We start from the raw sequence: 55,458 nt of genomic DNA, 5'->3' as shown, positions 1-55,458 counted from the left end.
TGTATTGCAAATTAGTTTTTTATGGCTGAATAGCCTTTCATTTCCGTAATGAATAAACATAAGCTGCATTGCAGCGACTGACAGCTTGCTGGCAGGTTTACGAATGTAATAAATGAGAGGCTGAACTGTTACAAGTTTTTTCCATGCCCCATTGCCTTTCATTTCCGTAATGAATAAACATAAGCTGCATTGCAGCGACTGACAGCTTGCTGGCAGGTTTATGAATGCAGAAAATGAAAGCTGAACTGTTACAAGTTTTTCATGCCACATTGCCTTTCATTTTTTATGCCTGAACAGCCACATTTTCCCTTACATTTTTCCTCAAAGACACCAATAACACTAAAAACAGCACAAGTATGAACCATATATTCTCCGTTCTGAACTTAATATCCATCCAGACACCATATTCCCTCAGATTAAATATTTTCAATATCTCAATGCCAAGCACTATACCGGCTACAATCCCCGAAAAGATAAACAGGACAAGCTGGTACCATATTATCTTTTTCACTCTGCCCTCTGACATTCCGAGTTTTCTTAGTACCACATATTCTTTTCTTCTCGACTGTATCATGTTTGCTGCAGCATTTACCCAGCCTATCCCTGCCATTACACTTAACATATAGAGTGTAAATCTCACTATAAAATATCTCTGTTTAAGAATTTTATGTGAAAATGCCATTATCTGTTCAAAACTTTGCCATCTGAGTGCCGTAAATTCCATTCGGGCATTTTGCAGGCTCATATCAAGTTTTTTTGTCATTTTATGTGCAAATATCTTCCATTCGTCCACAGCCATTTCTTTTGGAAATGATATGAATATTGTACTGTCTGTATCAATTATGACACTCGCCAAAGTGCTGTCAGGTATAACACCGACAACTGTTACAGTGGTCTTTACCCCCTTATAGCCCTCCCACATTTTATAATTAGTTCTCATTCTCTCATCATAATCTGTAAAATCTGCATCATCTGTGCTAAGTACCAGCTTATCGCCTACTTTTAACTTATAATCTTTAGCCGCTTTCCTGCTTATCAATATTGAATGTGCAAAATCTGATATACTGCTTTTCACAAGCCCTGATTTCTGCATATTTTTCAATGATGCAAAAGATGTTCCACCCGAAAAGAAAAACTGTTTCCCCGATGATTTTCTTGCCGTAATGCCTGTTGCCGCATCTATCTCTGACTGTAAAAATACATTTGTATCTACCTGTTTTTGAATTTTTTTGCACAAATTGTCAAGTTTTGAGTAATAATGAGACTGCTCATCCTGTATAAGCACATCATCGGTATATATGTTCTTATAATATATCTCATTATTTCTTCCTATCTCGTCCATCAAATCCTCACTGCAATATGTAAATACCGTTAGCATGATTATCGTAAATATCATAAGAAAATTTTCTTTCATTTTCGGAACAGCCATCTTATAGCTTATAAGCATATCAGATGGCAATACGGCAGATATAAAACGGTTTATAATTCCTTTTCCCGAATATGCCTTATTTGACGAGCCATCGTTTTTCATGGACTGGTATGGAAGTTTATTTATAAATGACTTTGAAAATAATGTAAGAAATATTTCTACTACGGCAAATACTGCTGCCATGATACCAAAAGCCAGCGAAATATCAACATTCCTCGCCTCAGCGACAAGGTCAAATTCATTACCGATAACACCAAACAGGATTTTTCCCGCTAACACCGAAAAAACAAATCCAAGTAAACATCCCACACCTGTAATATAGACACCCAGCAGTGAAAATATCATTTTTACCTGTCCTATACTTGCACCCATCGTCCGCATAACAGCCATATCCCTGCTGTATTTCTGCATAAATCTCCTGAATACGGCGGCTATAAACAACAGACTTATTATAATGACTATAACCGCAAGAATGTTCATAAAACTCGAATACACCTTTACATAGGACTGGTATTCCTTAGAATCCTCTATCATAGTTATGTCAAGTTTTTTATCTGCACTCTTTACAGCATTTTTAATATTGCTCATCTTTTTGCTGTGTTTTGTCTTTATCAGCATATATGATGAACTTATATCCTCATTCTTTATCCCGCTAAATGCTTTCTTTGTAATTACCGCAAAATAAATATTCTGGAAAGAAAAATTATCATCATAGATTATCTCTGACACGGTAAATTTTTTTGTTCCACAGTAAACCGCATCACCAACTTTAAGATTTTGGGAGTCGGCAAACTTCTGATTTATCACTATAAGATTGTCTTTTAAACGGCTGTAAAACTTATATCTCGCCCTGTTTAATCTCCCATTGTCAGTGCCTATAGTATAGATACTCACGGAATTTTTTTCTTTAAGAGCCGTTTTCATATCAATATAATCCCATATCCCTGTATTAAGTTCACTTATACCGTCAAGCCCTGACACATTTTTCAATACCTTATCATCAATCCTTGAATAATCTTCATGGGCGGCTATTATATCGCAGTCTCCAAATGTCTCCCGCATATTTTGAAGATATGACTTTTTTGAATTTCTTGTAAGCTGAAACATCAAAATGAGCATTGCACTTACAAAAAACACACATACAATACATGAAGCAGTTAAAAATCTACTGTTTTTCAAAAAATCAAGGCTTATCCTGTTTAATTTTTTTATATCTTCTCTCTCCATTTTTCTCCCCCTCACGCCACAAGTCCTCTGAATATAGCGAGTATATTTGAAAAATTATCACTGCCTTCCTCATTTTTATATTCGTTCTTTATCTCGCCGTCATGTAGAAATATAACTCTGTCAGCGTATGTAGCAATAATCGGGTCATGTGTCACAACGATAAAACTCTGTTTTTCTTCCTTTTTTAACTGCATAAACAGCTCCATTATCTCAAGTGAAGTATTGTAGTCGAGATTTCCCGTCGGCTCATCCGCGAGAACTATATCCGGATGTGTCACCACCGCCCTTGCTATCGCAATCCTCTGCTGCTGCCCTCCCGAAAGCTGCGTAACACCGCTGTCAAGTTTATCATCAATCCCCACTCTCCTGACTATGCTTTCAACTGTATCTTTAACTTTCCTGTCACGACCCCCTTTAAGCACCAGCGGCAGTGAAACGTTTTCACGCACTGACAGGTCATTTAGCAGACTGAAATCCTGAAATATAAAACCAATATGTTTATTTCTTATCTCCGTGGCATGAGGTTCTTTGGAATACTGCTCTTCAAGTCTGCCGTTCAGATATATCTCGCCCTCATCCGGCACGAGAAGTGCACCTAAGATATTTAAAAGTGTGCTCTTGCCTGAGCCGCTTCCCCCCATGACCGCAAGTATCTCGCCCTTTTTTAGACAAAAAGAGACTCCCTTTAAAGCTTGAACTTCTGAATTTCCTGTAACAAATGTTTTCTTTATATTTTTGGTTTCTAAAATAATTCCACTGTTCTCCATTATTTTTCTCCCATCAATATACTATTTTCACCTAATTACAATAATTTTTATTTACATAATGCTTTATAGACATTATGTCTTCCGGCATACGGCATCCTACTGTGTACTCCCCGTCATTATTTGAGCATCTTATAATGCAGCCCTCTAGTGGATTTGTACAAATCTCATCAAAATTATCCACTGAAACAATTATATTCTTATCTTTTGCATTTACAAAAGCACTGTCACAGACCGAAAATGCAAAACCGTTTGCACTCACATTTACCATACGCCCATTATATGTTTTGTCATCGTTCTCAAATTTTATCGTACAGGCATTTGCAATCGGCATACGAGGATATTTTCTTCTGTTATGTACCTGCGGATTTGACTCTATATAAAGTTTATACTCACCACTTTCAGCGGCTTTACTGTGTCTGATTGATATATTTTCCCAATAATACAATACATTGTCTACTACTATATTAAAGTTACATCTCGTATGTTTATCTTTTTTATCAAACAATTCACTGTCTTTTTCGTCAACAGTTATATATAGTTCATTGCCTTTACGCTCTACAACTTCACCACTATACTCTTTCTTAACACCATTTACATTGCTTATGGAAATCTTCATGCCGCTTCTTACATCCTGAACACCCATAAATCCGCCAACGCCAAGTTCTTCCATTAGTTTTCCGACAACATCCTCAATGTCCATCGCACTTTTAGCACTTGACTCATACTTGCTGAGCATGGTTTTTGTAGTAAGTTCCGCCTTGTTTATGCTTTCTGTCATATCGTTCATAACAGCACCTACCTGATTCATATTGTCAGTAAGTGTTTTATTTGATGTCTCTACCTCTTTTACTGCACTGTCTACAATCTTTATATTTTCACCAAGCGTTGCAGCATCATTTGTTATTTTTGTCACACTCCTATTAACATTTGATACTTTTTCTATGTTCAACTGGATAAGTTCTATAGTCTGTGCAATGGAATCCATCATTTTTGCCGAGGTCTCCTCAAGTCTTGAAAGTGCCTGCATAATACTTCCCGATGATTCTTTAGTTCCATTACTTAAATTTCTTATCTCATCTGCAACAACTGCAAAGCCCTTTCCTGCTTCACCTGCTCTTGCTGCCTCTATTGAAGCATTAAGTGCAAGAAGATTCGTCTGCGATGTTATACCATCTATCGTGCTTGTCTCATCTTTAACACCGTTGAACTCTTCCTTAAAGTCTGCCAGTATATTTTCTACTTCTTTAGAAAGTTCAGACATTTTGTTTGTTGTATCAACCACTTCCACAAGGTCCTTAGCACTTGTATCTGCGTGCTCAACAGATGCATTTATAAGTTCTACGACCTGTTCCATAAGTCCTGCAACATTTCTTACCTGGTCGTCAATTACATTTGTCATATCAACCGAAGATACGGTTTTCTCATTTAATACATTATTGTTATCCGAGAGCACTCTCATATCTTTAACAACTTCATCCGCACCTGCCTTATTCTCATCTGCAAGCTCTCTTACAACAGTTACTCCATCAACAACCTCATTACTTGCAACTTTTACCTGTTCAACTGTCTTTACCACTCTCGCAAGGTTTCCTTTAATGGAAGCTGTCAATGCTCCATCTGACTCTACAAGATGCTTTATTGCCATATTTGTGCATACATAACAACAGATGACAACGGCAAACTCAAGTGCACATTCCTCACTTGAAACAAAATCCATCATCCCCTTTACTAAACCTTTGTACATATTGCTGGAAAGAAGAATAAATAATGTTATCCACATCATGACCTTTATGAACTTAGGATCCTTATAGAGTATCAATATTGAAAGTAATGGCAATATAAATACATATGATACCTGGTCAAGTGAGGTCCATGCAATAACAGAATAAAACAATAAATATCCTATTCCTAACATCCATTTATAATTTTTATTGTCCTCACCCTTAACTTTCAACAATACTTTGCTGATAATAAGCGACAGCCATCCAACAGTAAAAAACATAAAGAAATATCCAACATCCAGCTTGCCTGTACCAACTTTTATACCATAATAAACTGACACTATTATCATCAATATAAACCATGTTATTCCACCACGCTTGTTAGCTTTTGTTATAAAAAATGATTCATCATATTCCTGCATATCCTAATACCTCACTTATTTTTCTACTTAATAATCTACTTGTTATTCTAATATATTATAATATATAAATCAACATACTGATAGACTTTTCAAAAACTATTTTCCCTGCTGCCGCCATATTTCAGTCTGTTTTTGTTAATTATATCATATAACAGGTAATAGTTCATCCATGCATTTCTTACATTCATAGTTTTAATATATTGACAAACATTCTTCAAAGTTATAATATAACAGCAGTATTGATTAGCTTTCTAATTAGCTTTCTTACTTTAAAATCGCATTTGTTTTACTATATTAAACCCGGAGGTTACAGACATGAAAAAAAAATTAACACTTATTCTCACAGCAACACTGACAATTTCAACACTATTATTACCCGTCACATCATTTTGCACCACACACAGTATTGCAAAGACTGCCGGACAACCTAAACTGAGTGCAAAAAAACTCATAATGAAAACAGGACAGACTAAAAAATTAAAATTAAAAAATGTTCCCGTCAAAAATCAGAAAAAGATTAAATGGAGTTCAAATAACAAATCCATTATTACAGTTAATAAATCAGGACTTATAAAAGCAAAAAAGAAAGGAAAAGGCAAAATAATGGCAAAATACAACAATAAAACATATACTTGTAATGTCACGGTAAAAAAAAGACCAACAACAAAACCGGACCCTTATGACGGTGATGTAGCATATCCTGTATCTTTCGCATATACAGAAAAAAACAGTGATGTCACTTATGGTAAGGTTAAAATTGATACATACTTTTCAACAACCACCAACAAAAACAGAAAATGTGCCGTAGTTCTGCCGCCAAACTATGACAAAAACAAAAAATATCCAGTGTGCTATCTTCTCCATGGTCTTGGTCAGGATCATACAGACTGGCTTAATGCTAATGCACCTGTTATAATAGGAAACATGATTGCTGAAAAAACGGCAAAAGAAATGATACTTGTACTTCCAAACTGCCGTGCAAGAGCAAATGATACATATGTTGGAGATGCTTTTTCGCTTGACAATTATCGTGCATTTGACAATTTCATAAATGATCTTCGTGACAATCTTATGCCTTACATAAAGGAAAATTATTCGGTAGCAGAAGGTCGTGAAAACACAGCAATTGCCGGTTTTTCAATGGGTGGCCGCACTGCACTATATATCGGTCTTTCAATGCAGGACACTTTTGGATATATAGGAGGTTTCTGCCCTGCTCCCGGACTTTTTGCATACGAAATGAACGGAATAGCTGAAGACGGTCTTTTTAAAGCAGATACATTTAAGTTAAATGATGAATATGCCGACAACACTCTTTTAATGATTGTTGCAGCCAAAAGCGATACAGTTGTTTTTGATATTCCTGAAACATACCACAATGCACTTGTTAAAAATAACACTAAACATATATGGTACAAAACAACCGGTGGGCATGATGCCACAGTGATGGATCACGGTTTTTACAATTTTGCAAAAAGACTTTTTAACAATTAGTAGTTAATATTTACTATCAAACGAGGATTTTACATATGAATGAGAAATTTTTTTTAAAACTGCTTGAACTTTCCGCAGCACACGCAAAACGCAGCCATGCCATTTTTGAAAGGCTTAATCTTTCAAATGCACAGCCAAAGGTTTTGTATATACTCAGAGAGACAGATGGATACACCCAGAAAGAACTTGCCTCTATCTGCAGAATAACACCCCCGTCTATGACATCCATACTTAATAACATGGAAAAAGCTGATTTTATATATCGTGAAAAAGTATTAACTGCCGGTCAAAAACACGCACATAAAATTTATCTTACGACAAAAGGGAAAAAAACTGCTGAAGAAGTTTATTCCGAATTTGAAAAACTTGAAGAGTTATGTCTTAATGGTTTCTCGGAAAAAGAAAAACTTCAGGTATTTGAAATTTTTGACAAAATAATTAAAAATCTTTCGTAATTTCATAACGATAAAAATATCGTTAAACATTTATATCTTGTATAACTCTGTATTAAAAACAATAAGCCGTATTCTAAATATCATTATCATTTAGAATACGGCTTATTTATTTCACTTAATATGTATATTTGTAACTATAATATGCCGTCTGCAGATTTATATCCGAAGTAAAAGCATTATTTCTCAAATCTATAGTATGTTTCATTTTACTGTTTTTTGATACTGTTACCGTTATCGTCTTTGAACTGTATGCTTTCATATTCACTTTCTTATTAACCACTCTCTGGTGCAGACATCTGCCATTTGCGTATATTTTTACATCAAGTGCCTTTATAACTTTTAATTTTCTGTCAGTATATGTATTATATAATTTTATTTTGACTTTAAGTTTGTTCCCTGAAAAATATGTCTTTACAACCTGATAATATATCCTGTCGAGAAGCATATCTTTAATTTTTGCAGAAGGCTGTGTATATACATTCTTATGTACTGTGACTTTCTTCTTTATTGTAATACCATTCACCTTACATTTTAATGTTGCAACACCCGTTTTTTTAGCTGTTATCTTTCCATTTTTCACCGTTAATATCTTTTTATTTGATGATGACCATCTTTCTTTTTTTGATGAATTTGATCCTATAATTCGCATTTTGCAGCTAAGCCCCTCTGTCATAGTGCCATCCATTCCAATCATATACGGTGTATCAACAGTAACATTACAAGTTAATTTGACTCCGTCAACTTTGCATATAATCAAAGCATTACCTCGTTTTTTTGCCGTAATTTTCCCACTCTTTGATACCGTGGCTACTTTTTTATTTGATGTACTCCATTTCAAAGTTCCTTTTTTATCAAGCACTTTTACTTTCTGCGTATTTCCAATATACAAATAACATCTTGAGCAATTCAGATAAGGACCTTTAACATTAACTTCACATGACATCTCATAACTTCTTGTTCCTATTTTCATAGTGACATCTACAACTGTATTACCTCTTCCGGCTGCCTTCAAAATACACTTATCATCCCCACTTTTTGTAACCCTCACCACACTTTCGTCACGAGATATAAATAATACCTCATCCCATTTGTATCCTGTATAATCTTTCCCATCATCATATGTAAGAACAGGCTTAAGTGTAAACTTTTCATTTACTCTCATTTTTACGAAAGATTTATTAAGTGAAATCTGAGGCTCCTGAACTACTACCTCATATTTTTTCACGACTCCATCCCATGTCGTTGCTGTTATGTTAGTCGTTCCCATATTGACAGATGTAACAAGACCGTTTTGATTCACGATTGCAACGCCTTCGTCTTCTGATGCCCAGGTAACTTCATTGTTCTCTCCTGAAGCCGTTGTGACTTTTGCGTTAAGCTGCATTGTCTTTTCAAGCCCTACTATCAGTTTGTCACCAGTTCCTGTAATTTCAAGGTCTTTTGTTTTTTCCCTTACAAGAACATCTATCGACCCTGTTGTATATGAATCTTCAAAACATACCCTTACTGTATATACCTGATTTGCCTCAAGCTCACAAGATATATCTGCATTTGATATTCCTCTTTCACTTGCAATATATCCTTCTGTTTCCTGAACCTTATCTCCCTTATATATATATACTACACCGCCTACACCCTTCTGCATCTCTATCATAAAATTATATTGAGTTGTATTCTTTGGAGTAAATGTAAAATATGCCTCTGCATCACCGCTTTTTATATCAGCACTTGCTTTCTTGTTTACTGTCAGCTCTTTTTCAGATAAAACACTGTCCGTACTTATAACCGTAACATAAAAAGTTTCTTCATAATTATCATATGTAGAGATATTTATGCTTGTACTGCCGGCTTTCACTGCCGTAACAACTCCGTTTTCATCAACCGTTGCAATGCCCTCATCCAGACTTCTATAAGTTATAAGTCCATTTGTCTTGATACTTGCAGGTTCAACCTGAGTATCAATCTTTAATTTGTTTTCATTTCCGATAATAATTCCTGTTCTTTTAGAAAGAACTAACGACTCTGTCTGCGGTAATATTTTCACCCCGGCACAGCTTGCATAATACATAGAACTGACTTTTTCTACCTCTATTGTATATTTTCTTCCCTCTGTCATATTATAACTGAAATAATCATTTTTTCCCGCCTTGATATGCTCAACATAGTTATTTTCAACATCATCATGAATCCTTATAGTCATTCGTTGATCTTCATAATCATTTATTTCAATTCTATATCTTGCCGTATCTTTTGCCGTAAATGTCGCATAACCTTTACCTGTTCTGTCAGTAAAATTAATCTTATTTTCAACAGCAAGCGAAAACAGTTTATTCTGAAATGCCGCATTTTCATCTGTATATTCATTAACCGTCTGTGCCGCCTTCACTATATTTGTATCACTTGGAATAATACTCAATGTCATTGCTATAAGCATAATACAAACTCTAATATTTTTTTTCATCTTAATTGTCCTCTCTTATCCGTATATAATTCTATGCATTATGAACACATTGACATTTATTGTACCACATATTTACAAAAAAATCCCCTAGCAGCATAAAAACACCATACTTATTTCCACTTTCTATTTTTTCATATATGAATAATATCCGTCATTTTCCTTTCGCACTGTCATATTAAATCCATCTGTTGTTTTATCTCCCTTTTCTTTAAATTTCACATTTATTTCTAACAGCTTTATATCTTCCTCCGACTGCTGTTTTTTTGTAATATTAGCCGTAAACATCAGCTTTGTTCCAGATTTACACACAACTTTTGCTTTTTTATTTTCTTTCCAATTGCTGTCTTTGTCAGATAAAACTGTTTTTTCTATCGACATACCGGCATTTGTCTCTTTAACATTGCAAATATATGTGCCTCCATCACCAGCTTTGCCAAATTGCAATATAAATTGGATTTTTGTTGTCTCTCCGTCTTTTGTTGCATGAACTTTTAATTTCTGCTTTTTGTTAGTTCTTATTTCTGTGCCATCAGCACAATTGTCCCCACTTTTAGCCGAACCGCTGTTTTTTTCCTCCGTTTTATCATAATCTGCACTTACACCATCTTCTGTCCCACTCTTTTTATTTTTCTGCGTGTCGGATACATTTTCATCATATCCTGCTGCTATATCCTGCAACACGCTGGTTTGTGTCCCGTCAGAGTCCTGTATTTCTTCCTCTGTTATCTCAGGATTATAGATATGTATATGTATATTTTCTGATGCATATTTAAATGTCTCACTCTCATCCATAGAATCATCATTCTTACTTTTATCATAGTTTTTTTCAACAGTCTTCCCTGTCGAACTTAATTCATTTTTATATGACTTTTTCGGTTTTTCATATACAAGTAATGCACAACCTATGACTGCTGCGGCTGTCCCAATGGCAAATACCGTTTTTGCATATTTTTTTAATCTCTTTCGTCTAAAAGACATCTTTTTAATATTTTCTGAATAATCCTCTGCTTCTTTTAGCATTTCTTCTGAAACACCGCCAATGGCATACATCAGCTTTTCCGCCTTTTTTTCGCTCACACTACCGCCTCCTTTTCAAGCCATACGGCAAGCTCCTTTCTCATACGGCTAAGGATTGATTTTACCGTACCCTCTTTTATATCAAGTTCTTCAGCGATTTCCTTAATATCCATAATGTAGAAATATCGTTTCAAAAAGACGGTACGGTTTCTCTTAGTCTGTTTCCACAAAAAATCTTCTATAGACTCTGTAAGAAGTTTATATTCCATGTCTTTTTCCACCGTCTTTCCGTCAGTTATACACTCATTAAGTTCCTCTATTGCAATATTCACACTATTCCCTCCTCTTTTTAATGCGTGCATATCCCTATACCTGTTAAGCGACAGATTCCTCACTATCTTGGCAAGAAATGTACTAAGCACTGACGGTCGGCTTGGCGGAATCGTATTCCATGTCCTTAGCCATGTATCATTTACACACTCTTTTGCATCTTCCTCATCATGTACAATACGCTCTGAAATACAAAAACAATAACGGTCGTATTTTTCAGATAGTTCGTAAATACCGTTTTCATTTCTGTCCCATATCAACTGTACTATTTTCTCATCTTCCATATATCTCCTTTTTGTTAATTAAAAATAGGCGTTTGCGAAACTATCATAAATCTTGATTAAATTGTGCAGATATAACAAATAGTGTTAGTCGGCATTTTTGTCGTCGTCAGCACTTAATCAGCGTTTTTTGCTGATTTATGTACTGCTACGAACGACAACATAGCGAAAGCGTGCCGACGATATTATTTGTTATATGTGTGCAATTGACACAACATATAGTTAGTTTCGCAATTATCTATGCAACTCTATTTACTGCTCCCATAAATATTGGAAGACCGTCACTTGTTGAAACTATTATAATAAATGGTCTGTTGCAATTCATTGTGACAGTATCCTTTTTTTCGTCTGCCAATGCCTCAAGGGCAATCTCTGTATATGATGCCATACTGCATCCGTTTTCGTCAATCGTCATCCTGCTATTTTGTTTTGCTTTACTAACATAAATTCCACCTTCTGATTTATTTTCTCCATCTGACACAAACATCTTAGAAAAATCTGCTTTTTTTCCATTAAATATATTTTTTATACCCATATCCTGCATCAATGGATTTAATTCAAGTTCACTTTTAAAATCCAGTTTAGGCATTGAAAATTTTACTATCTTAGAATAATCCCATTTTTTATTGAATGTGTTACACAATGAAATTATCTGCTTTGCATCCTTATTATTTATGAGTTTGTCTGCTGCCACATTTTCCTTTGGCAGTATTATATTCATATTTGCATTTGTCATAGGTATCGAAACTGCCTGATACCTGCCATTCTCAGTATAGGCATAAGCATACTCCGAATTTAAAAAACTGCATTTTTCCTTATCAATCTTTTCCTCCTCAGTTGTATTACCGCAGGTGTATGCAGACTGGCCGTAGAATATGCCCTTCTTTGTATTGTTTTTATCAAATCTGACTTTCCACTGCTCCTTAAAATTTACGGCTGACAACAATAACATAGCCATGTCTTTATTTGTTTTCAGATTACCTTTTATCTTACCACCTGTCTGCTCATCAATCCATTTATTTATTTTATCATTAAAACTTTTACTTCCCATCTCTCCCGTTAAACTATACGCATTATAATCATTTTTAAGTATTGTGCCGGCTTCTCTGGAATAATCATATTTATCACTGAGCCATGCAGAATTACCTAAAGAGCAGTTTTCGGATTTTATTTTACCGCTTATATACCCCATCATCTTTCTTATTATCTTCTGTTCTTCCTCCCATTCTTTCTCCTCTCTGTCATTTACATTTATGCAATCCGAAACAGCTGCTCTAAACATATTTTTGCCAAATGAATTTAATATCTGCTCCCGACTCTGCCCTGCAGTCATTTCCGAGAGCATCCCGTTTGCAAGATACATATTTATATTTGAGCAGGCGACAAGCCCTTTTTGTGGATTATCCCCCCAGCTCTGTTTAAGAAAATGATATAAAAGACTGCTGTTATAATCTTTATAAATCTGTTTACATTTTTTAACTTCTTCATTTGACAAATTTACAGATGATTTTTTCTTCTTTCCCACAAGTTCCTTTTTCTTGTCTTGTACTTCGCTGCTTGATGACTCACCATCCTTTTTCTGAATATCAGATGTTTTTTGTGTACTTACATTTTTGTTTCCTGTTTCATTAAGACTGGTCTTTCTGCCGCCACATCCGGTCGTTCCTGCTATTACAAGTGTCATAAATAATGCAAATGCCTTTGCAATCCTGTCTTTTCTCATAAAAAAACCTCCTTTAAACTTCCGTTATTATTCAAAACAAACATCATAAGAAGTCAAACTTATGACAATTTTGCTTTCTACTTATAATAACCCGGTTATTTAAAGAAGGTTGCATTTTTATATAAATTTTTTAACACAATTTGCAAAAGCAATACAATGATATGGCATCATCAAGCATACCACGACATCATTTTACACCTCATGCTGTTCTGAGATAGTTGCCACATCTACGATAGAAAGCTTATCCTTGCCCTCTGTCTCAAGTGATGTGAGAAGTGCTGCTGCCGTATCAAGCGATGTAAGACAGTTTACACCTGTCTCAATGGCTGTTCTTCTGATAAGGAAACCATCTTTAAGCTTGTCATCATGCGTAGGTGTATCTATTACAAGATCTATCTGATGTTCAAGCAACAGATCCATAAGTGTAGGTGCTTCTTCGTTTATACGATTTACAGGTATTGCAAGAACTCCTGCTTCGTTAAATACCTTAGCTGTTCCCCTCGTAGAGAAGATGTCATAACCAAGTTTCTTAAAGCGTTTAGCAATCTCGATTCCCTCTTCTTTGTCAGCATCATTAAGAGTGATTATCATCTTCTTATGCTTTGGAAGATCTATTCCTGCTCCCTTAAATGCCTTATAAAGTGCTTCGTTGAAGTCTTTTGAGATACCGAGACACTCACCTGTTGATTTCATTTCAGGTCCAAGGCTTATCTCTGCTCCCCTAAGTTTTTCAAATGAGAATACAGGCATCTTGATGGCAATATATTTTGACTTCTTTGCAAGTCCTGTTCCATATCCGAAATCTTTAACCTTTGCACCAAGTATTACTTTTGTTGCAAGATCTACGATAGGAATACCTGTTACCTTGCTGATATATGGAACGGTACGGCTTGAACGAGGATTTACCTCAATTACATACACCTGGTCATGGTAAACAATAAACTGTATATTTATAAGTCCGATTACATGAAGTGATTTTGCAAGTTTTCTTGTGTAATCGACAAGCATATCCTGTATTCTGTCACTGATAGTCTGTGCAGGATATACCGAGATACTGTCTCCCGAATGAATACCTGCTCTCTCGATATGCTCCATGATACCCGGTATAAGAATATCCTCACCGTCGCATACGGCATCTACCTCTATCTCTTTACCCATAAGATATTTATCTATAAGAATAGGGTGTTCCTGATGATATCTTGTTACAACCTGCATAAATTTCTTTATATCATCATCTGATACTGCTATCTGCATACCCTGTCCGCCAAGTACATATGAAGGACGGATAAGTACCGGATAACCAAGCTCGTTTGCGACTTTAAGTGCTTCTTCTGTTGTGAATACCGTATCACCCTTTGCTCTTGGTATCTGGCACTCCTCGAGTATCTGATCAAACAATTCTCTATCCTCTGCGGCATCTACATCCTCTGCACTCGTTCCGAGAATCTTAACCCCCATCTTCATAAGTGATTCGGTAAGGTTGATAGCTGTCTGGCCACCAAACTGTACTACTGCCCCGTCAGGTTTTTCAAGACGGACAATATTTTCAACATCCTCCGGTGTAAGCGGCTCAAAATAGAGTTTATCTGCTATATCAAAGTCTGTACTGACTGTTTCAGGATTGTTATTTATTATAATAGTCTCATAACCTTCTTCCCTAAGTGTCCATACACTGTGAACCGAACAATAGTCAAACTCTATACCCTGTCCTATTCTGATAGGTCCTGAACCAAGAACAATTATCTTTTTCTTTTTAGTTGTATCTTCTACTTCATTCACACCGTCAAAGCAGCTATAATAATATGGAGTTTCTGAGGCAAACTCTGCCGCACAGGTATCAACCATCTTAAACGCTGCCGTGATGCCATACTCATAACGGAGATTTTTAATCTCTTCCTCAGTCTTTCCTGTCCAGCGTGCAATTACATTATCAGGAAATTCAAGTCTCTTAGCTTCTTTTAACAGCTCTTTGTCAAGATTTCCTTTTGACTCTTTAATCTTCTTCTCCATCTCTACGAGAATTGCAAGTTTATCGATAAACCACTTGTCAATCTTTGTAACCTCGTGAATTTCATCATAAGAAGCAATTCCTCGGCGGAGTATTTCTGCTATAAGGTAAATTCTGCGGTCATCTACTACTGAAAGATGCTCGAGAACCTCCTCGTCAGACATATTGTCATAATCTCCTGTCTCAAGGCAGTCAACATGCTGTGAAAGTGACCTGATGGCTTTCATAAGTCCACCCTCAAAATTCGTGCAGATACTCATAACCTCACCTGTCGCTTTCATCTGCGTGGTAAGAGTTCTCTTTGCACTGATAAATTTATCAAATGGAAGACGAGGTATCTTAACTACCACATAGTCAAGTGCAGGCTCAAAACTTGCATATGTCTTTCCTGTTACGGCATTCGGAATCTCATCAAGCGTATATCCGAGTGCTATCTTTGCTGAAACCTTTGCAATAGGATAACCCGTTGCCTTTGAAGCAAGAGCTGATGAACGGCTTACACGAGGGTTTACCTCTATTACTATATATTCAAATGATGTAGGATGAAGTGCAAACTGAACATTACATCCACCTGTGATTCCAAGTTCGTCGATAATCTTTAAAGCAGATGTACGAAGCATCTGGTACTCTTTGTCTGACAATGTCTGTGACGGTGCAACTACGATACTGTCACCTGTATGAACTCCGACCGGGTCAAGGTTTTCCATGTTGCAGACGGTAATGCAGGTTCCGTTGCTGTCACGCATTACCTCATACTCTATCTCTTTCCATCCTGCGATACATCTCTCTACAAGTACCTGTCCTACTCTCGAAAGTCTAAGACCATTTGAAAGTATCTCCACAAGTTCTTCCTCATTGTGTGCTATACCGCCGCCTGAACCTCCGAGCGTATATGCAGGACGAAGTACGACCGGATAACCGATCTTATTTGCAAATTTGATACCGTCTTCAATATTTTCAACGAGTTCTGATGATGCACACGGCTCACCGATTCTCTCCATAAGGTCTTTAAATTCCTGACGACCCTCAGCATTTCTGATAGTCTCTGCTGTCGTTCCGAGAAGTCTTACTCCGTGGCTCTCAAGAAATCCGGACTCAGCAAGCTCCATACCGAGATTAAGACCTGCCTGTCCGCCCATGTTAGGCAAAAGACTATCAGGCTTTTCAACTTCGATTATATGCTGCAATACCTCTGTTGTAAGTGGCTCTATATAGACCTTATCTGCAATATCTTTATCTGTCATAATAGTTGCAGGATTAGAATTGACGAGGATAACTTCCATTCCCTCCTCTTTAAGAGAGCGGCACGCCTGTGTTCCTGCATAATCAAACTCTGCGGCCTGTCCGATTACAATAGGACCAGAACCTATTACAAGTACCCTTTTGATTCCTTCCATCTTTGGCATTATTTATTTCCTCCAATCATCTTCATAAATTCATCAAACAACATTTCTGAGTCTTTAGGACCTGCATTTGCCTCAGGATGAAACTGCACTGTCTTTACAGGTTTTCCTATATATTCAAGTCCCTCAATAGTTCCGTCATTTACATTTACAAACCACGGTTTTGCCACTGATGCATCTATTCCGTCCGCATCTACTACATATCCATGATTCTGTGAAGAAATATATACTTTTCCGGTCTCAAGATTTTTGACTGGATGGTTTGCTCCTCTGTGTCCGTATTTCATCTTATATGTCTTTGCATTATGTGCAAGTGCCATAAGCTGATGACCGAGACAGATTGCAAATACAGGTATATTTGAATCGGCAAGTTTTTTTACCTGTGCGATAATATCTACACACTCAGCAGGATCTCCCGGTCCGTTCGTTATCATAATTCCGTCAGGCTTTGATGCGATAACCTCGTCTGCATCAAAATCACACGGATAAACAGTTACATTGCATCCTCTGTTTAAAAGGCATCTTATAATGTTTTTCTTTGTTCCAACATCAATAACTGCAACATCTTTGTCAGCCGCAACGCTCTCTGAGCCTATATCTCCCGGAACATATTTTTCAATCTTGTCACATGAAACCTTCTTAACTACACCTGTGACTGTATATTCTTTAAGCTTTGGAATGATCTCATCGAGATTATAATTTTCATTCGTTGTTATCATTCCATTCATTGTACCTTTTTCACGAAGTATCTTTGTCAATGCTCTTGTATCTATGCCGCTGATACCCGGAATATCATTTTTTTCAAGGAAATGCTGTACGGTGTCTTCTGAACGGAAATTACTTGGAACTCTTGCAAGTTCTCTAACGATAAAGCCGTCAGGCCAGCCTTTTTTTGACTCCATATCCTTATAGCATATTCCATAGTTTCCAATAAGCGGATACGTCATGGTAACTGCCTGTCCCGCATAACTTGGATCTGTAAGAACCTCTAAATAACCTGTCATTGATGTATTAAAAACAATCTCTGAGATTATCTCTTTGTCAACACCAATACTTTTTCCTTCAAATACTGTTCCATCTTCTAATATAAGAAACGCTTTCTTCATATTAAAATTCCCATTCCTTTCCATTAAGTTCTAATATCATCTCGGCGGTCTCTACTATATTGGTACCGCTGTCCATACTAAGTTTTTGAATATAATGATGTGCTTCGTCTTCTGTCATCTGATTACGTTCCATCAAAAGCTCTTTAGCCGCCGTAATCACTTTTCGGTCATTTTCAGATCTGACTTTTGGTTTTTTCTTCTGCTTCTTCTTCCATCTGTTGTACTGAACCATCATCATCTCAAGAGTGTTCAACAGATCCTGTACCTTAAACGGCATAGCCAGTGAAACAATTCCATCCAAATCGCAATCTGCCAGTTTCGCCGGAGATGCAAGCAAAAGCATAGCAAAGCCTTTTGGAAGATAATCATTTATCTCTGAATAATGCATATCTGAAAATTTGTATCCGGATATAACTATTCCTCCATCAAGACTGTTTACCGCACTCACTATCTGTGCTCCACTGTCACAAACCATGTTTACATCATAACCGTTACGAACAAGAAGCTTTCTTAAATTCTTCGCATCGTCCAATTTTGGAAAAGCTATGATAATATCTGCCATGCAGAAACCTCCTGTCTTCTGTGCAAACAATCGATCCTATAAACTGGTTAAATATCTTTTTGTCTCCCATTGAGTCACCTGAGTACAATATTCATTCCATTCTTTGTCTTTGCTCTTTATGATATGCTCTGAAATGTGGCTGCCAACAATCTCCTGCAGAAAATCATCTTCCTCAAATAATTTTACAGCCTCATAAAGCGTCCTCGGAAGGACTTCACATTTCTGTGCTTCTTTTTCAGATAAGTCATCCATACATACCGGCGGTTCAAGTTCCTCTTTTATACCACTAAGCCCGGCTGCAAGGCAGGCTGCGATAACAAGATAAGGATTTGCTGCACCATCAGGACTTCTTAAAACTATCCTCGCACCGTCACTTCCTATTGAAGTAAGTCGTATGAGCGGACTGGAATTTGTTGAAGACCATCCGACTGTGACCGGTGCCAGATAACCCGGTATAAGTCTCTTATATGAATTTACGATAGGGTTATTTATAAGTGACATATTCGCAATATGACTTAATATTCCTGCCATAAACTGATAACCCTCTTTGCTAACTCCCAAATCATCATTTTCATCATTAAAAACATTTTTTCCGTCTTTAAATAATGTAAATGTATAATGTGCTCCTGACCCCTTTGTATCTTTTTTAGGTTTTGGCATAAATGTCGCATTAACACCATGTCTCTTTGCCACGGTCCGTATAACAAGTCTCGATGTCATAATGTTATCTGCCATGTCAAGAGCATCCGCATAACTTAAGTCAAGCACATGCTGTGCCGATTCATCAGAATGATATGATGTTTCAACACTTATCCCCATATCTGCAAGATAAAGTACCATATCACGCCTTGCATTTTCGCCACCGTCAGCAGGTCCAACATCAAAATAGCCGCCCTGTTCACTTGAATGATTGGTCGGCTCTCCGTTCTCACCGAGGTCAAAAAGGAAGAACTCATTCTTGATAGCTACCTTAAATTCATATCCAAGTTCCTTTGCCTCTGAAATAACTTTCTTTAAAATATATCTGCTGTCACCATCAAAAGGTGTGCCGTCAGGCTTAACAACATCACATAAAAAACGTGCAACCTTGCCGTGCTGTGGACGCCAAGGAAAAATAACAAATGTATCTAAGTCCGGAACTAAAAACAGTTCTTCATATCCAGTACCACGGAAACCGTCAATAGCCGCACAATCAAACTTATAATGTCCGTCTAAAATCTTATCAAGCTGGTCAATTGTAGTCGCCATGTTCTTTAAATTTCCGGATATATCCGTGAACTGAAGACGGATAAATTCTATATCTTCTTCATCAATCAGTTCCAATATATCCTGTCTGGTATATTTTGCCATCACGCTTCCTCCTTGTATTATTTATACATAACTACACATTGTTCCTATTATACAAAAAAAACACTCATATGTCAAAGACATTTGCAATTATGTTTATACATTAGTAGCAGTTCAGCCATAAAAAGATAATCAGCAATGCATAAGCTCGCTTAATGAATTGCTGATTATCTTTTTATGGTAGAATAGCCTTTCATCTCTGAAATGAAATAAACAATAGCTGCATCGCAGCGACTGACAGCTTGCTGGCAGGTTTATGAATGTTAGAGATGAAAGGCTGAACTGTTACATACATTATTTTTTCAATCAATAACCATGCCTATTCTCAATCTGCTGCTATACCTGTTCATATACAATCTTTCTGTTCTTTTGCACCAAAAACAGAGGATGTAATCACATTATACACCCTCTGTTTTCGATACGGTCACTATTATTCATGTTTATCACAAATAATAACAAACCATCTATTTTATTTTAAGGACTTTACTTTTAATGGCTTTTGTAATTTATTGATATATTTATAGTTATCTTTAACATCTGTAATTTTTTATGGAAGATTTGTGTAACCCATAAGGAACTCATCAACTTCCCTAGCTACATGTCTTCCCTCATTTATTCCCCACACAACGAGCGACTGGCCTCTGTGCATATCACCGGCAGTAAACACCTTATCTACAGATGTTTTATAACTGCCCTCTGCCGTCTCTACATTTGTACGGGCATTTAATTTTACCCCGAACGCTTTTGCAACATAATCCTGAGTACCAAGAAAACCTGCTGCGATAAGTACATAGTCGGCAGGAATCTCAAATTCACTTCCCGGTATCTCGACCATATTTAATCTGCCTGTCTTTGCATCTTTCTTTGGCTCGAGTTTTACAAGTTTTACTTTCTTTAACTTGCCGCTCTTGTCAGCGATAAACTCTTTTACAGTTGCCTGATATATTCTCGGATCTTTGCCAAACACAGCTATCGCTTCTTCCTGACCGTAATCTGTCTTGCATACACGAGGCCATTCCGGCCACGGATTGTTTGCTGCTCTCTCATCAGGAAGTTTTGGCATCATCTCAATCTGTACTACCGACTTTGCACCCTGTCTTACTGCTGTTCCGACACAGTCATTACCTGTATCACCGCCTCCGATAACAACAACATTCTTTCCTTTTGTATCTACCCAGCCGTCTTTTTTGCCCGTAAGCACATGCTTTGTAGAGCGTGTAAGGAAATCTACAGCAAAATAGATTCCATCAGCTTCACGGCCTGTCGCTTTTATATCTCTCGGATTTGATGCTCCGCACGCAAGGATAACACTGTCGTAATCCTTGACAATATCTGCTGCTTTTACTGTTTTTCCTACATCCGCGTTTACGACAAATTTAACACCCTCTTCTTCCATGACTTTCTGTTTTCTGTCGATAACCCATTTCTCAAGTTTCATATTTGGAATACCGTACATAAGAAGTCCGCCGATATGGTCATTTCTCTCAAACACGGTTACATCATGACCTCTCCTGTTAAGCTGGTCTGCTGCCGCAAGTCCCGAAGGGCCGGAACCGATGATTGCAACTTTCTTGCCTGTGCGTACCTTAGGCTTTCTAGCCTCCATAAGTCCGTTTGCATATCCATACTCTACAATAGCATTTTCATTTGCCTTACATGTTACCGGCGAATCGTTAAGTCCGCAAGTGCAGGCTGCTTCACAGAGTGCCGGGCATACTCTCGATGTAAACTCCGGAAAATTGTTAGTCTGGCGGAGCATCTGAAGTGCCTCTTTCATACATCCGTGATAGAGAAGATCGTTCCATTCAGGCACGAGATTGTTTAAAGGACAACCTGATGCCATTCCGTTTATCATCATACCTGACTGGCAGAACGGAACACCACAGTTCATACATCTTGAAGCCTGTTCTTTTCTATCCTTATCACTCATAGGAGTGTGAAATTCATTAAAGTTCTTTATTCTCTCTAAAGGCTCTACTGCCTTATTATTTTTTCTTTCATATTCAAGAAATCCGGTTGGTTTGCCCATAATTATCCTCCTTATCCTGTCGCTCAAACATCACCGCACTGCCCGACTGTATGTCAGGCGTGCGTATAAACAGTATCTCCTATAGCTTATGCCTGATTTTTGTGTGCATAAAATGCTTCTATCTGTGCCTGCTCGTAGCTTAATCCTCTTTCTTCCATCTGAGCGATAAGCTGAAGCATCTTGCTGTAATCATAAGAAATTATCTTTTTAAACTTAGGAAGATAATCACTGAAGTTTTCAAGGATATTCTTTCCTTTTGCTGAATTTGTAGCTTCAACATGCTCCTCTATTATCTTCTTTAACTCAAGTACATCATATTTGTCTGTTACCGGCTGTGATGAGACAAGGTCTTTGTTAAGTTTAAGGTAAAGGTCACTGTTCTCATCAAGTACATATGCGACACCGCCACTCATACCAGCCGCAAAGTTCTTTCCTGTAGGTCCGAGTATAACCACGCGACCGCCTGTCATGTACTCACATCCGTGGTCGCCGACACCCTCAACAACTGCTGTTGCTCCTGAGTTACGGACACAGAAACGCTCACCGGCAATACCGTTTATAAATGCCTTACCGCTTGTAGCACCATACAGTGCAACATTACCAATAATGATATTGTCCTCTGCCTTAAATTTAGAACCTGCCTGTGGATATACAACAATTTTTCCGCCTGAAAGACCTTTTCCGAGGTAATCATTTGAATCACCGACAAGCTCAAGTTTAAGCCCCTTAGGGATAAATGCACCGAAGCTCTGACCGCCGCTTCCGTGACACTCAACAGTAATAGTGTCCTCCTCAAGCGTATCGCTGAATTTCTTTGTAATCTCTGAACCGAGTATCGTACCAAATGTACGGTTGATATTTGTCACATCGACTGTAACTTTTGCCGATTCTCCTGTCTGGAGTGATTTTTTAAGTTTAGGAAGTAAAACTTTTTCATCTATTGTCTTTTCAAGTTCAAAGTTATATACATTCTTTGGATTGAATTTGTTTTCTTTTCTCTCATTTGCAAATGATGAGTCAATTATCTCGTTAAAGTTGATGTGATGTTCCTTAACCTTTGGATCATCCTTAACTTTAAGAAGGTCTGTGCGGCCGATGAGGTCATCGACTTTCTTAATTCCAAGTAAAGCCATGTACTCACGAAGTTCCTGTGCGATAAACTTCATAAAGTTCTCAACATATTCAGGCTTTCCTTTAAATCTCTTTCTGAGTTCAGGATTCTGTGTTGCAACACCTACAGGGCAGGTATCGAGATTACATACACGCATCATTACGCAGCCCATTGTTACAAGCGGTGCTGTTGCAAATCCATACTCTTCTGCTCCAAGAAGTGCTGCCACAAGCACATCACGGCCTGTCATAAGTTTACCGTCTGTCTCAATACGGACACGGGAACGGAGTCCGTTCATTATTAGTGTCTGGTGTGTCTCCGCAAGACCAAGCTCCCACGGAAGACCAGCATTGTAGATTGAACTTCTAGGTGCTGCTCCGGTACCTCCGTCATATCCTGAAATAAGGATAACTGCTGCTCCGGCTTTTGCAACACCGGCTGCTACAGTACCTACTCCGGCTTCTGAAACAAGCTTAACTGATATTCTCGCATCTTTATTACTATTCTTAAGGTCATAGATAAGCTGTGCCAAGTCCTCGATTGAATAGATGTCATGATGTGGCGGAGGTGAGATAAGACTTACACCAGGTGTTGAATGTCTTGTCTTTGCAACCCACGGATAAACCTTTCCTCCCGGAAGATGACCTCCCTCACCAGGCTTAGCTCCCTGTGCCATCTTAATCTGGATTTCCTTTGCACTTACAAGATAACGCGATGTTACACCAAAACGACCTGATGCAACCTGCTTTATTGCTGAACATCTGTCCTCCGGCTGTCCTGCAGTAAGAAGTCTGTCAAGACTCTCACCACCCTCACCACTGTTTGATTTGCCGTGAAGATGATTCATCGCAATGGCAAGTGTTTCATGCGCCTCCTGTGAAATAGAACCGTAAGACATGGCACCTGTCTTAAATCTCTTAACAATCTCTTCAACACTCTCAACCTCATCGATAGAAATGCCTTTCTTAGGATAATTAAAGTCAAGCATACTTCTGAGTGTTACATTGTGCTCTTTTTCATCTATACATTTTGAATACTGTTTAAACAGTTCATAGCTTCCTGTCCATGCAGCCTGCTGTAAAAGATGTATAGTCTCAGGATTATATAAATGTTCCTCCTTGTGACCTCTCTCTTTGTGCTGGCCACGGCTCTCAAGATTCATATCCGTTTCAAGACCGAGCGGATCAAATGCTGCTGAATGAAGTGTATCGACCTGTTTTTCAATATCCTCAAGTGTAATATCTCCTGCACAGCATACAGTGTCAGTAAAGTATTTCTCGATAACATCCTCTGAAATACCAATGGCTTCAAAAATCTTTGAACCCTGGTATGACTGAATTGTAGAAATACCCATTTTTGATGTAATCTTGACAATTCCGTGAAGGACCGCTGCGTCATAATCATCAACCGCTGCATAGTAATCTTTGTCAAGAAGATTCTGCCCGATAAGCTCTTTTATAGTGCTGTGGGCAAGATAAGGATTTATCGCACAGGCACCATATCCCAATATTGTAGCAAAGTGATGTACTTCTCTTGGCTCTGCCGATTCAAGTATCATTGCAACACTTGTTCTCTTCTTTGTAGTTACAAGATGCTGCTGCATTGAAGCTACCGCAAGAAGTGACGGTATAGCCACATGGTTCTCATCAACTCCCCTGTCAGTAAGGATAAGAATGTTTGCACCCTCCTTGTAAGCTCTGTCAGCTTCAAGACACATACGGTCAAGTGCTTTCTTAAGTGATGTATTCTTATAATAAGTAATAGGAATATCAACGCACTTAAATCCCTCTTTATCCATATATTTAATCTTCATAAGGTCAGTGTCAGTAAGGATAGGATTGCGAATTTTAAGCACCTTGCAGTTATCAGCCTTTTCTTCAAGCAGATTTCCGTCCTCACCGATATAAACGCTTGTCGATGTTACGATTTCCTCTCTTATCGCATCAATAGGAGGGTTTGTAACCTGTGCAAAAAGCTGTTTAAAATAGTTGAACAATGGCTGCGGCTTATCTGAAAGCATTGGAAGCGGTGTATCAGTACCCATTGAAGCAATAGGCTCTGCACCTTTCTGTGCCATAGGAAGAATCGACTCCTTGTAATCCTCATAAGTATAACCGAATGCCTTCTGAAGTCTTGCTCTCTCCTCGTCAGTAAACTCCACTACTTTCTTATTAGGAATACGAAGTTCTTTCAATGTAACAAGATTGCTGTTAAGCCACTCACCGTAAGGCTGGCGTGAAGCATATTTTTCTTTAAGCACTTCATCATCGATAAGCTCACCCTTGACTGTATCAACAAGAAGCATACGACCCGGTCTTAATCTATCTTTCTTAACAATCTTTTCAGGCGGAATGTCAAACACGCCTACTTCTGAAGAAAGGATAAGCTGGTCATCTGTTGTAATGTAATAACGCGATGGGCGAAGACCGTTTCTGTCAAGAACCGCTCCCATAATATCACCATCAGAGAAAAGGATTGAAGCCGGTCCATCCCAAGGCTCCATCATCGTCGCATAATACTGATAGAAATCTCTCTTTTTCTGGCTAACGCTCATGTCATGTTCCCACGGTTCAGGAATGGTTATCATAACAGCAAGCGGAAGCTCCATACCGCTCATCACAAGAAACTCAAGTGTATTATCAAGTCTTGCCGAATCAGAACCGTTTGGATTGACAACCGGAAGAACCTTGTGGAAATCATTTGCAAGGAGTGAAGTTTCCATAGTCTCCTCACGGGCGAGCATCTTGTCGGCATTACCTACGATAGTATTTATCTCACCGTTGTGAACGATAAATCTGTTCGGATGTGCTCTCATCCAGCTTGGATTTGTATTCGTACTAAATCTTGAATGTACCGTTGCGATAGCTGATACATAATCAGGATCCTGAAGGTCTTTAAAGAAAAGACGAAGCTGTCCTACAAGAAACATACCTTTATAGACTATCGTACGGCTTGAAAATGAAACAACATATGTGTCATCGTTACTCTGTTCAAACACACGGCGTGCAATATAGAGTTTGCGGTCAAAATCAAGTCCTTTCTCAACCTCCTCAGGTCTTTTAACAAATGCCTGCATGATGTATGGCATACATTCAAGTGCCTTATGTCCTAATATTTCAGGCTCAGTAGGAACTTTTCTCCAGCCGAGAAGTTCAAGCCCCTCCTTTTCAATAATGACTTCAAACATCTTTTTGGCACGGTTTCTTTTAAGTTCATCCTGTGGAAAGAAAAACATTCCGATACCGTAATCTCTCTCATCTCCGAGTTCAAAACCGAGTGGTTTAACTGCCTTTTTAAAGAATTTATGTGAAATCTGTAAGAGAATACCAACACCGTCACCGGTCTTTCCCTCAGCATCCTTACCTGCACGATGCTCCAGCTTCTCGACAATGTCAAGAGCTCCGGAAACAGTATCATGTGTCTTATTTCCCTTGATATTTACAATAGAACCGATACCACAGTTATCATGTTCATAACGGGGATCGTAAAGACCTCTCTTTTCATGATCAATAACCTTTGAGGCTTCATCTAAAACCCTGCTGTTACAAGTTTCAGTATTTGTCATCATCATTACCTCCATATCAATATTTTACAATTTTGTGTTTTGTTTCACTGCTGTCTGCTGCACCTACTATGAAACAGACAACACTCAATACTCTTTGGATACATTTAATTTACATATAGCAAACAAAAAGAGGCTCAGCAAATAACTGAAAACACACATGGAACATTTTTCATGTAAAAAAGTCCTATCATGTAAACAGATACTATATCAAAAGACACTTCCGGCAAAAAGCCATACCAGTCTTTTGACATAAATATCTCTTTACTGATAATTGTTTTCATATCATTTGCTGAACCCCTTTGTTCATCAAACTGGTTTGATTATATATTTTTTGAGCAAAAAAAGCAAGATTATTTAGTAAAATTATGCTTTTTACTAATAAAATTAAGTGAAATCGCTTTTTACTTTATTTTCTTTATTCACTCAAACTTATGTTCTAAATAAATTATTGATAAAATTTATTTTTTTAAGAGGAGTTTTGATGCTTATTTTGTATCAGAGGCGATAAGAACCTTTTATCCACTTGATTATTCTCTTCAATAAGTCTAAACAACATTTCATGAAACGATTCACCTGCTTCCTGCACTAAAGCCGAAAGATCCTGTTTCTGCTGTTCAAACTTTTTTCCACTACTTTTAGTTATTTCTTCTTCATTTATATCAGGACATAAAAAATCTTCTTCTACACTTGCTACATAATTTAGCTTTATGTATATTTCAAGTTTTCTTTTTAAATTATTGTCTAAAACCATCTAATTATCTCCCGCTGTCTGTTCATTACCCATTTACATACCACTTAATCACATTATAATAAGGCTGGTACTCCTCGTCCTGTTCATTCATATACACCAGTTTTATCGTTTCTTTGTCAAGATGCTGCAACTGCTGATATACCGCCCTGCGTGCTTCACGCAATTCATAGTCATTTAAATTTAAAAGGTTTATTGTGTATTCATCCCCTACTATTGTTCCATTTCCATAATATGCAAACTTTTTCTCACACTCCTGTTCTAATGGAGACACAAATTTATCCGAATCATATTTGTTTTCCTTTTTTCTTCCGCAGGTTCTTATTGTATTACAACTTGCCACAAGATTTGAATAATCTAATGAGCGTTTACTCACATATTTCCCCGGATTTCTTGGTTCTATATGCTCATTATGAACATTTTCCTTTTTTATTCTGCCACAACAATATGCACAGATTCCTTTTTGCTCTTTTATAAGTACATCTGTAAGAATTCCTCTGTAATGTGCAAATTCTTCCGAATCATAAGTCTTATCGGGATTTTTTCGTTTAAACTCACTCAAAAACTCTGGTTCTTCAGACTTTTCAATATATATCATATATATCTTCTCCTCTTTAATTCCATCCTTGCCGTAATAACATCCGGATGGTTCTCACTTGTAATTTCAGCAAGTGCATTTATTTTCACTTCTGCCTGCTCAAATAATCTACTGTTTATATCATCATATATCGAGTCTATAAAACTTTTTATTTTTTCATTAATAGAACTTGTATCCATAAACTGTTCTAAAACAGCATTCGCATCATATCCGTTTAACTGTTTATTTTTTTGAATACTAAATTTTCCTTCACTGTTATCTATAAAAAACAGATTATAATTTTCATCAGCTTCACTTAATACAATAGGTGAATGTGTAGTAATAATAAACTGTATATTTGGAAAAGTATCTCTTAATGCAGATAACACTTTTCTCTGCCATGATGGGTGCATATGCAGTTCCACTTCATCAATCAGTACGATTCCCTCTCCAAGCAATGGATTTTCTTTATTTGGATTTGCTAAAGTAAGCCTTCTCGCCAAATCACCAAACAAAGCTAATGTGCATTTTTCCCCATCAGACATTTGAGAAACATTCAAGCTGATATTTGCCTTGTTTATTTTCATTTCCAAACGAGGTTTTCTTACAACACGAAGATTGGAGCAGCCATCTAACATTGACAAAATCGCCTTTCTTACCGCTTGCAGAGAATTATCTTCATATTTTAAATTTCCCGTCTCTATTTTTTGCTCATTTTCATAATCTTCCTGATTTCTATACCACTCAAAAAAAGTCCTAAAGTCTATTTTATTTTCAATCGCCTTTTCAAATGCAGAATATATATCAAAAGTATGGTGTGTTCTGATGCACAAAGGTATATCCAACACAAGACGATTTGTCCCATAATTTGCAAAAATAGGAATATCATTCTGTTCTTCATCACTGATATATTTCTCATGAAATATATCAACAATTTCATTTAAAGCTTTTTTGTTATGTGTTTTCATGCCTGTATTTCGCATCATATTTCTTGAATATTCAAACTCCGTACCTTCAAATTCAATCGTTGCGTGTATGCTTGTTCCACTTTTTCCATACATAATATCTTCTAATTGAATAGCATAGTTTTGTTTTAATTCTTTTCTGTTTACAACCTGATTTATAATATTTGCAAACAATAAATTAACAGAACGAAGAATACTTGATTTCCCTGTTCCGTTAATTCCAAAAATAACCGTACTTTTACCGTCAAATTCAATAATTGCATCATCAATAGCTCTAAAATTTGTTAATTTAATCTGTTTTAGTCGCATCAGCCACTTCTCCTATATTATATTTATTCTCAATTGTTTCATATCAAACCTGCAGTTTCTTCGATATATTTTTATATAATTAATTATACCACATATCAAGCGGATATTCGCAATCCGCTTTGCTGCCTACTCATACATTTAAACACCACTTCCAATAACTTAACAAAATAGTGTCCTTTTCTGTTTATGTTTGTCCGAATAAAATTTTACGCTAACCTAACTCCAATACGGCTTCTGGTCCTTATGCGTAAATCCCTCAAGTTCCCTCTTATACCTCGTAAGCCTTGCTTCATATTCTAACTTTTTCTTTTCGCTAAGCTGCCCTGACTCCCAAAATTCATTTATCCTAGTTTCAAGACAGACAACCGCCTCATGCGCCGCATCTTTATAATTATTTGCAGCATTAGACTCTATCTGTGCTATTATCTCATCAAGTTCTTTATTAACTTTACCATTCTTAAAAAATCCATACATTTTAAACCTATTCCTTCTTATCCTATTTTCTATAGTATAACAGTACATCCCAAAATACACAATGTTACAACAAAAAATAATAATGCTTACCTACAATGTAACTGACAGCGGTTACAGTACACACTTATCAAATCTATAATCGTATTTTCCATTTGCTTTTCTTTACTATCCGTCATACAATCTATATTATATTTGTTTCAAAATGTATTTTGACATATAAATTTTATAAATAATCATAGAAATGGAGATTTTTAATAATGAAAATGCAGCAAATTCTTATTATAGAGGACGATATAAGTCTTAATAAAGGTCTTTGTCAGGCTCTTAGTTCAGAGGACAGACAGATTTTTTCATGCACCAATCTGCAAGCCGCCAGACAACAGCTTGCCTGTTTTAAGGCTTCACTCATACTGCTTGACATTACACTTCCGGATGGCAGCGGACTTGATTTTCTGGTTGAAGTAAAAACCGATTTTCCTGATATTCCTGTTATCCTGCTTACCGCAAATGATACTGATTTTGATATTGTAAGCGGTCTTGAACTCGGTGCTGATGATTATATAACAAAACCTTTTTCTCTCGCCGTTCTTCGTGCCAGAGTTAATACACAGCTTAGAAAACATCCCATTTGCAATTCCCAGACGGCTAATTCCATTATAACAATAGATAATTTTTCATTTGATTTTGTGCACCTAACTTTTCTTGTTTTAGGCAAGCCTGTTGAATTAAGCAAAACCGAGCAAAAACTTCTTTCTCTCCTCGTTGAGAACCGTGGCAATATCATGACCCGCGATGTCCTTACCGACCGCATATGGACAGATGGCTCTGAATATGTGGATAACAATGCACTTTCCGTTGTTGTCAAAAGGCTCCGTGATAAACTTAACGCTTCGGATTATATACATACCGTCTATGGCATCGGTTATAAATGGGACAAAAAATAAAAAGAAAGTCACTATACCCCAAAATACATAAAAAATATCAAAGCATACTCCAAACGAAAGGATTTTTATGACTAAAGATTTCATTATATTTATTCAGTTTATAATTATTATAATATGTATAAGTTCCATACTCCTAAACCGTTATAAAACAGATAAACTTCTCACTTCTCTCGAAAATATGATTGACTCAGCTTTAAAGGGAAGCTTTACTGAAAAGGTTTTTGATGAGAGCCGCCTGTCAGCACTTGAGACAAAATTTGCACAATACCTCTCAGGTCAGACCTGCTCTACCCAAAATATAATGCACGAAAAAGACAGCATTAAAACTCTTATCGCTGATATTTCACATCAGACAAAAACACCTGTCGCAAACATTCTTCTCTACTGTGAATTACTTTTAGAAGATGAACTCTCAGAAAACTCAAAAAATAATCTTATGGCACTTTATTCCCAGACTAAAAAACTCCGTTTTCTGATAGAGTCTCTCATAAAACTTTCACGGCTTGAAACAGGTATCATTTCCCTATCTCCAAAGAAGCAGGAAATCCAGCCGTTACTTGATAAGATATTTATACAATACAACCAGAAAGCCGATTCAAAAGATTTGCATCTTAATACCGTCAAAACTGATGCAACGGCAGTGTTTGATGAAAAATGGACACTTGAGGCTCTTTGCAATATAGTTGACAATGCTATCAAGTACACCGTGACAGGTGGCATTTCCATAAATGTAATAGTCTATGAATTTTTTGTCAGAATTGATATTTCAGACACAGGCATTGGTATATCAGATAATGAGCACGAAAAAGTTTTTTCAAGATTTTACCGCTCCGAAAAAGTAAACACTACAGAAGGTGTCGGAATAGGACTCTATCTTGCAAGAAAGATAATTACAGGCGAAAATGGTTATATCAAAGTTTCTTCTTTACCGGAACACGGCTCAACTTTTTCCGTATTTCTTTCAAAACTGTAAGATTTCATATTGTGTTCTGAAAGATTTTGGAAAGTTTTATATGCCATACTATTATAGTAAAATCTTACAGATATTTTTTCAGAACGGAGGTCATTATGACAATACTAAAAACAGAAAATCTTACAAAAATCTATGGCTCAGGTGACAATGCCGTACACGCATTACAAAATGTAAACCTTGCCATCGAAAACGGTGAATTTGCCGCAGTCGTCGGAACATCAGGCAGCGGTAAATCAACACTTCTCCATATGCTCGGCGGTCTTGACAAGCCCACTTCCGGCAAGGTGTTTGTTGATGGAAAAGATATTTCTTCATTAAAAGACGAACCGCTCACCATATTTCGCAGAAGAAAAATAGGATTTATTTTTCAGGCTTACAACCTTGTACCAGTCTTAAACCTGTATGAAAATATCGTACTGCCGCTCGAACTTGACGGGAGAAAGATAGATAAGGATTTTGTAGCACAGATAACCGATACCTTAGGACTTTCAAAAAGACTTAATGCACTGCCTAAGCTTAACTTTTCCGGCTGCAAATACATTTTCGTTCATTATCCAAGAAAAGATAAATATAAAGCTCAATAAAACTGATATAACTATTTTCTTTCTGTTTTTCATAAGCATAAACTCCTATTCTGATTTGTTTTAGATTTTCCTGCAGTTTTATCCTTGTTATTATGTTAAATCTTCCATAATAAAAAATGTCGCTTAAAAAGCGACATTTTATTTTTATATTTCATTATTATATAATGTTGTATTCAAAAGGTATTCTGAGCCTGACCGATGCCACGCCACGGATTGCATCATTATATTCACTCCTTATTAACCGTACTTTTTCCATCCAATTCAAAGACTGCCCCATCAATCGCCCTAAAATTTGTTAATTCAATCTGCTTTAGTCGCATCAGCCACTTCTCCTATTTTCCTTTTTTAATCCAAACATCTTAAAACAATTCCTTCTTATATTTTATAGAGTCTTTCTTGGTTATTTCTCTTATAACTCTGCATGGATTTCCTGCTGCCAATGAGTTTGCCGGTATATCACGCGTCACTACACTGCCTGCACCTATCACACAGCCCTCTCCGATAGTCACACCGCCTATAACCACAACATTACTTGCAAGCCAGCAGTTTGAACCTATCGTTATCGGCTTTGCATACTCATCATCATAAGCTGTACCATCTTCCTTATATTTGATATTTCTCTCCTGATACCTAAATGGATGTACAGGTGTTGCCAGCATACAGTTTGGTCCAAAAAACACATTATCTCCTATTGTAACAGGGCATATGTCAAGCACTGTGAAATTAAAATTTGCATAACAGTTTTCGCCAAATGTCGTAAATGCACCATAATCAAACTGAATCGGTCCCTGCATATATGTTCCTTTTCCTATATTTGGTATAAGCTCTGACAATATTTTATTTCTTATATCTTCTTCATCCTCAAACACACTGTTATATCTTGCAGAAAGCTTATGTGCCTTTAATCTCATTGCCGCTAATTCTTCATCACTTGTATCATATATTTTTCCTGCAAGCATCTTTTCTTTTTCTGTCATTTTAATACTATCCCTTTTCTATATTATTATTGTTATTATTTACAAAACCAATACATTTGTAGCCCTTTTATATAGCGTACTGTAAGCATTGTCAATCGGATATTAGCAATCCACTTTGCTACTTGTTCATAATACTATTTACTCAATTCTTTTTCAATATTATTTCAAAAATCATCCTTTTGTTTCATAAACCGGATTTCCTATAACATAAAAAAAGAAAGAGATTAACCAAATAACCTCTTTCTGATTTTAGGATCTGACACTCAAATCCCTAACATACGATTAGTATTTGCGCTTACGAGCTGCCTCAGACTTCTTCTTACGACGAACGCTTGGCTTCTCATAATGCTCTCTCTTACGAATTTCCTGCTGGATGCCAGCTTTAGCACAATTTCTTTTGAAACGACGTAAAGCGTTATCCAATGTCTCATTCTCTTTTACGATTACATTTGACATAGTCTCACACCTAACCTCCCTCCAGTTGTAGATTATGCATCAAATACACAAACAACTGTGTAGGGTATTTTTTCACAGAACCACAGTCCTGTACGCACAAATATTATTATATCACAAATCTATCATTAGTCAACAGCTTTTTATATTTTCCCCCAATTTTTTTTTTTAACAGTTTACCATTTCATTTTTCTATTTTTACAAACAACTCATTTCTTTATTATTTTATCAAATCAAACTCCACTATTGTCTGAAATGTAAAATTTAACTTGATGAAATCAAATTTACTTATCAGTACATAACTTTATATCTTATACTATACCTACGATTGAACGGTAACAATATATTTCTTTAATTGCTTAGTCGGTATTTTTGACTCACATATCTTCCTTATTGCTTTTTTATATGACACTTCATCAAGCTTCAAGTTGTTTTTTTCATTTAAAAAATCCCATACTGCTTTTGGATATACCACAAACAACTCTGCTATAAGCCAGCCTGCCGCCATCTGCGTATAGTAGCCGTTTTTTGAAAAATCCCTGTTTACAAGCTCAAGTATTTTGTCTGTATATTTACCTTTATAAACACTATTTGGGGCTTCATTATTATATCTGACTTTACTGGTATCACTATCCGACTGCAAAGCGTTTCTTTCCTCTATTACACCTTCATCTGTCAATATGCTTTCTAAATCTATGTCATATCTGTCAACCGTTTTCTTTCTCGCAATCTTATTCCCTGCCATATCAATCTTTACATAATGCTCAAGCAAAAGTACAAGTCCCGCCCTCGCCACATACTCCTTTTTAGAAGCTGTCATTTTTTCAATATCCTTTATAAACTCGTCATGATGTTTATCAATTATCCTGAACTCTTTACAAAACCCATCATTTATAGACCAGTTATTTATATAAGGAAGAAACTCATTCAATTTCTTTCTTGCAATTTTCACATCATCTTCCTTTGCCGTCGCTATACCTGTAATAAATCCACGAAGCATCGTCTCCTCAAAGTACAAATCATCTTCTTCAAGCAATCCCTGCCAGTCCTCATTTTCTCTTAAAAGTTCTCTCGCATACTTCCTGATAAGGGGCACTCTAACCCCAAGCATATTATCGCAGCCCGGAATAAGAGCCTTAGAAAAATCTCTGTATTTCTCCTCACTCATAGAAAAAAGTCTTTCACGCACTATTTTATCCATATTTTAAAAATCTCCTAAAATTTTATCTTATAAGAGAACAAACTCTCTTGTCTTGCAAATTTATGATAACATTTTATCCTTTATATCCTATTATAAGAAAACAAAAACATTAGTGCAAGCCGACTCATTATCCCGTACCACAAATAAACATCAAAAACATAACTATCCTATATTATATAACTATAAAAACAGCTTAAATTCACAATAATACTTTATAATTCATAATATATTTTTCAACCTATAACACTTTAAACTAATACAACATACTTTCATAAAAACAGCCGTGAAAAAGGATTATTAATCTAACTATATTAAATATTTGCGAAACTATCTGTTGCATGAATAAATTGTGCAAATATAACAAATAGCACAACATATAATTAGTTTCGCAATTACTTAACAGAATAATAATCCTTTTTCACGGCGTCACTTTATCATTATATTGTAAGCCCTCAATCCTACATTCCGGCAAGCTGTTTTCCGAGACTCTCACATTCACTTATCACATCACCATCAGGTGTTTCCTGGCATATAAGACCCTCTCCGTTTACGACTGTCGCTCCGGCACTTGTCATGCGTTCTTCCCAGTCACGCATCCACTGACCATCTCCCCAGCCGTATGAACCAAACAGAGCAATCTTCTTACCTTTTACATTTTCCTCAAGTTCTGCAACAAATGGCTCCATCTCACTTTCCTCAAGAACCTCGGCTCCCATGGCAGGACAACCGAGTGCAAACACTTCCTCTGTATCAAGGTCACTGACCTGGCAACTACTTACATTGACAACTTCTGCCTGTGCTCCGCCATCTGTGATACCTTTACCTATTGCCTCCGCCATAGCGAGTGTATTTCCTGACTGCGACCAATATACAACACTTATCTTACCCATGATTATAATTCTCCTTTCAAAATGAAATACTTTATAGGCGTTTGCGAAACTATCATAAATCTTGATTAAATTATGCAGATATAACATATAGTTAGTTTCGCAATTACCTACGAAATACTTTAGTTAGTTTTCCCTAACTTTGAGATTATGATACATAAATTATATACTAAAGTCAATAAAATAAATGACACCTTTTTATCAATATAAATATTATTGATAAAAAGGTGTCATTTTATTCCTCACTTATCTAATTAGTCAAGAAAACTTTCCATACTCTTAAGACTTATTGCAAGCGTAGATGCATTATGCAAAAGTGCTGATGTTGTAGGTGCAAGTATTCCGGTCACACCACAGAGTATAAGTCCCGAATTAAATCCAACTATTGTTCTGTAGTTTTTCTTTATCCTTTTCATAAGTGCATCGCTTAACATCTTAAGTGTTACTATCTGATAAAGATCGTCCGAACCAACCGTTATGTCGGCAATTTCTCTTGCTATCTCTGCTCCATCACTTATGGCAATTCCGACATTTGCTGCCGAAAGTGCAGGCGAATCATTTATTCCATCACCTATCATGATGACTTTTCTTCCCTCACTTCTCTCTTTCTCTACAAATGCAGCCTTATCTGCCGGAAGTACCTCCGAATAATAAACATCAACTCCGACTTTCTCAGCTATGTTCTTTGCAATCCTGTCACTATCTCCGGTCATCATTACAACCTTACTTATTCCCGATTTTCTCAGAGAATTAACAACTGCTTCTGCTTCATCCCTGAGAGGGTCTTCTATAAGTATAACTGCCGCAAGCTCACCCTGTATCGCAAGATAAAGTCTTGAATATTCATCAGATATATTTTCAAACTGTTCTTTCTTATCTTCAGGTACAATGCATTTCTCATCTTCAAAGACAAAATGATAACTTCCGATAACTGCTTTTCTGTTGTCAATATAGCTAGATATTCCATGAGCGACAACATAATCAACCTTTGAGTGCATCTCCTCATGTTCAAGAGATTTTTGTTTTGCTGCCTCAACGACTGCTTTTGCCATTGAATGAGGGAAATGTTCCTCAAGGCAGGCTGCAATCCTCAAAAGTTCATCCGGTGTCTCATCACAGAACGAAACAACCTCCACTACAGTAGGCTTAGCCTTTGTGAGTGTTCCTGTTTTATCAAACACAATAGTGTCTGCTTCCGAAACTGCTTCAAGGAATTTACCGCCTTTAACAGTTACATTGTGAAGGCTTGCTTCTCTAATTGCCGACAGAACCGTTATCGGCATTGCAAGCTTTAGTGCACAAGAAAAATCTACCATAAGCACTGATAATGCCTTTGTGACATTTCTCGTCAAAAGATATGTTAAAGCTGTTCCTCCAAGTGTATAAGGAACAAGTTTATCCGCAATATGACTTGCCTTACTCTCACTTGCAGATTTGAGTTTTTCTGTCTCTTCTATCATCCCAACTATCTTTTCATACTGGCTCGTTCCACCGACTTTTTTAACTTTGATGGTTATCTCGCCCTCTTCAACTACAGTTCCGGCATAGACATAATTGTCTTTAACTCGTCTTACAGGCATTGACTCACCCGTTATCGAAGCCTGATTTACCATCGCCTCGCCATCATAAACCTCACCGTCAAAAGGAATGATTGTTCCCATATGTACGACTACGCAGTCGCCTTCTTTTATATCATTTGAAGAAACCTGAACCTCTTTTCCGTCATTGAGCATCCAGACACTTCCCGTATTGAGCGACATTGTCCTTGCAAGATCATCAACAGATTTCTTATGTGTCCACTCCTCCAACAGTTCACCTATTCCAAGCAGGAACATAATCGAATCCGCAGTTGCTATATCGTTCCTGATAACTGATACACCTATTGCAGTCGCATCAAGAACCGGAACTTCTATCTTACCTTTAAGTAAAGTCTTTACACCTTTATAAATATATTTCAATGACATTGCCGTTGTATAGACTGCCCTTACCGGATAAGGAAGAAGTATCCTTCTCGCATATCTGTAAACGACTTTTTCAACCATTTTTCTCTGATATGTGTTGTTAAGTCCCCTGCCTGATGTTTCTAATACTGCTGCCGGCACATCAACATTTTCATAAGCAAATTTTCTCAATGCTTCTATTATATTTTCCCTGTCACCGACAAAATAAATAGCAGCATCTGCTGTTCTCTCAAACACTTTTGCATTTGTAACATACTGGTTGTTGGTCAGATAATATAATAATGTATCTGCCTGTTCAAAGGACATTCTGTTTTGATGTAAATGAACTCTTATTCTGCCTTTTATTTCATGCTTAATAGAAAATTTCATTTTTTGCCCCCATTTCCGTATTATTCCTTTAACTTCGATATTGTTCTTTTAACTTCAATTAGTATCATCTTACTGCCATATACCTAAAACAAGACACCTGAAAAATCAGATGTCTTGTATAAATATATGTCAGATTATTATCTAATGATAAATTTTGTGCAAAAAGATAAAACTTTAAGATAACAGTTCTGCCTTACACTTTAAAGCTCATCTTTTCACATTTATGTTAATTACTCAGCATCTGCTGCTGCCTCTGCGTCTGCTTCGTTTTCAACTTCCTCAAAATCATCATCGTCTGCTTCATCTTCAAAGCACTCTTTCTTTGCCGCTCTCTCTTCATTAATCTCTACAGCTTCTGCATAAATATCTTCTGCATTTTCCTGTACTGTTGATACAACATTCATAACACAGTCTTTTGCACGAAGAACTGCTGCTGTGCAATTTGAATATACATTCTTTGCATCATCACTTGAAAGAATTTTGATTCCTGCTGTACCAAATGCAACACCTGCTGCAAATAAACCTGTCTTTTTCCAATTAATAGCCTTTAAACAATCTAACATAATAAGTTCCTCCTATGGATAAAAAATTTTATTTGTATTTTTTTCACAAAAACAGATATATCTGTCTGCTTTTGTGACATTATACAACAAAAAATCCAGTACGACACGGCTAATTTTACTTATTGAGAAATTTTAATCAAAAAGAGCCCGGAGAGGCTCTTTTTGATATTGTTTCTCAATATTTTTTTAATATTAAATGAGTTTTTATTTTATTTCTGCATTAAATAATTTATCCTGATGTCTGCAATTATTAACCAATATGTCTTTCAAATCTCTTAAAATCAAGTATTTTTTCAATCTCCTCAAGTGCGTCAGCAGGAATTTTAAAATCTGCCGCCGCAAGATTATTCTCAAGCTGTGACGGTTTGCTTGCACCTGTTATAACACTTGAAATGATGGATTTTCTAAGTATCCAGCTAAGTGCGAGCACCGACATATTAGTACCAAGCTCCTCGGCTATCTTTGAAAGTTTATCCACCCTGTCGAGATTTTCATCCGTAAGAAGATTATTTATCTGTTTATCTGCCTGGTGGGTTGCCCTTGAACCCTCAGGATATGGCTCACCTTTTTTATACTTTCCGGTGAGAAGCCCCTGTGCCAGCGGCGAGAACGGTGTAATTCCGATACCGTACTTTTCGCAAACGGACATTATCTCATGCTCTATGTATCTGTCAATCATATTGTACTGCGGCTGAACAACCGTCATAGGATAAAGTCCGTATCTTTCGATTATCCTCTGTGCTTCCTCAAGCCTTGCAGCACCCCACTCCTCGCTGACACCATAATAGAGAATCTTTCCCTGTGAAACAAGGTCATTTAATGCTCTCAAAGTTTCTTCCATCGGAGTTGTGTTATCAAATCTGTGGCAATAATAGAGGTCAATGTAATCCATGTTCAGATTTGAAAGGGAACGGTCAACATTCTCAAAAATATGTTTTCTCGACAATCCCCAGTCATTTGCACCGCCGCCTGTCGGGAAAAAAACCTTACTTGAAACTACATAACTATGTCGTTGATATTCATTCAGGATTTTTCCTAAAAATTTTTCAGCCTCGCCACCACTGTATGCATCTGCACAGTCAAAGAAATTAACGCCCTTATCATAAGCAAGTCTTATCGTATCTCTTGCAATATCAACTTTCTCAGTTCCCGCAAGATCCGTCATCCAGCTTCCTACTGCAATCTCACTAACCTTTAATCCTGACTTTCCTACATTTCTATAATTCACAAAAACCTCCTAGTCTCATTTATATACTTGCAAAAAATGTCATATTCTTACATTTAACAAAACCTACAATAAAATTCACAGCCACCTGTTTTTTGCTATATATTTTATCTTTTTATCATTTTAATTATTTGTGCTTTATGCGTAAAACCGTAACAGAATACTTCGGAACAGTATAGTTAAACTTATCTTTAATACCTGTCACCTTATCACTCTTTAAAGTCACAGCCTCCTCTTTTCCGAGAATATTATCATCTGTCTCGCTCTGTCCTGCAACAACATCTACATCTGCTTCATCTGAAATTTCGCCCAGTCCCGTCACATCTATTGCAAATGTTTTATCTGCTCCTGTTACATTGACAAGTTTTATGATAACATCACCCGTCTTGTCCGTACTTACAACCTGGTAGCTCTCGCTTCCCTCTGTCTCAGGTATAGTATAGTCCACATAGAGCATATCATCAAGATAGCATTTAACATTTCTGTCTTTTACTACTATCTTTATCTTGTACTTTTCGCCCTCGCTTATCTGACAGCTCATAATAGTTCCTGCTATCTGACCTGATTTTGAACCGCCTGATACTTTCTGTAAGCATGATACCGTATTGTTCCAGCCGCCAATGTTCCAGAAATAATTTTCGTTCTTATCTCCTACGGCAAACGGTATCATAAATCCTTCCTGTCCTGAAGTCTTTGTCGCTTCAACAGTATATGTATAATTTTTCCATGTATTGTTTCCAAAGTAAGCAACACTTCCCTGATTTCCATATGCCACAGTGTTTGTCACATCTGATGACTGGACAAGTTTGCCATTCTTGACCGACCAGTTTCCGTCTGTTGCTTTCTCCCAGTATTTCGAGAAGTTTTCTGCTTTTGTAAATGTATCCTTTCCTAAAATCTTTCCGGTGTCGTTTGACACAACCTTTGCATTGTCAAATTTTGCAGCCGTATTCCATGTACCTACACCGACTTTTCCTGCAAACGGCTTTGATGCCACCGTTGCCCCTGACATATCCGATTTAAGAAGTGTAGTTCCTGCATTCTTGGCAAATATTTTCTGAACATAATAATTTACCGAGCTTGTGACTGTGTTATTGTTAAACCAAATAAGGTCAGGTGACCAGTGAAGTGCCGTCAAGTTTCCAAATAATGGTGCATATGCAGCCATCTTAACTATGTCTCCGTTTCTTTCTAGTCCCGTCATATATGCGGCTTCGGAAAGTGCCGCTTTCCAGGTATTTGACTGTGCCGCATATTCTCCAAGGAACACATTCATTCCGCCGCCGTAAGTTGAAGTTGTCATGTTGTCAGTAGTTCTGCTGTAATTCTTTTCATCATAATAATCCGTGTGTGTTAAGAACCAGCTTGGCTCATTATAATAATGATGGTCGATAGCCCCCGCAAAGTCATTTATTGTCTTGTCAGGATGTGCCTTAAGCCATTTTGCAGCTTCATTATATGCTTCCATATAAACATCTTTTCCACTGTCTCCGTCATCGACACCTGCTGTAAACATAAGCTCTATATCACCATAAAGTGCAGGATTTGTTTTCTTTGCATCGTTAAACGCATCTACAAACGCTTCATAATGCTTAAAGAAATCATCACCCCACTGCTCGTTGCCAATACCTACATATTTAAGTTTAAATGGTTTTTCATGTCCCATCGCAATTCTTATTTTACCCCACTTTGTAGTCTTATCACCACGACAGAACTCAACAAGATCAAGGGCATCCTGGATATACTGCTTAAACTCAGCAGAGTCTAATGACGGACCGCTTCCATCCGACTGTCCCATACAACATTTACCACAGTTAATAACCGGAACTCCGACTGCATCTATATCCTCAGCAAGCTGGAAATACTCATAAAATCCAAGACCGTATGTCATAAATGAAGGATATTTATCATTTGCTGCCCTCTCATCCGTCCATATATTTTGTCCCTGTTTTCTTGCTGCAACATCGCCATATTTTCCGTTAAATTCAAACGGCTGCCCGCTTGAGTCTGCACCTATTGAATCTTTCCAGTTATATCTTGTCTCGATGGTCGCACCCTCAACAACACATCCTCCCGGAAATCTCAAAAATCCCGGATGAAGTTCCTCTAATTTTTCTGCAAGGTCTTTTCTAAGACCGTTCTTTCTGCCCTTATATGTATCCTGTGGAAAAAGTGAAACCATGTCTATTGCAATTTTCCCCTTAGGAATCGTAACCTGTAATTTTACATTTTTATTTGAAGTAACTGACGATGTAAGCTTAAGCTCATACTTTTTCCATTCTGCCGTGACATTTTCGATAGTTCCACTTCCTACAACATCACTTCCATTCATAAGTTTGACATTTAATGGACCGGTATAGCTGTCCATTCCTTTTGCATATACGGAAAAATCATATCCGGTATTCTCTTTTATCGACATTCCATCAAGGAAGCCCTCATTCGCAATACCCGCATCACTGTCTGATTTGTTCTCAATAACCATATAATTGGGGTTATTTGCATTAAGACAGCCTGTCTTGTCATCCTTTACAACCTTTGCCGTAACTGTTCCGACATCGCTCCATGCGTGCTTTTCATTATCCGATGCAAGATTTGTAAATTCAAATGAACGGTTCTGCACCATCTCGGCATAAAGTCCGCCGTCTGCTGCAAAATTTATGTCCTCGATAAATATTCCATATAAAATATCACTAATATCATGTACTTTATCAGACGCATTGATATTTAATAAATAATTGCTCTGTTCACTGTTGTACCCGCTGACTTTTCCAGCATCTCCGTAAACGGTCGGAGCCGGTGCAGCGGTAGCCTGTACTGTCAGGTCAGGTGCCACATCCGTCGTATCTTCTGGATTTGTGACTTTAACCGTACATCTTACAGTCTTTTTTGTCACTTTATTTGAACTTTTCGGAATATAACTTACCTTAACCTCTATCTTTGTACTGCCTGCCTTTACAGCCTTGATAACACCCTTTGCCGTAACAGAAACCACCTTTTTATTTTTGCTTGTAAAAGTCACTTTTTTTAATTTTTTTACATTTTTTACCGTGACTTTTAATGTTTTCTTTTTTCCTTTTACAAGTTTGATACTTGTCGTGTTCAACCTGATAACAGGTGAATTATTTTTCTTTGCGGCAACACTCTTTACATACATTCCCGGAATTGATGATAAAACAAGTGCACCACTCATACACAATGCTAAAATCTTTTTTCTGCTAAGTCTCATACTCATCCTCTTTTCTAAATTTGAACTTTTCAGTTAAAAATTAAATTATAGTTTTATTAAATGCAATGCATAGATATTGCTTTTTTCAAAAACTTTATTAGCTTACGAGAGGAAGTTTTCTGCGGAAATCCCTACAATATCATGCATTGCTATTTAATCTTACATTTATGATTATATAAATCTTTTGACTTTTAGTCCATGATATTAGCTGTCAAGTATTTGATTTTTTTAGCTTTTTATATTATACTATTATTGTAATTAACCAAACTAAACAACAAATGCCACTTGATTTAAAATCCAAAAGATATAAACTCAAAAAACGACAACAATATTTACTAATCAACTACCATTGTAAAATTCAGGAGGAAATAATAAATGATTAAAATCAGACTTATTGGATACCATTTTCACAACTGCCCTGATTTTTATGTAAACCGTCCAAATGGTTCCGGAGATTATCTGCTTTTATATCTGCGTTCTCCAACTGAAATCATGACAGACAATAAATGCATACGCGTTCCAAAAAACACTTTTATTTTATACCAAAAAAACAAACCACAGATTTACAGACATATTCAATCCGGTTCCGCTGATGACTATTTTATAAACGACTGGATTCATTTTGATTTTGATGAATATGATAACTTTTTTGAGAAACTTGAAATTCCTTTTAACACTCCTATAACACTCTCGACACCGAAAGTTATAACTGACATGATAGCAGACCTTTTCATCGAATACTTCAATGAAGGCGACCAGCACGAACATATAATGAGCAGCAAAGCTGAAGCTCTTTTTCATAAATTCAGTGATCTTTACAGAACCACCTTAAATGCCGGCTCCGCTTTTGACAAATATTTTGATGAATTTTCAAAACTCAGACAACATCTCTACAACTATGAATATGTACCATCAGGTGCAAAAGAAATAGCAGACAAACTTGGACTGAGCACATCGTATTTCCAGCACACATACAAAAAGATATTCGGAGTATCTGTTCATCAGGATATAATAAAAGCCAGAATCGAACACGCCGCAAGACTTTTACAGGGCAGCAACGACTCAATCTCCGAGATAGCTTCCATATGCGGATACGAGAACCTCGAACATTTTTCAAGACAATTTAAGAAAATAAAAGGAATGTCACCTCAACAATTCAGAAAATAATTTTCCTATACATAAAAAAAGATAACATAGAAATCAACTGCTTTTTGATTTCTATGCTATCCTATTTTTTTACATTATTTTCCACACTGACATGATTTTGCGATAACACTGCGTACATTAAGGTCTGACGGATAACCGCAGGCAACAAGCCCTGCCTTTATCACCTGATGCCACTTCTTTGCTGAAAGTTCCACAACAGTGTCATCATCAAATTCAATTGTGCAGGCATTTTCAACTTCACACCCTGAACCACAGGCTATCTTATACATATTCTTTCTACTGATAGCTCCGATTTCTTCGAGTTTGTTCACCATCCTATATACAGTGGCAGTGCCTATCTTGCCGTCCTGTTTTGCTGCCTTATAATATATCTCCTTGCAGCATGAGCAGTCCTCCTCAAGTATAATATCTAGTAACATAAGACGCTGCTTCGTTATACGACAACCATCATCTTTAAGACGCTGTATCACCATATCTTTCTGCATTTTTGTACGCTGATAATTCTGTGATTCCTGTATCTTTCGTTTCTGTTCCATAACTGCCATCGCCATAGTCTGATTCCCCACCTCTCATCTCTCTGTCATGTATGAATATAAGCATTGCTGTTCACACCTGCTGTGCTACTAACAACGACTTCAATCCATACTCATAACATAGTTCACTGTCTATTTGTCACTGTCCACACCAACGATGCGGACAGCAATATTTATTTTTCTTTAAAAAAACCTATTATTATCTTTATTGCAAGTACAAACATAATTGCAAGAACGATCAAGATAACCACATCAACTGGTTTAACTTCTAAATTTGTATGCATTATAAAACTCTGTCTGCTTAAAATCACTTCATGTAAATCTTAAGCCTCTCCTGCCGCTGTCTTATATGATGTTTTTTTATTTGGATCAGGACGGAAAAGGAAGTAAAGTATTACTGCTGCTACTATAAATGCTACTACTGTTGCAGGTCCAAATGCAACCTCTCCTAAAACAAGTCCGCCGATCTGATATACCATAAGTGCTACGCAGTATGCTAATACATTCTGGAATATAAGTGCAAATACTACGAATTTTTTTGATTTCATCTCTCTTGCCATTGTTGAGATAGCTGCAAGACAAGGTGAATCGAACAGATTGAACATAAGGAATGACACTGCTGCAATTCCTGTTGGGAAGAACTGTGCAAACTGGTCATGCATTGATGCTGCATATTCTTCTACTTCGCCAAGTCCGCTGAGTACACCCATTGTTGATACGATACCCTCTTTTGCAACAAATCCTGAAAGAGAAGATGCAACTGCCTGCCATGTTCCAAATCCGAGTGGTTTGAAAATCCAGGCGATAGCTCCACCGATTGAAGCAAGGAAACATGACTCTTTATCTACCATACCAAATGTTCCGTTCTGGATACCGAATGTTCCGAGGAACCACATAACTGCACAGCAAAGGAAGAGGATTGTTCCTGCTTTCTTAAGGAATGCCCATACTCTCTCCCATACATGGAGAAGAACACCTTTAAGTGATGGGATATGGTACTGTGGAAGCTCCATAACGAACGGTGCCGGATCACCAGCAAAAAGTGATGTTTTCTTTAAAATAATACATGAAACGATAACCACTATGATACCAACGAAGTACATAAGTGGTGCAAGCCACCAGCATCCGTTTAATAAATATCCTGCGATAAGTGCAATAACAGGAAGTTTTGCACCACAAGGAATAAATGTTGTTGTCATAATTGTCATACGACGATCTTTGTCATTCTCGATAGTACGAGTTGCCATGATACCAGGAACACCACATCCTGAACCGATAAGGAATGGAATGAAACTCTTTCCTGAAAGACCAAACTTACGGAAAATTCTATCCATGATAAATGCAACTCTTGCCATGTATCCGCAATCCTCAAGAATTGAGAGGAAGAAGAATACGATAGCCATCTGAGGTGCAAATCCGATAGGAGCACCAAGACCTCCGACAATACCATCAACTACAAGTGAGTTAAGCCAGTCTGCTGCACCGACATTTTTCAAAAATCCCTGTACTGCAGGCTGAATCCACTCAGCTACAAGTGTATCATTTGTCCAGTCTGTAACAATTCCACCGAGTGATGATACTGCTATGTAATAAACTACAAACATAATAGCTGCGAAAATAGGAAGTGCAAGAATTCTGTTTGTAACAATCTTATCAATCTTATCTGATGTTGTAAGTTTTCCTGCTGATTTCTTCTTAATACAGTCTTTGATGATAGATGTGATAAATGTATATCTCTCGTTTGTGATGATACTCTCTGTATCGTCATCAAGCTCATCCTCAACTGCCTTGTTTATCTCAGAGATTTCCTTAAGAACACCTGATGAAAGATTTAATTTCTCCGCAACTTTCTCATCATTCTCAAAAAGTTTGATGGCAAACCAGCGTTTCTGTGACTCATCCACCGACTGAAGTGCAATGCTCTCGATGTCCTCAAGTGCACGCTCAACTTTTGCGTCAAATGAATGTTTCGGAGCTGCTTTCTTTGTACCTGCAAGTTTAACAGCCTCATTTGCCGCCTCAACGATTCCCTCGCCCTTAAGAGCTGAAATCTCAACTGCCTTGCAGCCTGTTTCCTCAGCAAGTTTCTTAATATTTATCTGGTCACCGTTCTTACGGACAACATCCATCATGTTTACAGCTATTAAAACCGGAATCCCAAGCTCTGTAAGCTGTGTTGTGAGGTAAAGGTTTCTTTCAAGGTTTGTTCCGTCGATGATGTTTAAGATAACTTCCGGCTTCTCATCGATAAGATAATTTCTTGAAACGACCTCCTCAAGTGTATATGGGGATAATGAATAAATACCCGGAAGATCGACTACTGTCACATCTTTATTACCCTTTAATCTTCCCTCTTTCTTTTCCACTGTAACACCAGGCCAGTTACCAACATACTGGTTTGAACCTGTCAGTGCATTAAACAATGTTGTTTTACCGCAGTTAGGATTACCTGCTAATGCAATTTTAATTGACATTTTTTCTCTCCAATCCGCACATATGTGCAATAATTATTTGCAACTACATTTAGTTCTAAAACCCTACGCTAAATTTGTCTTTGCTTGCCAAGATTAGTATTTACTAACCCATAGTCAAAAAAAATTTGAGTTTAAAAAAACTACTCAACTTCAATCATTTCTGCATCTGCTTTTCTGAGTGAAAGCTCATAACCTCTTACTGAGACTTCGATAGGATCACCAAGTGGTGCGACTTTTCTCACAAGTACATCAGTACCTTTTGTGATTCCCATATCCATGATGCGTCTCTTTACTGCTCCTACTCCTGTAAGTTTCTTAACTTTTACAGTTTCGCCACATGCAACTTCTTTTAATGTCTTCATCAATTTCCCCTTTCTAGACCATGATCTTATTTGCCATATCTTTACCGATGGCAACTCTTGCATCTTTGACATTCACTATCATATTTCCACCTATCTGTGAAATAACAGTAACTGTTCCACCTACAACAAAGCCCAGATTTTCTAAAAATCTGCGTGTTTCTTCTTTGCCGCCTATCTTCTTAATTACGCTTGGCTGTCCTTCCGGTATCATTGATAATGGCATCATATCATCCTCTTTCTTAATCTCTTTTGTCTGTGTTTTCATTTATCCATGCGTTAGTATAATCTAATCGAGAATAGTTGTCAATAACTTTATTGAGAAAAAATTATCAATAATTCTGTTTTATAAATATATTTTACATTGTCTATTTCACGAAGGGATTGATATTAAATTTCTTTGTAATAAAAGTATCAATACACTAATTCATTCATTTTATTTGCAGCAAAAAGCCACATCCTGATAAAATGCTGTTCAGAATGTGGCTTTCATCGTGTTAAGCAGAGTTCTCTCGTTTATAAACTCTCCAGTATCCTACCGTCACATGAAATTGTGACAACCTGCCACGGTATCATCTTTCCACTGTTTTTCAACGCATTAACGACCGCATTTTGCAAACCGCCGCAGCATGGCACTTCCATACGGACAATCTTCACACTCTTTATGTCGTTATTTTTGATTATCTCAGTAAGTTTTTCACTGTAATCAATATCATCAAGTTTAGGACAACCTACTAATGTAATGTGGTTTTTGATAAAATCCTCATGGAAATTTGCATATGCATATGCAGTACAATCTGCTGCCACCAAAAGATTTGCACCGTCAAAATAAGGAGCTGTCAGCGGTACAAGTTTAATCTGCACCGGCCACTGATTTAGCCTGCTCACAGGTTTAAATCCGTTATTAGAAGCTGCCTGACTGTTATCGTTTGAAGAACACGGCTTTTTCTCATCTTCCCTATGCTGTAAACTTCTCGCCATACTTCCCGGACACACATGAACAGGACTACCGTTCTTTTTCGTATTCTCAGCTATCTTCTTAGCTGCAATCCTAGCTTTAACAGCCGCCTCATCATAATCGTTTGCTTCACGCTCAATTATCTTAATAGCATCCATAGGACAGGCAGGGAGACAATCCCCCAGACCATCACAGTAATCATCCTTAATAAGTCTTGCTTTACCATCAACCATTGCGATTGCATCCTCATGGCACGCATTGGCACACGCACCACAACCATTACACTTTTCCTCGTCTATATGAACTATCTTGCGTATCATATTAATCCTCATTTCTGCACACGTTTTTTTGCATATCAAGTTTGTGTCAAGTGTGCGCAGACACAAATCTTGTGTGTGAAAAATCTTGCATATATGGATTTTTCACACTTTTTTCCTTTCTTAAAACACAACAACTAAAAGCATCTTAAATCTCTCTTTACCCTTTACCGCATGAGGGTGTTTTGCCGGCATAACGATTGACTGTCCCTCAGTAAGTTCGTAGTCAACATCGTCAACCGTAATAAGACCGACACCGTCAAGACAGATAACAAAAGCATCTCCGCCTGACTCATGTGTGCTTATCTCCTCGCCTTTTTCAAATGCGAACAATGTCTCGCTTACCGCATCATTCTGAACAAGTGTCTTGCTTACAACCTGTCCGTCTGCATAAGAAATCTCATCCTTAAGTGTAAGTACCTTTGATTTTTTAATGTTTTTCATAAGCTCTGCCATATTTTTATTCCTCCACTTTATTATTAAAAATATTTGCTTTTTTTAGGACATCTTTTATATGTTAAGATAAGTCAGACAGATATTTGCAATCCACTCATAACACCTCAGGTGTCAACAGTAACATATAATCTACAGATATTCTTCAAGTTTGTCCTGGGACACGATGGTTATCTTTCTGCCATCAAGCTTTATTATGCCCTCTTTCTCCATATTACCAAGTTCTCTTGAAAGGGAAGGTCTGGTCACATTAAGATAATCGGAAAGTTCTTCTCTCGATGGATTTTTTGTTATCTGTCCTGATGCTGTCTGATTTTCAATAAGATAAAGAGCAATCTTTTCTCTTATACTGCCACAACCAAGTAATCTTACCTTTCCGCTAAGATTATACGCCTTCATCGCAAATATGCTCATAAGATTTTTTCTTATCTTTGCCGACACACCAGCCTTTATATTATGCGATATATTTTCAAAAAAGTCACATGAAACACTTAACACTACAGACTCTTCTACCGCCTTTGCCGACATATCATATTTGCCCTTTCCCATAAACATATAAACTTCCGCAAACATATCTCCGGGATTTTCAATCGTGGTTATCAAAATCTTTTTTCCGGAAAATGTCATCTTTGAAACTTCCACATAGCCTTCTATCAGCACATATAGTTTGTCCGGTGTGTCATCCTCCTCAAAGATAAAACTTCCTTTTTCATATCTTTTTATATCAGTATCTTTTTCTTCTATTAAAGATAATATTTCATCCTGCGTAAATTCCCTGCAAAGACCTGAATGTTCCAATGCCTGTACGATGTTGTCATTTTCTTCTTTACTCATATATCATATGCCTTTCTTAGTCCATGTTAAGAAATTTTTTCAAATCTCCCTCCGGTGTACCTGTAGGTGAAATCCCAAAATTCTCTACAAGGAAATCAAGTATATTCGGTGACACAAATGCCGGAAGTGTCGGCCCTAAATGTATATTATTTATTCCGAGATGTAGAAGTGTAAGCAATATACATACCGCTTTCTGCTCATACCATGAAAGCACGATGGATAACGGAAGTTCATTTACCGAACAGTCAAATGCTCCGGCAAGTGCCACGGCAACTTTTATCGCACTGAACGCATCATTACACTGCCCCATATCCATGATTCTTGGAAGCCCTGCGACCTCTCCAAGTTCAAGGTCATTAAATCTGTATTTTCCACACGCCAATGTAAGTATAACAGAATTTTTTGGAGTCTGCTTAACAAATTCAGTGTAATAATTTCTTCCGGGTCTTGCACCGTCACATCCTCCGACAAGGAAGAAATGCTTTATATCACCATTCTTAACGGCTTCAACAACCTTATCGGCAACCGACAGCACAGTTCCATGTGCAAATCCAGTCACAACCTCATGCCCGCCGTTTATTCCCGTAAAATGCTTATCCTCATCATAACCGCCAAGCTCAAGTGCCTTTTCAATAACAGGAGTAAAATCTTTATCCTCACCAATATGAACCATCTCAGGATATGAAACCACTTCTGTTGTAAACACCCTGTCAGCATAACTTTCTTTTACTGGCATAAGACAGTTTGTCGTAAATAACACAGGTGCAGGAATATTATCAAATTCTTTTTGCTGATTCTGCCATGCCGTTCCAAAATTTCCCTTAAGATGTGTGTACTTCTTAAGTTCCGGATATGCATGAGCCGGAAGCATCTCACCATGCGTATAGATATTTATCCCCTTATCTTTTGTCTGCTCCAAAAGCTGTTTAAGGTCGTAAAGGTCATGCCCCGTAATAACGATGAACGGTCCTTTTTCAACAGTGAGCGGCACTTTTACCGGTGTCGGTGTTCCATATGTCTCAGTATTTGCCTTATCGAGAAGTTCCATACATCTAAGATTTACCTCTCCCACCTCCATTGTAATAGGAAGAAGAGCCTCCTTACCCATATCATAACCGAGCACACACAATGCTTTTATAAAAAAGTTATTAACTGTGTCATCCCTGTAACCAAGCACATTTGCATGATACGCATATGCCGCCATTCCCCTTATTCCAAAAAGAATAAGCGATTTAAGTGAACGAATATCTTCATCGGCATCCCATATCTTTTTAACATCGTAGTCATCGGTATTGCCGCACTTTGCCGTACAAATGCTACAATTCGGAACAACTTCGTATTTCTTTTTTCTTACTTTTTCAGTAATCTCTTTAATCGTCTCGTCATTAAAATTAACATTTGTTATAGTCGTAAATAATCCTTCTATCAAAACATCAGTAACACTCTCATCATGCGGATTATTTTCACAGGCTCTTGCAAGACCTATCAATGCACCCGTAAGTTCATCCTGAAGATTGGCAGTATCCGCCGTCTTTCCACATACACCCGCATTTCCGGTACAGCCTGAACACCCAGCCGTCTGTTCACACTGAAAACAAAACATTTTATTATCCATAATTTATCCTTTCTTAGGTTGATTTCTAATTGTCTCCCTCTGACATTCACTATAATACATTAAAGCCACAAAAAAATCCGTAACATTTGTTACAGATTTTAATATTTTTTTCACACATCCATATCCCACACATTTATTATCTCCTGCGGAATATATTTTTCAGTCATCAAAAGTTTTTCAAATCTTTCCCATATTTCTTTTCCAAAAAAATCTGAAAATATGTGACCTATATTTCTATTCTGCTTTTCCTTTGTAACAGGAAGTTTATCAAATCCAATCTTTTCAGCTTTCTCATACATCCTGACATACGCTTCCTTAAACGGTTCTAACTGTGTTTCTTCCTTAAATATATGCTGTTTTCTTTTTTCCTTAAAAACCTCTGCCAAATTTTCAAAAATTCCTATACCCTCATAATCCATATCTCCAAAATATAAAAAATGATTTCTTCCGTCTGCGAGGTATCTTTCAGCAGTATATCTAAAATCCTTAAATGAAGCAATGATCTTTTTGCCTGAACCAAAGATCAGCGTTCCAAACTTTTTCCCTAATATTTCGTTATTTCCCGTTTCCTGCATATATTTTCTGATCGTATAAAATGTATCTTTATTTTCAATGATAAGTACATTCTGCGGAACAGTCCTGTCAAAAATATAACTCACAAACAGTTCAGGTGTCTCATACACATTTATATCCGACAATTTAATGCCAAGATTTTTAAGTATTCTCTTTCCTTGTCCTCTGCCCTCGTTCTTATTTTTTCCTCTGTTTTCGTTTCCACCTTTTATAAATTTTTCATCTCCCCATATTTCAAAGCTGCGTTCATTTACAGACTCGGCTTTTTTAAGTTTTTGCTTTTCGCTCTCATTTTTATAAAAATCACTTAATTTAAGTATGGCATCCCTGTCTTTTCTATACTGTTCAATATGTTTTTTATAATACTCCATATTAAGTCCGGTTGATAATTTAAAATTTATTTCGCCATCAAACTCACCATTATATTTTTCTTCTTCAATCTGCCAATATACATTATAAAGCGGCGGATTCTTGCCATTTAAACCGCTGTTTTTTATAGGAACAAACTCACCCGTTTTTGATTTTTCAGCTATGTAATCACACAAAATCTTATATGAATCAACCCCAGCCGTAAATTTCTCAAGTATTGATTTTTCTTTGCTTTTTAATATAATATTTTCTATTTTTTCTAAACTTATTTTGTGCTTCATACCTGTGTTTCCTTTCTCTATATCACAAGCACCAAATGATATTTTAATTCATTTGGTGCTTTCTGTAATTTCAAAAATATATTTCACTCTACTTAGTCTGCTCTAAAACTTCCTTAAGTGTTTTCGCTGAGTCCTTAAGTTTTTCCACCTCATCACTGCTCATGCTTATCGGAACTAAAGTTTCAACACCGTCTTTTCCAACTATCGCAGGCATACTTAAAACAACATCATCAATTCCATAAATGCCATGTATCATACTTGAAATAGGAAGTATTGATTTTTCGTCCCTCACTATCGCTTCACATATTCTCTTTACTGCCATTCCTATGCCATAATAAGTAGCTTTTTTCTTTTCGATTATCTCATAAGCACTGTTTTTAACCTGTTCCGCTATGGCACGCATATTTTTATCGTGATTTATATGCCCTCTCATCTCGCAGAAATCATCAACTGCAATTCCAGATACATTCGCACTGCTCCATACCGCAATCTCACTGTCTCCATGCTCACCAACAATAAATGCATGAACGCTTCTGCTGTCAACCGAGAGATGCTCTCCGAGACGATATTTAAGTCTTGCACTGTCAAGCACTGTTCCTGAACCGATGACTCTGTTCTCCGGAAAACCACTTGCCTTAAGTGCCACATTCGTAAGAACATCAACCGGATTTGATACAACGAGCAGAATACCCTGACAATCCTGTTTCTTTATCTCACCAATTATAGATTTCATAATGGCACTGTTCTTCTTTACAAGGTCAAGTCTTGTCTCCCCCGGCTTCTGTGCCGCACCTGCCGTTATCACAATAATCGCCGCATCTGCAATATCGCTGTAATCACCTGCATATATATTCATTGGTTTTGCAAACGGAAGTCCGTGCTTTATATCAAGAGCTTCTCCCTCTGCCCTAGCCTTATCTGCATCTATAAGAACCATCTCCGAAAAAAGACTGCTCTGCATCAATGTATATGCAGATGTTGAACCTACAAAACCACATCCTACTACTGCCACTTTTCTGATATTAACTTCTTTTGCCATGATAATCCTCCATTTCTACACTATGCACTCTCAGCATCTTCTGAACGAAGAATTCCGAGAGTACATCACTGTCTGCCGGTGTACTATGTTGTTTTTCATTCTCATAAATTCGTGCAAATTTTTTACACAATTTAATGATAGTATGTTCATTTTGCTTAAACTAAATACATCATAGCCTTTCATCCCCTGCACAATAGTAATACCACATTTTTCCTTTAATTTCCGTAACAAATGTTACTAATGAGAAAAAACAACCATTTGACTCGCAAAATATACCATTTTTATAAGGTAACTGACAAAAATATTTCCATCTTTATATCATTTAATTCTTTTTTTACATATGTCTTCCAATACACATCTCTCACAATGAGGTGTTGTCCTCGCCGTACAGACTTCTCTTCCGTGCCATACAAGTCTGTGGCAGAAATCACTTCCCTCTTCTCCCGGTATTATCTTCCACAATTCCATCTCAACTTTTTTAGGATCTTTTATTCCATCAACAAGCCCCATCCTGTTTACAAGGCGTATGCAATGAGTATCTGTCACTATCGCAGGCTTTTTAAACACATCACCCATTATAAGATTTGCACTTTTTCTTCCCACTCCCGGAAGTTTTAGCAACTCATTAAAATCATCAGGAACTTTGCAATCATAATCATCACGAAGCATTTTCATACAGGCACTAATGTCCCTCGCCTTGCTTTTTCCAAGACCACATGGTCTTACTATATCCTCTATATCAGAAACCTCAGCATCAGCAAGTGCTTCTACACTAGGATATTTTTCAAAAAGTCCTTTAACCACCACATTTACCCTTGCATCAGTACACTGTGCCGCAAGTCTTACACTTACAAGCAGTTTCCACGCTTCATTGTAATCAAGTGTGCAGTCTGCATCAGGGTATTCTTTCTTTAATCTTTCTATTATCTCTAAAGCACGCTGTTTTTTTGTCATTTATGTTTCCTCCTATGTTTTTAGTTAAAAAAATCAAACTCATCCACTGCAAATCTTTTTTTATCATAGCATAAAAGTATGAGCAACACAATTTAACACTAAATATGTAACAGTTCAGCCATAAAAAGATAATTGGCAATACAATGAGCTTGTTCATTGTATTGTTAAGTAGCTTTTTATGTAAGAAATGCAAGGCTGAACTGTTACCTAAATATCTTCAGAAAACTCACGACTTCTTGTAATAGGTAATAACACATGATAGTATATAGATAAATTTGAATTTTTCAAAGGACAATTATTATGATTAGGAAATTGCAAAAAGCAGATATAAACAGAGTTGCTGACATATGGTTAGATACAAATTTAAAAAGTCATTCCTTTATTCCTGCCAAGTACTGGAAAGATAATTTTAAATTGGTAAAAGAAATGCTGTCACAGGCAGAAGTTTATATATATGAAAATAATCAAAAAATACAGGGTTTTATAGGACTAAATGACGAATACATTGAGGGCATTTTTGTTTCTGATGAAATGCAATCGCAAGGCATAGGTAAAATTCTGATAAATTATGTAAAAGATAAAAGAAAAAAATTGTTTCTAAATGTGTATCAAAAAAACACACGGGCAATATCTTTTTA

General features: G+C 37.0%; 43 protein-coding genes and 1 pseudogene (1 of these 44 cut by a window edge). 7 read left to right on the top strand and 37 right to left on the bottom strand.

Translation table 11 applies throughout. The features are described from left to right. Positions 1-283: 283 nt before the first annotated feature. From DW721_RS10205 to DW721_RS10195, 3 genes are read right to left on the bottom strand one after another with little or no spacing between them, the layout of a single operon-like run. A complete protein-coding gene (locus tag DW721_RS10205; protein ID WP_118745686.1) occupies positions 284-2,656 on the bottom strand; it encodes an ABC transporter permease in 2,373 nt (790 codons plus the stop codon). Positions 2,657-2,667: 11 nt separating this feature from the next. After that, entirely contained in the window at positions 2,668-3,423 is a 756-nt protein-coding gene (locus tag DW721_RS10200) for an ABC transporter ATP-binding protein (protein ID WP_118745685.1), read from the bottom strand. Between the two features lie 31 nt (positions 3,424-3,454). Further along, positions 3,455-5,566: a methyl-accepting chemotaxis protein gene (locus tag DW721_RS10195; protein ID WP_118745684.1), complete on the bottom strand. Its 2,112-nt coding sequence runs from the start codon at positions 5,564-5,566 to the stop codon at positions 3,455-3,457. A 315-nt stretch (positions 5,567-5,881) separates the two neighbouring features. Here DW721_RS10195 and DW721_RS10190 point away from each other — a divergent pair, with 315 nt between their 5' ends. After that, positions 5,882-7,060, top strand: a complete 1,179-nt coding sequence (locus DW721_RS10190) for an alpha/beta hydrolase-fold protein (RefSeq protein WP_118745683.1) — start codon at positions 5,882-5,884, stop codon at positions 7,058-7,060. A gap of 35 nt (positions 7,061-7,095) precedes the next feature. Then, positions 7,096-7,515 (top strand): MarR family transcriptional regulator, encoded by a 420-nt coding sequence (locus DW721_RS10185; protein WP_055942625.1) that lies wholly within the window; start codon positions 7,096-7,098, stop codon positions 7,513-7,515. A 115-nt stretch (positions 7,516-7,630) separates the two neighbouring features. On the opposite strand, the gene DW721_RS10180 is transcribed toward DW721_RS10185, so the two are convergent. The 15 genes from DW721_RS10180 to DW721_RS10115 all read right to left on the bottom strand — a co-directional run bounded on the left by DW721_RS10180 (position 7,631) and on the right by DW721_RS10115 (position 29,531). After that, positions 7,631-9,976, bottom strand: coding sequence for an Ig-like domain-containing protein (locus DW721_RS10180; RefSeq protein WP_118745682.1), 2,346 nt, complete (start codon positions 9,974-9,976; stop codon positions 7,631-7,633). A gap of 123 nt (positions 9,977-10,099) precedes the next feature. Next, positions 10,100-11,053 carry a hypothetical protein gene (locus DW721_RS10175; RefSeq protein WP_118745681.1) on the bottom strand — a complete coding sequence of 318 codons (954 nt, stop codon included), beginning with the start codon at positions 11,051-11,053 and terminating at the stop codon, positions 10,100-10,102. Next, positions 11,050-11,607, bottom strand: coding sequence for a sigma-70 family RNA polymerase sigma factor (locus DW721_RS10170; protein ID WP_118745680.1), 558 nt, complete (start codon positions 11,605-11,607; stop codon positions 11,050-11,052). The genes DW721_RS10175 and DW721_RS10170 overlap by 4 nt, the downstream gene beginning before the upstream one ends. Positions 11,608-11,842: 235 nt before the next feature. Next, positions 11,843-13,327 carry a serpin family protein gene (locus DW721_RS10165; RefSeq protein WP_118745679.1) on the bottom strand — a complete coding sequence of 495 codons (1,485 nt, stop codon included), beginning with the start codon at positions 13,325-13,327 and terminating at the stop codon, positions 11,843-11,845. A gap of 192 nt (positions 13,328-13,519) precedes the next feature. Then, positions 13,520-16,741, bottom strand: coding sequence for a carbamoyl-phosphate synthase large subunit (gene carB, locus DW721_RS10160; RefSeq protein ID WP_118745678.1), 3,222 nt, complete (start codon positions 16,739-16,741; stop codon positions 13,520-13,522). Continuing rightward, positions 16,741-17,844, bottom strand: a complete 1,104-nt coding sequence (locus tag DW721_RS10155) for a carbamoyl phosphate synthase small subunit (protein ID WP_022013821.1) — start codon at positions 17,842-17,844, stop codon at positions 16,741-16,743. Before DW721_RS10155 ends, carB begins: the two co-directional genes overlap by 1 nt. 1 nt (position 17,845) lies before the next feature. Then, complete coding sequence (locus tag DW721_RS10150) at positions 17,846-18,406, bottom strand: ANTAR domain-containing protein (RefSeq protein ID WP_118745677.1); 561 nt, start codon at positions 18,404-18,406, stop codon at positions 17,846-17,848. Positions 18,407-18,442: 36 nt separating this feature from the next. Then, positions 18,443-19,756 (bottom strand): glutamine synthetase family protein, encoded by a 1,314-nt coding sequence (locus DW721_RS10145; protein WP_055942644.1) that lies wholly within the window; start codon positions 19,754-19,756, stop codon positions 18,443-18,445. A 544-nt stretch (positions 19,757-20,300) separates the two neighbouring features. Continuing rightward, positions 20,301-21,782: a glutamate synthase subunit beta gene (locus DW721_RS10140; protein WP_118745676.1), complete on the bottom strand. Its 1,482-nt coding sequence runs from the start codon at positions 21,780-21,782 to the stop codon at positions 20,301-20,303. 86 nt (positions 21,783-21,868) lie between these two features. Then, entirely contained in the window at positions 21,869-26,458 is a 4,590-nt protein-coding gene (gltB, locus tag DW721_RS10135; RefSeq protein WP_118745730.1) for a glutamate synthase large subunit, read from the bottom strand. Positions 26,459-26,592: 134 nt separating this feature from the next. Further along, on the bottom strand, positions 26,593-26,739 hold the full coding sequence (locus DW721_RS16105; protein WP_182436290.1) for a hypothetical protein: 147 nt from the start codon (positions 26,737-26,739) through the stop codon (positions 26,593-26,595). 185 nt (positions 26,740-26,924) lie between these two features. Further along, the gene (locus DW721_RS10130; RefSeq protein ID WP_118745675.1) at positions 26,925-27,209 is read right to left on the bottom strand and encodes a hypothetical protein; all 285 of its coding nucleotides are present in this window, start codon (positions 27,207-27,209) and stop codon (positions 26,925-26,927) included. 25 nt (positions 27,210-27,234) lie between these two features. After that, entirely contained in the window at positions 27,235-27,804 is a 570-nt protein-coding gene (locus DW721_RS10125) for a retron system putative HNH endonuclease (protein WP_118745674.1), read from the bottom strand. Next, positions 27,801-29,057: an AAA family ATPase gene (locus tag DW721_RS10120; RefSeq protein WP_118745673.1), complete on the bottom strand. Its 1,257-nt coding sequence runs from the start codon at positions 29,055-29,057 to the stop codon at positions 27,801-27,803. The genes DW721_RS10125 and DW721_RS10120 overlap by 4 nt, the downstream gene beginning before the upstream one ends. 216 nt (positions 29,058-29,273) lie before the next feature. Next, a complete protein-coding gene (locus tag DW721_RS10115) occupies positions 29,274-29,531 on the bottom strand; it encodes a hypothetical protein (RefSeq protein WP_118745672.1) in 258 nt (85 codons plus the stop codon). Positions 29,532-29,794: 263 nt separating this feature from the next. Here DW721_RS10115 and DW721_RS10110 point away from each other — a divergent pair, with 263 nt between their 5' ends. The 3 genes and pseudogenes from DW721_RS10110 to DW721_RS10100 form a co-directional block, all read left to right on the top strand. Beyond that, a complete protein-coding gene (locus DW721_RS10110) occupies positions 29,795-30,475 on the top strand; it encodes a response regulator transcription factor (protein ID WP_118498724.1) in 681 nt (226 codons plus the stop codon). Between the two features lie 67 nt (positions 30,476-30,542). Next, positions 30,543-31,448 carry a HAMP domain-containing sensor histidine kinase gene (locus DW721_RS10105; protein WP_118745671.1) on the top strand — a complete coding sequence of 302 codons (906 nt, stop codon included), beginning with the start codon at positions 30,543-30,545 and terminating at the stop codon, positions 31,446-31,448. 95 nt (positions 31,449-31,543) lie between these two features. Continuing rightward, positions 31,544-31,960 (top strand): annotated as a pseudogene (locus DW721_RS10100) (ABC transporter ATP-binding protein); the annotation flags it as partial. A gap of 431 nt (positions 31,961-32,391) precedes the next feature. Here DW721_RS10100 and DW721_RS10095 read toward each other — a convergent pair. The 8 genes from DW721_RS10095 to DW721_RS10060 all read right to left on the bottom strand — a co-directional run bounded on the left by DW721_RS10095 (position 32,392) and on the right by DW721_RS10060 (position 42,894). Then, positions 32,392-33,009: a sugar O-acetyltransferase gene (locus DW721_RS10095; protein WP_118745669.1), complete on the bottom strand. Its 618-nt coding sequence runs from the start codon at positions 33,007-33,009 to the stop codon at positions 32,392-32,394. A 282-nt stretch (positions 33,010-33,291) separates the two neighbouring features. Then, positions 33,292-33,465 (bottom strand): 30S ribosomal protein S21, encoded by a 174-nt coding sequence (gene rpsU / locus DW721_RS10090; protein WP_022013401.1) that lies wholly within the window; start codon positions 33,463-33,465, stop codon positions 33,292-33,294. 319 nt (positions 33,466-33,784) lie between these two features. Continuing rightward, entirely contained in the window at positions 33,785-34,663 is an 879-nt protein-coding gene (locus DW721_RS10085) for a DNA alkylation repair protein (protein WP_118745668.1), read from the bottom strand. Positions 34,664-35,121: 458 nt separating this feature from the next. Further along, the gene (locus tag DW721_RS10080; RefSeq protein ID WP_118745667.1) at positions 35,122-35,553 is read right to left on the bottom strand and encodes a flavodoxin; all 432 of its coding nucleotides are present in this window, start codon (positions 35,551-35,553) and stop codon (positions 35,122-35,124) included. Between the two features lie 251 nt (positions 35,554-35,804). Continuing rightward, on the bottom strand, positions 35,805-37,880 hold the full coding sequence (locus DW721_RS10075) for a heavy metal translocating P-type ATPase (protein ID WP_118745666.1): 2,076 nt from the start codon (positions 37,878-37,880) through the stop codon (positions 35,805-35,807). Positions 37,881-38,110: 230 nt separating this feature from the next. Continuing rightward, entirely contained in the window at positions 38,111-38,443 is a 333-nt protein-coding gene (locus DW721_RS10070; protein ID WP_055942686.1) for a DUF6110 family protein, read from the bottom strand. Positions 38,444-38,693: 250 nt separating this feature from the next. Continuing rightward, a complete protein-coding gene (locus tag DW721_RS10065) occupies positions 38,694-39,671 on the bottom strand; it encodes an aldo/keto reductase family protein (protein WP_118745665.1) in 978 nt (325 codons plus the stop codon). Positions 39,672-39,795: 124 nt separating this feature from the next. After that, positions 39,796-42,894, bottom strand: coding sequence for an alpha-L-arabinofuranosidase C-terminal domain-containing protein (locus tag DW721_RS10060; RefSeq protein WP_182436289.1), 3,099 nt, complete (start codon positions 42,892-42,894; stop codon positions 39,796-39,798). Positions 42,895-43,269: 375 nt separating this feature from the next. Here DW721_RS10060 and DW721_RS10055 point away from each other — a divergent pair, with 375 nt between their 5' ends. Beyond that, entirely contained in the window at positions 43,270-44,061 is a 792-nt protein-coding gene (locus DW721_RS10055; RefSeq protein WP_118745663.1) for an AraC family transcriptional regulator, read from the top strand. Positions 44,062-44,135: 74 nt separating this feature from the next. Here DW721_RS10055 and DW721_RS10050 read toward each other — a convergent pair whose 3' ends face one another. From DW721_RS10050 to nth, 11 genes are all read right to left on the bottom strand, one after another. Next, on the bottom strand, positions 44,136-44,627 hold the full coding sequence (locus DW721_RS10050; RefSeq protein WP_330674070.1) for a transcriptional repressor: 492 nt from the start codon (positions 44,625-44,627) through the stop codon (positions 44,136-44,138). A 290-nt stretch (positions 44,628-44,917) separates the two neighbouring features. Then, complete coding sequence (feoB, locus tag DW721_RS10045; RefSeq protein ID WP_118745662.1) at positions 44,918-47,068, bottom strand: ferrous iron transport protein B; 2,151 nt, start codon at positions 47,066-47,068, stop codon at positions 44,918-44,920. A 140-nt stretch (positions 47,069-47,208) separates the two neighbouring features. Beyond that, entirely contained in the window at positions 47,209-47,430 is a 222-nt protein-coding gene (locus DW721_RS10040; protein WP_022015238.1) for a ferrous iron transport protein A, read from the bottom strand. 13 nt (positions 47,431-47,443) lie between these two features. Continuing rightward, the gene (locus DW721_RS10035; RefSeq protein ID WP_022015239.1) at positions 47,444-47,656 is read right to left on the bottom strand and encodes a FeoA family protein; all 213 of its coding nucleotides are present in this window, start codon (positions 47,654-47,656) and stop codon (positions 47,444-47,446) included. Between the two features lie 287 nt (positions 47,657-47,943). Beyond that, a complete protein-coding gene (locus DW721_RS10030) occupies positions 47,944-48,705 on the bottom strand; it encodes a 4Fe-4S binding protein (RefSeq protein ID WP_118745661.1) in 762 nt (253 codons plus the stop codon). 120 nt (positions 48,706-48,825) lie between these two features. Further along, positions 48,826-49,158: a cupin domain-containing protein gene (locus tag DW721_RS10025; RefSeq protein WP_118745660.1), complete on the bottom strand. Its 333-nt coding sequence runs from the start codon at positions 49,156-49,158 to the stop codon at positions 48,826-48,828. Positions 49,159-49,287: 129 nt separating this feature from the next. Beyond that, positions 49,288-49,989 carry a Crp/Fnr family transcriptional regulator gene (locus tag DW721_RS10020; protein WP_118745659.1) on the bottom strand — a complete coding sequence of 234 codons (702 nt, stop codon included), beginning with the start codon at positions 49,987-49,989 and terminating at the stop codon, positions 49,288-49,290. Between the two features lie 16 nt (positions 49,990-50,005). After that, complete coding sequence (hcp, locus tag DW721_RS10015) at positions 50,006-51,604, bottom strand: hydroxylamine reductase (RefSeq protein WP_182436288.1); 1,599 nt, start codon at positions 51,602-51,604, stop codon at positions 50,006-50,008. 110 nt (positions 51,605-51,714) lie between these two features. Beyond that, positions 51,715-52,827, bottom strand: coding sequence for a Wadjet anti-phage system protein JetD domain-containing protein (locus tag DW721_RS10010; protein ID WP_118745658.1), 1,113 nt, complete (start codon positions 52,825-52,827; stop codon positions 51,715-51,717). A gap of 88 nt (positions 52,828-52,915) precedes the next feature. Then, complete coding sequence (locus DW721_RS10005) at positions 52,916-53,866, bottom strand: L-lactate dehydrogenase (protein ID WP_118745657.1); 951 nt, start codon at positions 53,864-53,866, stop codon at positions 52,916-52,918. A gap of 318 nt (positions 53,867-54,184) precedes the next feature. Next, positions 54,185-54,820, bottom strand: a complete 636-nt coding sequence (gene nth / locus DW721_RS10000; protein WP_022015247.1) for an endonuclease III — start codon at positions 54,818-54,820, stop codon at positions 54,185-54,187. A gap of 300 nt (positions 54,821-55,120) precedes the next feature. On the opposite strand from nth, the gene DW721_RS09995 reads away from it, so the two are divergent. Continuing rightward, on the top strand, positions 55,121-55,458 hold the 5' portion of the coding sequence (locus DW721_RS09995; protein WP_118745656.1) for an N-acetyltransferase. 88 nt of this gene lie beyond the right edge of the window; 338 of the gene's 426 nt are visible here — the first part of the coding sequence; the start codon lies at positions 55,121-55,123; its stop codon lies off the right edge, out of view.

It is taken from the genome of Clostridium sp. AM27-31LB, assembly GCF_003480745.1.
Lineage (GTDB): Bacteria > Bacillota > Clostridia > Lachnospirales > Lachnospiraceae > Butyribacter > Butyribacter intestini.
Note: the sequence above shows the minus strand (reverse complement) of the source record. Positions and strands in the feature narration are given on the sequence as shown.

Coding starts and splice junctions, on each gene's coding strand:
- DW721_RS10205 (WP_118745686.1), bottom strand. CDS start 2,656: ATGGAGAGAGAAGATATAAAAAAATTAAACAGGATAAGCCTTGATTTT.
- DW721_RS10200 (WP_118745685.1), bottom strand. CDS start 3,423: ATGGAGAACAGTGGAATTATTTTAGAAACCAAAAATATAAAGAAAACA.
- DW721_RS10195 (WP_118745684.1), bottom strand. CDS start 5,566: ATGCAGGAATATGATGAATCATTTTTTATAACAAAAGCTAACAAGCGT.
- DW721_RS10190 (WP_118745683.1), top strand. CDS start 5,882: ATGAAAAAAAAATTAACACTTATTCTCACAGCAACACTGACAATTTCA.
- DW721_RS10185 (WP_055942625.1), top strand. CDS start 7,096: ATGAATGAGAAATTTTTTTTAAAACTGCTTGAACTTTCCGCAGCACAC.
- DW721_RS10180 (WP_118745682.1), bottom strand. CDS start 9,976: ATGAAAAAAAATATTAGAGTTTGTATTATGCTTATAGCAATGACATTG.
- DW721_RS10170 (WP_118745680.1), bottom strand. CDS start 11,607: ATGGAAGATGAGAAAATAGTACAGTTGATATGGGACAGAAATGAAAAC.
- DW721_RS10165 (WP_118745679.1), bottom strand. CDS start 13,327: ATGAGAAAAGACAGGATTGCAAAGGCATTTGCATTATTTATGACACTT.
- carB (WP_118745678.1), bottom strand. CDS start 16,741: ATGCCAAAGATGGAAGGAATCAAAAGGGTACTTGTAATAGGTTCTGGT.
- DW721_RS10155 (WP_022013821.1), bottom strand. CDS start 17,844: ATGAAGAAAGCGTTTCTTATATTAGAAGATGGAACAGTATTTGAAGGA.
- DW721_RS10150 (WP_118745677.1), bottom strand. CDS start 18,406: ATGGCAGATATTATCATAGCTTTTCCAAAATTGGACGATGCGAAGAAT.
- DW721_RS10145 (WP_055942644.1), bottom strand. CDS start 19,756: ATGGCAAAATATACCAGACAGGATATATTGGAACTGATTGATGAAGAA.
- DW721_RS10140 (WP_118745676.1), bottom strand. CDS start 21,782: ATGGGCAAACCAACCGGATTTCTTGAATATGAAAGAAAAAATAATAAG.
- gltB (WP_118745730.1), bottom strand. CDS start 26,458: ATGACAAATACTGAAACTTGTAACAGCAGGGTTTTAGATGAAGCCTCA.
- DW721_RS16105 (WP_182436290.1), bottom strand. CDS start 26,739: ATGAAAACAATTATCAGTAAAGAGATATTTATGTCAAAAGACTGGTAT.
- DW721_RS10130 (WP_118745675.1), bottom strand. CDS start 27,209: ATGGTTTTAGACAATAATTTAAAAAGAAAACTTGAAATATACATAAAG.
- DW721_RS10125 (WP_118745674.1), bottom strand. CDS start 27,804: ATGATATATATTGAAAAGTCTGAAGAACCAGAGTTTTTGAGTGAGTTT.
- DW721_RS10120 (WP_118745673.1), bottom strand. CDS start 29,057: ATGCGACTAAAACAGATTAAATTAACAAATTTTAGAGCTATTGATGAT.
- DW721_RS10115 (WP_118745672.1), bottom strand. CDS start 29,531: ATGTATGGATTTTTTAAGAATGGTAAAGTTAATAAAGAACTTGATGAG.
- DW721_RS10110 (WP_118498724.1), top strand. CDS start 29,795: ATGCAGCAAATTCTTATTATAGAGGACGATATAAGTCTTAATAAAGGT.
- DW721_RS10105 (WP_118745671.1), top strand. CDS start 30,543: ATGACTAAAGATTTCATTATATTTATTCAGTTTATAATTATTATAATA.
- DW721_RS10095 (WP_118745669.1), bottom strand. CDS start 33,009: ATGACAGAAAAAGAAAAGATGCTTGCAGGAAAAATATATGATACAAGT.
- rpsU (WP_022013401.1), bottom strand. CDS start 33,465: ATGTCAAATGTAATCGTAAAAGAGAATGAGACATTGGATAACGCTTTA.
- DW721_RS10085 (WP_118745668.1), bottom strand. CDS start 34,663: ATGGATAAAATAGTGCGTGAAAGACTTTTTTCTATGAGTGAGGAGAAA.
- DW721_RS10080 (WP_118745667.1), bottom strand. CDS start 35,553: ATGGGTAAGATAAGTGTTGTATATTGGTCGCAGTCAGGAAATACACTC.
- DW721_RS10075 (WP_118745666.1), bottom strand. CDS start 37,880: ATGAAATTTTCTATTAAGCATGAAATAAAAGGCAGAATAAGAGTTCAT.
- DW721_RS10070 (WP_055942686.1), bottom strand. CDS start 38,443: ATGTTAGATTGTTTAAAGGCTATTAATTGGAAAAAGACAGGTTTATTT.
- DW721_RS10060 (WP_182436289.1), bottom strand. CDS start 42,894: ATGAGACTTAGCAGAAAAAAGATTTTAGCATTGTGTATGAGTGGTGCA.
- DW721_RS10055 (WP_118745663.1), top strand. CDS start 43,270: ATGATTAAAATCAGACTTATTGGATACCATTTTCACAACTGCCCTGAT.
- feoB (WP_118745662.1), bottom strand. CDS start 47,068: ATGTCAATTAAAATTGCATTAGCAGGTAATCCTAACTGCGGTAAAACA.
- DW721_RS10040 (WP_022015238.1), bottom strand. CDS start 47,430: ATGAAGACATTAAAAGAAGTTGCATGTGGCGAAACTGTAAAAGTTAAG.
- DW721_RS10035 (WP_022015239.1), bottom strand. CDS start 47,656: ATGATGCCATTATCAATGATACCGGAAGGACAGCCAAGCGTAATTAAG.
- DW721_RS10030 (WP_118745661.1), bottom strand. CDS start 48,705: ATGATACGCAAGATAGTTCATATAGACGAGGAAAAGTGTAATGGTTGT.
- DW721_RS10025 (WP_118745660.1), bottom strand. CDS start 49,158: ATGGCAGAGCTTATGAAAAACATTAAAAAATCAAAGGTACTTACACTT.
- DW721_RS10020 (WP_118745659.1), bottom strand. CDS start 49,989: ATGAGTAAAGAAGAAAATGACAACATCGTACAGGCATTGGAACATTCA.
- hcp (WP_182436288.1), bottom strand. CDS start 51,604: ATGGATAATAAAATGTTTTGTTTTCAGTGTGAACAGACGGCTGGGTGT.
- DW721_RS10010 (WP_118745658.1), bottom strand. CDS start 52,827: ATGAAGCACAAAATAAGTTTAGAAAAAATAGAAAATATTATATTAAAA.
- DW721_RS10005 (WP_118745657.1), bottom strand. CDS start 53,866: ATGGCAAAAGAAGTTAATATCAGAAAAGTGGCAGTAGTAGGATGTGGT.
- nth (WP_022015247.1), bottom strand. CDS start 54,820: ATGACAAAAAAACAGCGTGCTTTAGAGATAATAGAAAGATTAAAGAAA.